Annotated in this window: 56 protein-coding genes (1 of these 56 cut by a window edge); 18 read left to right on the top strand and 38 right to left on the bottom strand. The window is 71.5% G+C overall.

What is annotated here, in order from left to right:
* From ACIBF8_RS30485 to ACIBF8_RS30450, 8 genes are all read right to left on the bottom strand, one after another.
* A protein-coding gene (locus ACIBF8_RS30485) for a YciI family protein (protein WP_396787358.1) crosses the window boundary here: on the bottom strand, positions 1–215 show its 5' portion. The gene continues 121 nt to the left of window position 1, outside the view; 215 of the gene's 336 nt are visible here — the first part of the coding sequence; it begins with the start codon at positions 213–215; the stop codon falls past the left edge of the window.
* An 85-nt stretch (positions 216–300) separates the two neighbouring features.
* Positions 301–912: an ATP/GTP-binding protein gene (locus tag ACIBF8_RS30480; RefSeq protein WP_366338967.1), complete on the bottom strand. Its 612-nt coding sequence runs from the start codon at positions 910–912 to the stop codon at positions 301–303.
* On the bottom strand, positions 893–1,279 hold the full coding sequence (locus ACIBF8_RS30475; RefSeq protein ID WP_030337267.1) for a DUF742 domain-containing protein: 387 nt from the start codon (positions 1,277–1,279) through the stop codon (positions 893–895). The genes ACIBF8_RS30480 and ACIBF8_RS30475 overlap by 20 nt, the downstream gene beginning before the upstream one ends.
* Positions 1,280–1,284: 5 nt before the next feature.
* Positions 1,285–1,707: a roadblock/LC7 domain-containing protein gene (locus ACIBF8_RS30470; protein WP_396787357.1), complete on the bottom strand. Its 423-nt coding sequence runs from the start codon at positions 1,705–1,707 to the stop codon at positions 1,285–1,287.
* Between the two features lie 91 nt (positions 1,708–1,798).
* Positions 1,799–4,357: a nitrate- and nitrite sensing domain-containing protein gene (locus ACIBF8_RS30465; RefSeq protein ID WP_396787356.1), complete on the bottom strand. Its 2,559-nt coding sequence runs from the start codon at positions 4,355–4,357 to the stop codon at positions 1,799–1,801.
* 124 nt (positions 4,358–4,481) lie between these two features.
* Positions 4,482–6,098 carry a prenyltransferase/squalene oxidase repeat-containing protein gene (locus ACIBF8_RS30460; RefSeq protein ID WP_396787355.1) on the bottom strand — a complete coding sequence of 539 codons (1,617 nt, stop codon included), beginning with the start codon at positions 6,096–6,098 and terminating at the stop codon, positions 4,482–4,484.
* Positions 6,091–7,008 (bottom strand): terpene synthase family protein, encoded by a 918-nt coding sequence (locus tag ACIBF8_RS30455; RefSeq protein WP_396787354.1) that lies wholly within the window; start codon positions 7,006–7,008, stop codon positions 6,091–6,093. Before ACIBF8_RS30455 ends, ACIBF8_RS30460 begins: the two co-directional genes overlap by 8 nt.
* Entirely contained in the window at positions 7,005–8,342 is a 1,338-nt protein-coding gene (locus ACIBF8_RS30450; protein WP_396787370.1) for a cytochrome P450, read from the bottom strand. The genes ACIBF8_RS30455 and ACIBF8_RS30450 overlap by 4 nt, the downstream gene beginning before the upstream one ends.
* Before the next feature lie 442 nt (positions 8,343–8,784).
* On the opposite strand from ACIBF8_RS30450, the gene ACIBF8_RS30445 reads away from it, so the two are divergent.
* The gene (locus ACIBF8_RS30445; RefSeq protein ID WP_285797710.1) at positions 8,785–9,033 is read left to right on the top strand and encodes a DUF2630 family protein; all 249 of its coding nucleotides are present in this window, start codon (positions 8,785–8,787) and stop codon (positions 9,031–9,033) included.
* A gap of 44 nt (positions 9,034–9,077) precedes the next feature.
* Here the strand turns inward: ACIBF8_RS30445 and ACIBF8_RS30440 are convergent, their stop codons facing one another.
* The 3 genes from ACIBF8_RS30440 to ACIBF8_RS30430 all read right to left on the bottom strand — a co-directional run bounded on the left by ACIBF8_RS30440 (position 9,078) and on the right by ACIBF8_RS30430 (position 11,778).
* Positions 9,078–10,010: a serine protein kinase RIO gene (locus tag ACIBF8_RS30440; protein WP_396787353.1), complete on the bottom strand. Its 933-nt coding sequence runs from the start codon at positions 10,008–10,010 to the stop codon at positions 9,078–9,080.
* 198 nt (positions 10,011–10,208) lie between these two features.
* Positions 10,209–10,853, bottom strand: coding sequence for an HAD family hydrolase (locus ACIBF8_RS30435; RefSeq protein WP_396787352.1), 645 nt, complete (start codon positions 10,851–10,853; stop codon positions 10,209–10,211).
* Positions 10,854–10,917: 64 nt separating this feature from the next.
* The gene (locus ACIBF8_RS30430) at positions 10,918–11,778 is read right to left on the bottom strand and encodes a carbon-nitrogen hydrolase family protein (RefSeq protein ID WP_396787351.1); all 861 of its coding nucleotides are present in this window, start codon (positions 11,776–11,778) and stop codon (positions 10,918–10,920) included.
* Between the two features lie 77 nt (positions 11,779–11,855).
* On the opposite strand from ACIBF8_RS30430, the gene ACIBF8_RS30425 reads away from it, so the two are divergent.
* The 6 genes from ACIBF8_RS30425 to mug all read left to right on the top strand — a co-directional run bounded on the left by ACIBF8_RS30425 (position 11,856) and on the right by mug (position 16,433).
* Positions 11,856–12,428 carry a TetR/AcrR family transcriptional regulator gene (locus tag ACIBF8_RS30425; RefSeq protein ID WP_091403732.1) on the top strand — a complete coding sequence of 191 codons (573 nt, stop codon included), beginning with the start codon at positions 11,856–11,858 and terminating at the stop codon, positions 12,426–12,428.
* A gap of 79 nt (positions 12,429–12,507) precedes the next feature.
* The gene (locus ACIBF8_RS30420; protein WP_396787350.1) at positions 12,508–13,434 is read left to right on the top strand and encodes a TIGR04222 domain-containing membrane protein; all 927 of its coding nucleotides are present in this window, start codon (positions 12,508–12,510) and stop codon (positions 13,432–13,434) included.
* Complete coding sequence (locus ACIBF8_RS30415; protein WP_396787349.1) at positions 13,431–14,249, top strand: DUF692 domain-containing protein; 819 nt, start codon at positions 13,431–13,433, stop codon at positions 14,247–14,249. The genes ACIBF8_RS30420 and ACIBF8_RS30415 overlap by 4 nt, the downstream gene beginning before the upstream one ends.
* Positions 14,246–14,800, top strand: a complete 555-nt coding sequence (locus ACIBF8_RS30410) for a hypothetical protein (RefSeq protein ID WP_396787348.1) — start codon at positions 14,246–14,248, stop codon at positions 14,798–14,800. The genes ACIBF8_RS30415 and ACIBF8_RS30410 overlap by 4 nt, the downstream gene beginning before the upstream one ends.
* The gene (locus ACIBF8_RS30405; RefSeq protein WP_396787347.1) at positions 14,785–15,546 is read left to right on the top strand and encodes an SDR family oxidoreductase; all 762 of its coding nucleotides are present in this window, start codon (positions 14,785–14,787) and stop codon (positions 15,544–15,546) included. Before ACIBF8_RS30410 ends, ACIBF8_RS30405 begins: the two co-directional genes overlap by 16 nt.
* A 356-nt stretch (positions 15,547–15,902) precedes the next feature.
* Positions 15,903–16,433: a G/U mismatch-specific DNA glycosylase gene (gene mug, locus ACIBF8_RS30400; protein WP_396787369.1), complete on the top strand. Its 531-nt coding sequence runs from the start codon at positions 15,903–15,905 to the stop codon at positions 16,431–16,433.
* Between the two features lie 129 nt (positions 16,434–16,562).
* Here mug and ACIBF8_RS30395 read toward each other — a convergent pair whose 3' ends face one another.
* From ACIBF8_RS30395 to ACIBF8_RS30385, 3 genes are all read right to left on the bottom strand, one after another.
* A complete protein-coding gene (locus ACIBF8_RS30395) occupies positions 16,563–18,539 on the bottom strand; it encodes an ABC transporter ATP-binding protein (RefSeq protein ID WP_396787368.1) in 1,977 nt (658 codons plus the stop codon).
* Positions 18,540–18,653: 114 nt separating this feature from the next.
* Positions 18,654–19,421: an enoyl-CoA hydratase/isomerase family protein gene (locus tag ACIBF8_RS30390; protein WP_396787346.1), complete on the bottom strand. Its 768-nt coding sequence runs from the start codon at positions 19,419–19,421 to the stop codon at positions 18,654–18,656.
* 46 nt (positions 19,422–19,467) lie between these two features.
* Positions 19,468–19,695 (bottom strand): helix-turn-helix domain-containing protein, encoded by a 228-nt coding sequence (locus ACIBF8_RS30385; RefSeq protein WP_007462679.1) that lies wholly within the window; start codon positions 19,693–19,695, stop codon positions 19,468–19,470.
* A gap of 216 nt (positions 19,696–19,911) precedes the next feature.
* Between ACIBF8_RS30385 and ACIBF8_RS30380 the strand changes: the two genes are divergently transcribed.
* On the top strand, positions 19,912–20,511 hold the full coding sequence (locus ACIBF8_RS30380) for a cadmium resistance transporter (RefSeq protein ID WP_396787345.1): 600 nt from the start codon (positions 19,912–19,914) through the stop codon (positions 20,509–20,511).
* A gap of 39 nt (positions 20,512–20,550) precedes the next feature.
* Here ACIBF8_RS30380 and ACIBF8_RS30375 read toward each other — a convergent pair whose 3' ends face one another.
* On the bottom strand, positions 20,551–22,155 hold the full coding sequence (locus ACIBF8_RS30375) for an ABC-F family ATP-binding cassette domain-containing protein (protein ID WP_396787344.1): 1,605 nt from the start codon (positions 22,153–22,155) through the stop codon (positions 20,551–20,553).
* Between the two features lie 264 nt (positions 22,156–22,419).
* Here ACIBF8_RS30375 and ACIBF8_RS30370 point away from each other — a divergent pair, with 264 nt between their 5' ends.
* Complete coding sequence (locus ACIBF8_RS30370; protein ID WP_396787343.1) at positions 22,420–23,340, top strand: neutral zinc metallopeptidase; 921 nt, start codon at positions 22,420–22,422, stop codon at positions 23,338–23,340.
* Between the two features lie 268 nt (positions 23,341–23,608).
* Here ACIBF8_RS30370 and ACIBF8_RS30365 read toward each other — a convergent pair whose 3' ends face one another.
* The 12 genes from ACIBF8_RS30365 to ACIBF8_RS30310 all read right to left on the bottom strand — a co-directional run bounded on the left by ACIBF8_RS30365 (position 23,609) and on the right by ACIBF8_RS30310 (position 33,228).
* Complete coding sequence (locus tag ACIBF8_RS30365) at positions 23,609–23,908, bottom strand: muconolactone Delta-isomerase family protein (RefSeq protein WP_396787342.1); 300 nt, start codon at positions 23,906–23,908, stop codon at positions 23,609–23,611.
* 95 nt (positions 23,909–24,003) lie between these two features.
* Positions 24,004–24,651, bottom strand: a complete 648-nt coding sequence (locus ACIBF8_RS30360; protein WP_396787341.1) for an acVLRF1 family peptidyl-tRNA hydrolase — start codon at positions 24,649–24,651, stop codon at positions 24,004–24,006.
* Between the two features lie 80 nt (positions 24,652–24,731).
* Entirely contained in the window at positions 24,732–25,364 is a 633-nt protein-coding gene (locus ACIBF8_RS30355; RefSeq protein ID WP_396787340.1) for a LysE family transporter, read from the bottom strand.
* A gap of 253 nt (positions 25,365–25,617) precedes the next feature.
* Positions 25,618–26,226: a TIGR03086 family metal-binding protein gene (locus ACIBF8_RS30350; protein ID WP_396787339.1), complete on the bottom strand. Its 609-nt coding sequence runs from the start codon at positions 26,224–26,226 to the stop codon at positions 25,618–25,620.
* A 195-nt stretch (positions 26,227–26,421) separates the two neighbouring features.
* Positions 26,422–26,868: a metal-sulfur cluster assembly factor gene (locus ACIBF8_RS30345; RefSeq protein WP_396787338.1), complete on the bottom strand. Its 447-nt coding sequence runs from the start codon at positions 26,866–26,868 to the stop codon at positions 26,422–26,424.
* Positions 26,865–27,338, bottom strand: a complete 474-nt coding sequence (sufU, locus tag ACIBF8_RS30340) for a Fe-S cluster assembly sulfur transfer protein SufU (protein ID WP_396787337.1) — start codon at positions 27,336–27,338, stop codon at positions 26,865–26,867. Before sufU ends, ACIBF8_RS30345 begins: the two co-directional genes overlap by 4 nt.
* Positions 27,338–28,642 carry a cysteine desulfurase gene (locus ACIBF8_RS30335; RefSeq protein WP_396787336.1) on the bottom strand — a complete coding sequence of 435 codons (1,305 nt, stop codon included), beginning with the start codon at positions 28,640–28,642 and terminating at the stop codon, positions 27,338–27,340. The genes sufU and ACIBF8_RS30335 overlap by 1 nt, the downstream gene beginning before the upstream one ends.
* Positions 28,643–28,662: 20 nt before the next feature.
* Positions 28,663–29,436, bottom strand: a complete 774-nt coding sequence (gene sufC / locus ACIBF8_RS30330; protein ID WP_396787335.1) for a Fe-S cluster assembly ATPase SufC — start codon at positions 29,434–29,436, stop codon at positions 28,663–28,665.
* The gene (locus ACIBF8_RS30325; RefSeq protein WP_363617703.1) at positions 29,436–29,762 is read right to left on the bottom strand and encodes a non-heme iron oxygenase ferredoxin subunit; all 327 of its coding nucleotides are present in this window, start codon (positions 29,760–29,762) and stop codon (positions 29,436–29,438) included. Before ACIBF8_RS30325 ends, sufC begins: the two co-directional genes overlap by 1 nt.
* Entirely contained in the window at positions 29,762–30,910 is a 1,149-nt protein-coding gene (sufD, locus tag ACIBF8_RS30320; RefSeq protein WP_396787334.1) for a Fe-S cluster assembly protein SufD, read from the bottom strand. Before sufD ends, ACIBF8_RS30325 begins: the two co-directional genes overlap by 1 nt.
* 90 nt (positions 30,911–31,000) lie before the next feature.
* Positions 31,001–32,431, bottom strand: a complete 1,431-nt coding sequence (sufB, locus tag ACIBF8_RS30315; protein ID WP_030337321.1) for a Fe-S cluster assembly protein SufB — start codon at positions 32,429–32,431, stop codon at positions 31,001–31,003.
* The gene (locus ACIBF8_RS30310; protein ID WP_396787333.1) at positions 32,428–33,228 is read right to left on the bottom strand and encodes a helix-turn-helix transcriptional regulator; all 801 of its coding nucleotides are present in this window, start codon (positions 33,226–33,228) and stop codon (positions 32,428–32,430) included. The genes sufB and ACIBF8_RS30310 overlap by 4 nt, the downstream gene beginning before the upstream one ends.
* 98 nt (positions 33,229–33,326) lie before the next feature.
* On the opposite strand from ACIBF8_RS30310, the gene ACIBF8_RS30305 reads away from it, so the two are divergent.
* The gene (locus tag ACIBF8_RS30305; protein ID WP_396787332.1) at positions 33,327–34,292 is read left to right on the top strand and encodes a heme A synthase; all 966 of its coding nucleotides are present in this window, start codon (positions 33,327–33,329) and stop codon (positions 34,290–34,292) included.
* An 812-nt stretch (positions 34,293–35,104) separates the two neighbouring features.
* On the opposite strand, the gene ACIBF8_RS30300 is transcribed toward ACIBF8_RS30305, so the two are convergent.
* From ACIBF8_RS30300 to ACIBF8_RS30290, 3 genes are all read right to left on the bottom strand, one after another.
* Positions 35,105–36,025 carry a RimK family alpha-L-glutamate ligase gene (locus ACIBF8_RS30300; RefSeq protein ID WP_396787331.1) on the bottom strand — a complete coding sequence of 307 codons (921 nt, stop codon included), beginning with the start codon at positions 36,023–36,025 and terminating at the stop codon, positions 35,105–35,107.
* A 14-nt stretch (positions 36,026–36,039) separates the two neighbouring features.
* Positions 36,040–36,375, bottom strand: a complete 336-nt coding sequence (locus ACIBF8_RS30295; protein WP_030491570.1) for a hypothetical protein — start codon at positions 36,373–36,375, stop codon at positions 36,040–36,042.
* A gap of 310 nt (positions 36,376–36,685) precedes the next feature.
* Positions 36,686–37,639 carry a heme o synthase gene (locus ACIBF8_RS30290; protein WP_396787330.1) on the bottom strand — a complete coding sequence of 318 codons (954 nt, stop codon included), beginning with the start codon at positions 37,637–37,639 and terminating at the stop codon, positions 36,686–36,688.
* Between the two features lie 266 nt (positions 37,640–37,905).
* Between ACIBF8_RS30290 and tkt the strand changes: the two genes are divergently transcribed.
* The 6 genes from tkt (at position 37,906) to pgl (ending at position 46,500) form a co-directional block, all read left to right on the top strand.
* A complete protein-coding gene (gene tkt / locus ACIBF8_RS30285) occupies positions 37,906–40,044 on the top strand; it encodes a transketolase (RefSeq protein ID WP_396787329.1) in 2,139 nt (712 codons plus the stop codon).
* A 15-nt stretch (positions 40,045–40,059) separates the two neighbouring features.
* The gene (gene tal, locus ACIBF8_RS30280; protein WP_396787328.1) at positions 40,060–41,235 is read left to right on the top strand and encodes a transaldolase; all 1,176 of its coding nucleotides are present in this window, start codon (positions 40,060–40,062) and stop codon (positions 41,233–41,235) included.
* Between the two features lie 67 nt (positions 41,236–41,302).
* Positions 41,303–42,952, top strand: a complete 1,650-nt coding sequence (locus ACIBF8_RS30275) for a glucose-6-phosphate isomerase (RefSeq protein WP_396787327.1) — start codon at positions 41,303–41,305, stop codon at positions 42,950–42,952.
* 99 nt (positions 42,953–43,051) lie between these two features.
* On the top strand, positions 43,052–44,566 hold the full coding sequence (gene zwf / locus ACIBF8_RS30270) for a glucose-6-phosphate dehydrogenase (RefSeq protein WP_396787326.1): 1,515 nt from the start codon (positions 43,052–43,054) through the stop codon (positions 44,564–44,566).
* The gene (locus ACIBF8_RS30265; RefSeq protein ID WP_396787325.1) at positions 44,563–45,579 is read left to right on the top strand and encodes a glucose-6-phosphate dehydrogenase assembly protein OpcA; all 1,017 of its coding nucleotides are present in this window, start codon (positions 44,563–44,565) and stop codon (positions 45,577–45,579) included. The genes zwf and ACIBF8_RS30265 overlap by 4 nt, the downstream gene beginning before the upstream one ends.
* 150 nt (positions 45,580–45,729) lie before the next feature.
* On the top strand, positions 45,730–46,500 hold the full coding sequence (gene pgl, locus ACIBF8_RS30260; RefSeq protein WP_396787324.1) for a 6-phosphogluconolactonase: 771 nt from the start codon (positions 45,730–45,732) through the stop codon (positions 46,498–46,500).
* Between the two features lie 13 nt (positions 46,501–46,513).
* Here pgl and ACIBF8_RS30255 read toward each other — a convergent pair whose 3' ends face one another.
* From ACIBF8_RS30255 to rapZ, 8 genes are all read right to left on the bottom strand, one after another.
* Complete coding sequence (locus ACIBF8_RS30255; RefSeq protein WP_396787323.1) at positions 46,514–46,855, bottom strand: RNA polymerase-binding protein RbpA; 342 nt, start codon at positions 46,853–46,855, stop codon at positions 46,514–46,516.
* Positions 46,856–46,995: 140 nt separating this feature from the next.
* Positions 46,996–47,256 (bottom strand): preprotein translocase subunit SecG, encoded by a 261-nt coding sequence (gene secG, locus ACIBF8_RS30250; RefSeq protein WP_396787367.1) that lies wholly within the window; start codon positions 47,254–47,256, stop codon positions 46,996–46,998.
* Between the two features lie 96 nt (positions 47,257–47,352).
* Entirely contained in the window at positions 47,353–48,144 is a 792-nt protein-coding gene (gene tpiA / locus ACIBF8_RS30245) for a triose-phosphate isomerase (RefSeq protein WP_396787322.1), read from the bottom strand.
* A complete protein-coding gene (locus tag ACIBF8_RS30240; protein WP_091403664.1) occupies positions 48,145–49,344 on the bottom strand; it encodes a phosphoglycerate kinase in 1,200 nt (399 codons plus the stop codon).
* Positions 49,341–50,345, bottom strand: coding sequence for a type I glyceraldehyde-3-phosphate dehydrogenase (gene gap / locus ACIBF8_RS30235; protein WP_396787321.1), 1,005 nt, complete (start codon positions 50,343–50,345; stop codon positions 49,341–49,343). Before gap ends, ACIBF8_RS30240 begins: the two co-directional genes overlap by 4 nt.
* A gap of 267 nt (positions 50,346–50,612) precedes the next feature.
* Positions 50,613–51,593, bottom strand: a complete 981-nt coding sequence (gene whiA, locus ACIBF8_RS30230; RefSeq protein WP_030337350.1) for a DNA-binding protein WhiA — start codon at positions 51,591–51,593, stop codon at positions 50,613–50,615.
* Between the two features lie 54 nt (positions 51,594–51,647).
* Positions 51,648–52,820: a 2-phospho-L-lactate transferase CofD family protein gene (locus ACIBF8_RS30225; RefSeq protein WP_396787320.1), complete on the bottom strand. Its 1,173-nt coding sequence runs from the start codon at positions 52,818–52,820 to the stop codon at positions 51,648–51,650.
* A complete protein-coding gene (gene rapZ, locus ACIBF8_RS30220; RefSeq protein ID WP_396787366.1) occupies positions 52,817–53,719 on the bottom strand; it encodes an RNase adapter RapZ in 903 nt (300 codons plus the stop codon). The genes ACIBF8_RS30225 and rapZ overlap by 4 nt, the downstream gene beginning before the upstream one ends.
* A 252-nt stretch (positions 53,720–53,971) precedes the next feature.
* On the opposite strand from rapZ, the gene ACIBF8_RS30215 reads away from it, so the two are divergent.
* Both ACIBF8_RS30215 and recQ read left to right on the top strand, forming a co-directional pair.
* Positions 53,972–54,316, top strand: a complete 345-nt coding sequence (locus tag ACIBF8_RS30215; protein ID WP_396787319.1) for a hypothetical protein — start codon at positions 53,972–53,974, stop codon at positions 54,314–54,316.
* Between the two features lie 71 nt (positions 54,317–54,387).
* Positions 54,388–56,229 carry a DNA helicase RecQ gene (gene recQ, locus ACIBF8_RS30210; RefSeq protein WP_396787318.1) on the top strand — a complete coding sequence of 614 codons (1,842 nt, stop codon included), beginning with the start codon at positions 54,388–54,390 and terminating at the stop codon, positions 56,227–56,229.
* Positions 56,230–56,332: the final 103 nt, after the last annotated feature.

The following is a 56,332-nucleotide window of genomic DNA, read 5'->3' as shown; positions in this document are numbered from 1 at the left end:
ATCACCTCGGCGGTCTCCGCGAACGGGCCCTCGGAGACGAGCAACTCGCCGTTGCGGACCCGGACGGTGGTGGCCGCGCTGGTGGACGCCAGCGCGTCGCCGGTCAGGCGGCGGCCATGCGAGTCGTTCTCCGCCACCCACTTGTGGATGTCGGGTAGCTCGGTGGGGTCGGTGTCCGGCTCGGTGTCGCTGCACACGAACATCAGGTACTTCATCTGGTCACTCCCTGGTTTCTCGGGGTTTCGTCAGCATGACGATCGGCCGGCGGCCTTCCGGACACGCTGCCCCGAAAAACTTCGGTCAGTCTCCGCTGGCGGCGCGGCGGCGGGCCTCGCGGGTCTTCATGGCGTGCTCCATCAGCGTGACGAGCACCTCCTTGCTGGACTCCCGCTGCCGGGCGTCGCAGAGCAGCACCGGCACACCCGGGTCCAGGTTGAGTGCGGCCTGCACCTCGTCCAGCCGGTACTGTCGGGCGCCCTGGAAGCAGTTCACCGCGACCACGAAGGGCGTGCCCCGGCCCTCGAAATAGTCGATCGAGGGGAAGCAGTCGGCGAGCCGGCGGGTGTCGGCCAGCACCACGGCGCCGATCGCGCCCAACGCCAACTCGTCCCAGACGAACCAGAACCGGTCCTGCCCCGGCGTACCGAACAGGTACAGCACCAGGTCGTCGCTGATGGTGATCCGGCCGAAGTCCATGGCCACGGTGGTGGTGGTCTTGCCCTCCACCCCGGACAGGTCGTCGATGCCGACCCCCGACTCGGTCAGGACCTCCTCGGTACGCAACGGCCGGGTCTCGCTGACCGCGCCGACCATGGTCGTCTTGCCCACGCCGAAGCCACCCGCGACCAGAATCTTGATCGCGGTGGGCAGTGGGGTCGCTCCCGCCGGCCGGTCAGAGTGCCCGTAGTCCATTGATTACCGCCTCGAAGATGCTGTTGTCGGGAAGACCGGCCGTGGTCTGCGGCTCGCGGACCTGGACCAGGCTGCGGGCTGCCAGATCACCGAGAAGCACCCGGATGGTGCCCACCGGCAGGTCGAGATGGGCGGCGATCTCGGCGACGGACTGTATGCGCTGGCACAGCCCGACGATCGCCAAATGCTCGGGGCCAAGGCCGACCTCGGGCGTGACCTCGGCTCGGGTCGCGGTGACCAGGGAGATCAGGTCGAAGGTGCCGGTGACCGGGCGGGCCCGACCACGCGTCACCGCGTACGGACGCACCACCGGACCCGCATGGTCATCCACCCACTGATGGTCTGCGGACTCCCCCTGGACCGTCATCGCCGTTACCTCTCGCCGGCCTGCTGCTCGGTCCCACGCGACGGCGACGCGACGTACTTGCCGACGCGGGTGACCAGCATCGCCATCTCGTAGGCGATCAGACCGACGTCGGCGTCCTCGCTGGCCAGCACCGCCAGGCAGGCGTTGCGGCCGGCCGCGGTCACGAACAGGAACGACGACTGCATCTCGATGATGGTCTGTTGCACCTGCCCGCCACCGAAACGCTTGCCGGCGCCTCGGGCGAGGCTCTGGATGCCGGCCGCCATCGCCGCGAGGTGCTCGCCGTCGTCCCGGCTCAACCCCTGGGAGGAGGCCATCAACAGGCCGTCGGTGGAGAGCGCGACCGCGTGCTCGGCCTGCTTCACCCGGCCCACCAGGTCATCCAGCAACCACGTCAGGTCGGCGCTCGAAGCCGTCTTCTGGGTCACTTCGTCGTCCTCTTCTCGCCCGGCTGTGTGCCGCGTTCGTCTGGGGCTTGACCGTCACACCGCGCGGAAGTCCCGCGGCATCGGTGCTCGGTCAGGTCGCTTGTGGATCCTCGTCGGTCGGCTCGGACGGGGTCGCCGCCGGGGCGCCGGAGGCGCCGCCGAGCAGCCGAGCCGCGTCGGTCCGTCCACGACGGGTGCCGGTCTGGTAGGAGCTCATCATCCGGCGAACCTGCTCCGGCGGGCGCACCACATCCTCGTCGTCGGTCTCCGACACCGCCGGGTCGTCTCGCAACTCGGGAACGATGTTCGCTTGGCGGACCCGCACGGGCAGGCCGGAGTCGGTCCGTTCCGCCTCGGCTCGGGCGGGCACCGGACCACCGTCGCCGGCCACGACCGGCTCGCCGTCGCGGTCCTCTGGGCGGGCGCGGTCGACGGCGGGCAGGCCGGTGGGCACGGTCGGGGCTTCCAGAGCTGGCTGACCCGGGCCGCGCCGGGCGCGGGTGGGCAGTTCGGGTGTGCCGGTGGCCGGGGTCGTCCGCTGGCGGGTGGGGAGAACGCTGTCCGCCTCGGCCTCCTCGGCCGTCGTCGGGGTGCTGGTGTCGGTCGACATCGGCACCGCCGACGTCACCGGGGCGTCCGCAGTGGTGGTCGTCGGCGCGGCGAGCGCGACCGGCGCGAGGGCGGCCGGCCGGCCGGTGTCCGTGGCGGGCGCCGACGGCATCGGGATGGCCGTGCCGGCCCGGAACGAGCCCGAGTCCTCCGGGGACGCGTCGGCCTCGGTGACCAGCTCCAGCGGGATCAGCACGACCGCCGTGGTGCCGCCGTACGCGGACTCCTTCAGCCGTACCCGCACGCCGTGCCGTTCGGTCAGCCGGCTCACCACGTAGAGCCCGAGGCGGGTGGCGTTGGCGAGGTTCAGCTCGGACCGGTCGACGATCCGGTGGTTCGCCGCGGCCAGGTCCTCCTCGCTCATGCCGAGGCCCCGGTCCTCGATCTCGATGGCGAACCCGTTGGAGACCAGTTGGCCGCGGACCTCGACGGTCGTGTGCGGCGGCGAGAACGACAGGCCGTTCTCGATCAGCTCGGCGAGCAGGTGGATGACGTCGCCGACCGCGCGGCCCGCGAGCGAGACCGGGCCGAGCGGCAGCACGTTGACCCGGGTGTAGTCCTCGACCTCGGCCACGGCGCCGCGCACCACGTCGACCATCGGGACGTTGCGCCGCCAGGCCCGACCGGGGGTGGAGCCGGAGAGCACGATCAGGTTTTCCGCGTTACGCCGCATCCGGGTGGCCAGGTGGTCGACCCGGAAGAGGTCCTCCAGCTCCTCCGCGTCGTGCTCGCGGCGCTCCATCGCGTCGAGCAGGGTGAGCTGGCGGTGCACGAGTGCCTGCGTACGTCGGGCCAGGCTGAGGAAGACCTCGCGGACGTTACGACGCAGGTCGGCCTGCTCGATGGCGGTCCGCAGGGCGGTCTCCTGAACGGCGTTGAACGCCTTGCCGACCTGGCCGATCTCGTCGGTGCCGAACTCCAGCGGGGGCGCCTCGGTGGCCACGTCGACCTCCTCGCCGCGCCCGAGCCGCTCCACCACCCGGGGCAGCCGCTCGTCGGCGAGCTGCCAGGCGGCCTGACGCAGCCGGTCCAGCTGGCGCAGCAGGTTGCGGGCCGTGGTGATCGAGACGACGACGGAGGCGATGACGGCGAGCAGGCCCAGACCGGTGGCGAGCACCAGTCGGACCACGACCATCACGGCCACGCCGGTGGCCCGGCCCACGATGCCCTCACCGCCGGCGGTGACGACGTCGTTCACCTCGGCCAGCGCCGGCTCGACCGTGCCGCGCCACTGCTCGGAGCCGATCGGCAGCTGGGTCGACGGTCGGCCCTCACGGATGATGCTGTCCTGTACGGCGCGCAGTCGGGTGAACGCCTCACCCTCGACGAGCTGCTGGTAGCGCCGCTCGTCGGCGTCGGCGAGCCGGACCCGGACCTCCTCGCCGACGAACCGCTCGGCGGCGACCAGGCTGACGTAGCGGGCGTACTCCGACCCACTCATCCGGCCGTTGCCGAAGAGGCCGCTGAGCAGCGCGTCCTCCTGGGAGATGAGTTCCTTCATCCGGTTGAGCTGGATCAGCGCCGCCGCTTCAGCGGCGATCTGCTTGTCGTCCAGACTGCCCGTCACGTCGTAGATCTGGAAGATCGACTCGATCGCGCCGGTGTACGCCTCAGCGGCGGCGATCCGGTCGATCTTGCGGTCCAGTACCTCGGCGCGGGTCTGCTCCAGCGCGTTGATCTGGGCGATCGTCGAGTCGAGCTGGGTGTCCAGTGCGGAGCTGCCGGCGAGGTCGACCTGCCAGTTGCGCACCGAGTCACTGAAGTCACCGGCCAGCTCGGCGGCCTTGCGCTGCTCGGCTTCGAGCGCCGTCCGCTGCGCGCCGTCGGGGTTGCTCAGGTACGCCTGGGTCAACCGCCGCTCCAGCTGGAGCTCCTGCAGCAACGGCTCGGTCGGCGTGTAGACCTTGCTGTTGATCAGCTGGACACCGAGCAGGTTGTAGCCGTCGCGCAGGGTCACCCATGCCGCGAACATCCACAGCGCCACCAGGGAGAGCAGCAGGGCAACAACCTTGGTGCGGATACTCGTACCGCGAGAACGCATTGAACCGTCCCAGGCCGGGCGTTGACTCAGCTCATCAACGAATGATCAGAGGGGGCGACGTCCCACCGCAGTGGGGCATCCGGGGCTGAGGCTCTGCGTACGCTAGCAGTGTCCACACAACCCCTCAAGTCGCTGTTTTTGTTGACTGGTAGCCGCAATCCACCACCGAACGGTCGACGTCGGAGGTGCGGAGGCCGGCCAGACGGCAGGCGGCCAGCACGGCGGCGCGAACGATGACGGTCGGACAGTACAGCTCCTTGCCATACCACAGTGGAGGGTGCTCCTGGCTGGCGGATTCATGCAGGTAGGCGTGCCCACGGGCCACGGCGTCGTCGACCCGGGGCACCGTCGTCGGCACCGTCAGCAGCACCTGGAGGGCGTACGCGGTCTCCTCGGCGGTGCCGTCCCACCGCCCCCACGAGCCGTCCGGGCGCTGGCTGTTCAGCACCCAGCCGGCCGCCCGGTCCACCGCCTCGGCGGCGGCCGCACCCCGCCCGAACTCGGCCAGCGCCAGCACGCAGCAGGCGGTGGCGTAGTACGGCGAGGCGTGCCACCGGTCCTGCCAGGCACCGTCCGCGCGCTGGTGACCGGTCAGCACCGTGCTCAACCGATCGACAGCCCGGTGGTAGCGCGGGTCCGCGTCCGGGTGAAGGGTCAGGTGCTGACCGAGGGCGTCCAGCACGTGGGCGTTGGTGGTGACCGAGAAGCCGTCCTCCCCCGGCCAGGTGCAGAAACCGTCAGCCGTCTCGTACGCCCACAGGCTGGTCGGGTCCGCCGGGTGACCGAGCCGGGCCAGCGCGTCGAGGGTCACCGAGGTGGTGTCCGCGTCGGTTGGCAGGCCGTCGCCGGTGGCGATGCCCTGGCCGGAGGTGGCCGCGGTCAGGCTCTCCAGCACGGAGGCCGGTGGGTTGATCGTGATCCCGGCGCGGCGCAGGCCGCTCAGCACCCAGGCTCGCTCGAAGACGGTGATCGGTGCCGGGCAGGGCACCGGGCCGCCTCCGTCCCGGATCAACGCCCGCAGGAAGGCGTGCGCGGCGGGGCCGGCGGCCGGGCTGGCCGCGGTCAGCCAGGCCGCGGTCGCGGCGGGTGAGGCACCGACCGCGGTGAGGGTGGGGCCGGCGTCCGGGGGTACCGCGTCCAGGATCTCGTAGAAGTGGGCCAGCTTCGGCGGCAGCGTCGCTCCGGCGGCCACCGCGGACCGCACCGCGCGCAGCCGGTCCGCGGTGAGCCCGACGGGCAGCGGCAACGGCGGGCGGGGCAGCCGGTCGGCGGTGGTCCGCTCCAGGCGGGCCAGTCGGTCGTTGATCCGGTCGACCAGCGCCGGGACGATGAGATCCAGTGCGGGGGTGTCCGGCAGTGTCCGTGCGTCGGTGCGGAGCAGAGTGCCGACGAGCGCGTCGAGCCCACGAGCCACCGGGGCGAGCAGGTCCGTCCGGGGCTCGCCGTCGACCAGCGCGGCGAGCAGCGCCTCGGTGGCGCTCAACGTCGGCACCAGGGCGTACCCCTCGGGCGGGCCCCACGCCCCGTCCGGGCGTTGACTGCGCACCAGAAACGCGATCCGCTGGTGGTGCCCGGTCAGCCAGGGAGCGATGGCGACCAGCCGCCCGGTCTCGTACACCGACGCGGCGACCTGCCCCCAGGGCCGCAGGCCAAGGCCGGCGATCAACTCGCGGGCGGCGTCGACGGTCGGGGCACCGGTGGTCTCCGCGTCGGCGAGCACCCGCGTGGCGCCGTCACTCATCACGCTCCCCCCAGAAGTCCGCCAGTTGGTAGAAGCCGCCGGTGAAGGAGATCTGCCGGTTGAGGTAGTCCGCCTGACGGGGGCACCGCTCGGCGAGGGCGGCCAGGTCCCCCCGGGACCGGGCGGTCAGCTCGGCCAGCCGGTCGTGCACCTGCGCCGGGTCGTCGACCAGCGACAGGGCGTTCAGGTCACCCCACTCGGCGTCGCGCCCCTGCGTGGCGAGGTCGTTGACCAGCCGCAGCACCCGCTGCACGCCACGTCCGGCGTCCAGCAGGTCGGTCAACTGGGCGAGGGTCTTCTCGTCGCCGGTGGCGATCCAGTGGGTGACGTTGACGAAGGAGCTGCCAGAGTTGTCGGCGTTCTCCAGGTAGCGGTCCAGGTCCGGCAGGCGCCGCCCGGTGGTCGGGTCGGTCGGCAGGTTCTTCCAGTCCCACTCCCGGGCCATGGCGGCGAGCATCCGGGCCAACTCGTCGCGCCAGATCGGGCGCAGCCGGGCGAACGCCGGCACGGTGGCCAGCTCGTCGCGCAGGTCGGCCAGCAGCCGGGCCAGGTGCCGCCCGGGTGACGGGGTGGCGCCGTCGGCCACCGCCAGGCAGTCGGTCACCACCTCCCGGACGTCGTCCACGGACCGGGCAAGGTAGTCGACCTGCCAGTCGGCAGCGAAGACCCAGAGCACGGTACGGGTGGTGATCCGCAGTTCGGCGGCGGTGTGCCAGGGCGCGATGAAGGCGACCACGGTGGCCACCGAGCTGAGCAGCGCCGGGTCGAATGGCGCAGCGTCGAACAGCTCGGGGTGGGCGGCGGTGACATCCTGCAGGTCGCGTACGCCTCGCACGGCGAGTGCGCACACCCGGCCCTGCTCGGCGACCGCGTCCTGACCGGCCCGCGCCGGTCGCGGGGTCTCGGTCACGGTGCGACCGGACGCTCGACCGGGGTGAGGATGAGCTCGGCCCGCTGCTTGGGTTGCAGCGAGGCGCCCACCCGGGGGGTGAGGTCGGCCGGTTCGCGCAGCCGGAAGCGGTAGCGGCTCAGCACGGTGCTGACGATGAGCTGGGCTTCCAGCAGGAACAGGTACTGCCCGAGGCACTGGTGCGGGCCGCCGCCGAACGGGAAGTACGAGTAGCGGTAGCGCCGCCGGGGCAGCTCCGGCGCAAACCGCTCCGGGTCGAAGAGCGCCGGGTCGTCCCAGAACATCGACATCCGCTGGGTGACGTACGGGCTGACCAGCACGGTGCCGCCGGCCTTGATCCGCACTCCGCCCAGCACGTCGTCGCCGACCGCGGTGCGGGGGATCATCCAGCCGGCCGGGTAGAGCCGCAGCATCTCGTCGAGCACCATCCGGCCGTAGCGCAGTTGGGGCAGGTGCTCACGGCCGACCCGTTCGGCGCCGACCACCTGCTCGATCTCGTCGGTCATCCGCTCGGCCACGTCGGGCCGGGACGCGAGCACCGGCCAGAGCCAGGAGAGCAGGGCGATGGTGGTCTCGGTGGCGGTGGAGAACATCGCGACCACGTCGCCGCGGATCGCGTACTCGTCGGGTTCGCTGCCGTCGGCGCGCGGCCGGCACAGGGTGGAGATGATGTCGTCGCCGTCGGTGGGACGGGCCCGAGCCTCCCGGATGATCGGCAGCACCACCTCGTCGATGGTGCGCACCGCCTCGCGGAAGCGCCGGTCGCCGGGCATCGGCACCGCGTACGGCACGGCGGGCATCAGCAGCCGTGGGAGCATCGCGGTGGTGAGGGTGTCCAGCGCGGCGCTGATCCGCAGGGCATCGGGCACCGAGATCCGGTCGGCGAAGAGCACCCGCATGGTGGTACGCAGGACGATCCGGGTCAGTTCGGCGCCGCCGTCGATCGGGCGACCGTCGCGGGCCGGTTCGAGCCACTCGTCGACCGCCTCGTTGATCGCCTCGGCCATCTTGTCGACGAGCGTCTCGGCCCGCTTGGCGGTGAACAACGGTTGCAGTGCGCCCCGGCTGGACTCCCAGATCGCACCTTCGGCGACCAGGATGGCGTCGCCGACGATTCGACGAACCGGTCGCCAGAGCAAGCCGTCGCCGTCGCGGGTGTAGTTGGCAACGTTGTCCCTGAGCACGCGTTGCAGGTGCTCAGGATGGCTGACGAGATAGGGGCGGAACGAGCCGAGGTTTAGCCGGATGACCTCGCCGTCGGCGGCCTGCGCGAAGTCGACGAGCGCACCGAGCGGATCGCGGACCAGCGCGGGCAGAGCGCGCCGCAGGGGAATCATCCGGGGTTCGGCGCTGACGGTGGCGGGGCCTGCCTCGAACACCTGCGACATCGAACCACGTCTCCTCGTCGTCCCGGCGACCGTAGCGATCCACTTCGGTCAGGCAGGTTGATGAACTTTCACCTTCTGGGCCGACGGAAGCATCTCACCAAACGCGGGGCACCTCCAGACTTGCGGGCGGTGCAATTTCCATCCACACGCAGCCACCTGCATCGATGTCCCGACTCAGGCAATTCCTGAATGGATGGTCAGGTGTGGCACCCACGCCGCGTGAGGTGCGGCACCAGCCCGACGGCCTGGCAGCCTGGACCGGCGCGGGCTGCGACACGGGCATCGACAGGTGGCGTCGGGCCGGCCGGTGTGTGTCTCAGTGACCGGGGACGCACCGGTACCCCCCGAATCCGGGCGACGCCCGGCACCCTGTGCCAGGCTCTGTGGCATGGACGACAAGACCATCCTGAACCGGATCTCCGAGCTGGTCGACGAGGAACACAAGCTGCGGGCCGAGGCCCAGGCGCACGAGTCGGGCACCGAGGGCGAGGCCAGCGAGCGACTGCGCGCCCTGGAGGAGTCCCTCGACCAGTGCTGGGACCTCCTGCGCCGCCGACGGGCCGCCCGGGAGACCCACGGCGACCCGGACGCACAGGGCGAACGCCCCAAGCCCGAGGTGGAGCGCTACCTGCAGTAGCCGGCGGAGCGGGTCGGGCGGTGTGGCCGCCCGACCCGCTCCGCTCAGCGGAGGCCCGCCTCGCGCAGCAGCTCAGCGGTCAACGCGGCCGGATCGACCTGCTCGGGCGGCAGACCACGAGCCGCGAACCAGGTGCCGACCACCCGCACGTCACGGGCCAGAAACTCCGGCCCCTGCGGGTTCGCCACCACGTCGACCACCTGCGGCAGGTCGATCACGACCAGCCGACCCTGGTGCACGAGCAGGTTGTACGGCGACAGGTCGCCGTGCGCGTAGCCGGCCCGAGCCAGCACCCGCAGCGCCTCCACCAGCTGAGCCCACAGGTCCCGCAGTTCGGACGGGCCGGGCCGCAGCTGGGCCAGCCGGGGCGCCGCCTCCCCCGACTCGGCGTCACCGACGAACTCCAGCATCAGCTCGGTGCCCCGCAACTGCACCGGGTACGGCACGGCGATGCGGTCGTGCCCGGCGCCGATCTCCCAGAGTCGGGCCAGGGCGGCGAACTCGGCCGCGGCCCACTGCCCGGCGATCATCTGCCGGCCGAACGCCGTCCGGCCGGCCATCGCCCGGTTCTCCCGGGACCGGCGCACCCGACGGCCCTCCAGGTAACCGGCGTCGCGGTGGAACAGCCGGTGCTCGGGGTCGCGGTAGCGCTTGACCGCGAGCAGGCAGGACCGGTCGGTGTCGGGCACGGCCCGACGGACCAGGTGGACGTCCGCCTCTTTGCCGGTCTTCAGCACACCCAGCTCGGTGTCCTTGGCGGCCAACTCGGTGACCAGCCAGGCCGGGTGCGGATGCGGCCCGTGCACGGCGTCGTCCCAGGACGACCAGCGCTCGCCGGTGTCCGGGTCGGGTTCGCTGTCCGGGTCTGCGAGCGGCTCGGTGGGCCGCCCGCGCTTCAGAAACTGCGGTTCGTCGTCGTCGAAGCGGCTCTTGCCGCGGCTGCGGCGCTCCAGCGCCGGAAGGTCATGATCGCGCACTGTGGTGAAGTTCCCTTGGTCGAGGCTGAGCTAGGCGGCTGGAAGCGACCTGCGAAGACGGCCATGACCGACCCCCTCTCCTCGACCGGGCGCACGCCCGGGATGCACGATGCGCGGACAATGTTGGCGGCAGCACGGCGGGCGGTCAACCGAATTACCGAGCCGCCACCCGAACGCGACCGCCAGCCCGGCAACCCCTCAGCGGGCGAGCACGGTGGCGACCGCGGCGATCAACCCGTCCACGGTGCGGCTCGGCGCGAACCGGACGTCCGACCAGGTGCGCCCCCGGTGCAGCCAGACGCTGGGCAGCCCGACGGCGGCGGCACCGCCGATGTCCGCCTCCGGGCTGTCGCCGATCACCCACGCGCCGCGCAACGGCATCCGGACCCGCTGGGCGGCGAGCGCGAAGATCCGCGGGTTGGGTTTGCTGACGCCGGCCTCTTCGGAGATCACCCAGTCCGCGACGTACTGGTCCAGCCCGGTCCGGCGGATTTTGGCGTCCTCGACGCGTACCGTGCCGTTGCAGACCACCACCGGCACCCAGCCGGCGTCGTCGGCGATCCGCAGCGCGCAGGCGGTCAGTGGGTCGAGCTTGGTCTGCGCCACCACTCCGTCGTGCAGTTCCTCGACCAGGTCGATCGAGGGGATGCGCAGCTCGTAGCGGTCCCGGATGGCGTCGGCGAGGTCCCAGCGGTCGGTCAACCCGTCGGCGTCGATCGAGACCAGCCAGTCGATGTCGGTGGGGGGCGCGCCGATGCTGTCCAGGAAGCGCTCACCCCAGCGGCGGAACGGCCCAGCCCGATCCAGCAGGGTGTTGTCCAGGTCCAGCAGGAGCAGTGGCACTCGGGCACCCTACGGGACCGACGTGTCCGCCAACAGATCCGGCGGGTATCGACCTGACGACGGCTCAGCCCGGCATCGACACCCGAGGGCCGCCCTGGTCCGGCAACCGATCGGCGAGCATCGAGTGGGCCGCCCGGGTGGTCGCGAGCACGGCGGGATCCAGCGTCGCCACGAGCACCGCCGTGCCGTCGTCGGCGCCGCGAGCCAGCACCCGTCCCTGGGGGTCGTAGACGGCCGCGCCGCCGTTGAAGCGCCACGGGTCGACGCCGCCGACCGCGTTGGCGAAGACCACGAACATCGTGTTGTCCAGCGCCCGCGCGGCGTAGTAGAGATCCCGGCGGTGTTCGGAGCCGGCCAGGTATCCGCTGGGGCACAGGTAACCGTGTGCGCCGTCGAGCGCGGCGGCCCGGCCGTGCTCCGGGAAACAGCCGTCGTAGCAGATGCCCAACCCGAGCCGCCAGTCGTCGACGAGCAACGTGGCACCCCGATCGCCGGGGCTGAACAGCTCCCGTTCGTCACCCCACAGCTGCTGCTTGTCGTACCCGACCCGGACCACGCCGGACCGGTCGACCACCAGGGCGGCGATGGTCCGCCGGCCGTCCGGGTGCCGGACGGCGGCGCCGACCAGCGCGGTGACGCCGGCCTCGCGCGCCGCGGCGCGCAGCGGGTCGAGCCGGGGATCCGCGACCATCCCGGCCGGATCGGCCGCGACGTCCGTGCCGGCCGGGTCGGCGGCGAGAGCCGGCGGGTGGTACGCGCAGAGGAACAGCTCCGGCAGGACGGCCACCCGGGCGCCCCGCTCACCGGCTTGACGGACCAGGTCGGCCGCGGCGACCGCGTTGCCGGCGACGTCGCCCGGCGTCGGGGTGGCCTGAACGGCGGCCACGATCAACGGGGAGCTGGGCAGGGGGCGGGGCTGGGTCACCGGGCGATGGTAAACGGCCGAGTCCCAAGCCGTACGTACGGTTTGCATGCCCCGGGGTGACCTGCGACGATCGACGTGTGCCCAGAGTAAGCCAGGACCAGCTCGACGCGCGCCGGCAGGAGATCCTCGCCGCCGCCCGGGCGTGTTTCGCCCGGCTCGGCTATGAGGGGGCGACCGTACGCCGCCTCGAGGAGGCCACCGGCCTGTCCCGTGGCGCGATCTTCCACCACTTCCGCGACAAGGACTCGCTCTTCCTGGCCGTCGCCGAGGACGACGCCGCGGCCATGGTCGAGACGGTGGCCCGCAACGGTCTGGTGCAGGTGATGCGGGACCTGCTCGCCCGCGCTGTCTCGCCGGACACCACCGGCTGGCTGGGCAGCCAACTGGAGGTCTCCCGGCGGCTGCGCACCGACCCGGCGTTCGCCCGGCGCTGGGCGGAACGGTCCGCCGCGATCGCGGAGGCGACCCGGGACCGGCTGGCCCGCCAGCGTGACGCCGGGGTGCTGCGCGAGGACGTACCGATCGACGTGCTGGCCCAGTTCCTGGAGCTGGCCTACGACGGCTTGGTGCTGCACCTGGCCATGGGCCGACCCGCCGGTGACCTCGGCCCGGTGCTCGACCTGGTCGAGGAGGCGGTCCGCCGCCACTGACCGCGCGGGCGCCGCTCGGTCGACCGTGGCGGGGTTGCTCCACAATGGGGCCGCATCCCTCCGGTGACAGGAGCAGTCGATGATCGTCTACGCCGCATCCGGCGACACCTGGGGCATTTCCGGCCCGGCCTTCCTCCGCTACTACCTCCTGGCGGCCGCAGTGGTGCTGGCCTTCGCGGTGTACCACCGGATCCGCCTCGCAGCCGGATCGACCGCCGCCATGACCGCCGACCCGCTCGGGCCGCAGCAGGTGGCGTACCTCAACGGTGGCCCCCAACTCGCCGTGCACGCCGCGCTCGGCGGGCTGCGCGGCAGCGGCGCGGTCGGCGTACGCCCGGACCGCCGGCTGACCACCAGCGGTCCCGCGCCGTCCGGGCTCACCCCGCTGGAGCAGGCCATCCACTGGGCCGCCCACCAGCACGGGCGGGTCCGGGATCTGCCGCAGGACGAGCGCGTACGCGTCGCGCTGCACCAGATCCGGTACGGCCTGGAGCAGCGCGGGCTGCTGACCGACGACGCGCAGCGCCGGCGTGCCCGCCTCTGGACCGGGATCCTGGCCGCCCTGCTGGGCCTCGGCGTGCTCCGGTTGATTTTCGGCCTCGTCAACGGTCACCCGGTCGGTTACCTGTTGCTGGCCCTGGTTCCGCTGCTGACCATCACGCTGGTGCTGCGCCGGGCGCCCATGCTCACCCGGGCCGGTCGAGCCGCGCTGCGCGGCGTCCGCCGCGAGCACACCCACCTCGCGCCGTCCGCCACGCCGGCCTACGCCACCTATGGAGCGGCCGGCGCGGCGATGGGCGTGGCCCTGTACGGCACCGCCACGCTCTGGGCACTCGACCCGGGCTTCGCCGAGCAGGCCGAGATTCAGCGCCAGGCCGCCTCCGGCAGCGGCTGGACGGGCGGCTCCGACGGGTCCTCCGGCGGCGGGGACAGCTCCGGTGGAGACGGCGGCGGCGGCTGCGGCGGCGGGGGCGGCTGCGGAGGCTGTGGGGGGTGCGGCGGATGACCGGCCCGTCCGGGATCGGCATCGGCTGGCGTCCGGAGATCGCCGGCTTCGTGGCCGAGCTGCCCGGCCTGCGCTTCGTCGAGGTGGTGGCCGAGGGGGTGTCCGCGTCTGGGCCGCTGCCGCCGGGCCTGGCCCAGTTGCGGGAACGCGCGGTGACGGTCGTACCGCACGGGGTGCGGCTCTCCCTCGGCGGCGCCGAGCCGGTCGACCCGGCCCGGGTCGCTCATCTGGCCACAGTGGCGCAACGCCTGGACGCGCCGCTGGTCAGCGAGCACATCGCGTTCGTCCGAGCCGGCGGCCTGGAGGCCGGCCACCTGCTGCCGCTGCCGCGCAGCCGGGAAGCCGTCGACGCGGTCTGCGCCAACGTGGCACGGGCACAGGCCGAGCTTCCGGTACCGATCGCGCTGGAACCGATCGCCGCGCTTGTCGACTGGCCCGACGACGAGCTGGACGAGGCGGACTTCCTCACCGAGATCCTCGACCGCAGTGGGGCACTGCTGCTGCTGGACGTGGCCAACGTGCACGCCAACGCCCGCAACCGGGGCACCGACCCGCTCGCGCTGCTGGACCGGCTGCCGCTGGAGCGGGTCGCGTACGCCCACGTGGCCGGCGGCGCGGAGCACGGCGGTTTCTACCACGACACCCACACCGACCCGGTGCCGACAGCGGTGCTGGAGTTGGTCGGCGCGCTCTGTGCCCGACAGCGACCACCGGCGTTGCTGCTGGAACGCGACGGCCACTACCCGCCGGCCGTCGAGCTCCGCGCCGAACTGGACGCCCTGGCCGCCGCCGCGGGCTTCCCGGCCGTGACATGACGGGCGCACCCGACGGCGGCTGCGCGCCCACACCCCGCGCCGGGCTCGCCGAGCGGCAGGCCGAACTGGTCGCGGCGTTGGTCGCCGGGGGTGAGCCACCGGCGGGGTTCGCGCCAGGGCCGCTGGCCGCCACCCGGACGGCCCTGCTGCGCAAGCGGGCCGGCGAGGTGGCCCGGCACTGGCCACTGCTCGCCGCCGGCCTCGGTGCCGGGTGGCCGACGACCTTCGCCGACTGGGCCGCCCGGCGACCCACCGCCGGGTCGCTGCGTGACGGCTGGGATCTGGCCCGTGCGCTGCACGACCGTCGGGCGCTCCCCCCGGCGGCCGCCGAGGAGTTGGCCGTCCGGGAGGCACGCCTGCGCTACGACGGACGTCGGGCGCCGCGACCGCGCCGCGTTCCGGCGGTGGGCCGCGCCGGCGGCGCCGTGGCGGTCCAGATCGCCGGTCGGGTACGCCTGCTGCGGCCCGCCCCGCGCCCGGTGGTGGCACCGACCGTTGGTGGCGACGGCGTGCGGGATGCGGCAGGATCGGAGTTATGGATCTCGGACTGACCGACCGCGTGTACGTCCTCACCGGCGCTTCCCGTGGTCTGGGTTACGCGACCGCGCAGAGTCTGGTCGCCGACGGTGCGCGGGTGGTGCTCTCGGCCCGGGACCCGGACGCGGTGGCCGCCGCCGCCGAGCGACTGGGTGGTCCGGAGCGCGCCGTCGGGCTGACCGCCGACCTGGCCGACCCGGAGACCCCGGGGCAGCTCGTCGCCGCCGCCCGGGAACACTTCGGCCGGCTCGACGGCGCGCTGATCTCGGTCGGTGGCCCACCGGCGGGCAACGCCGCGGCGATCACCGACGAGCAGTGGCGGCTCTCCTTCGAGACCGTCTTCCTGGGCACCATCCGCGCGGTCCGCACGGTCGCCGGCGTCCTGCCCGAGGGCGGCGCGATCGGGCTGGTGCTCTCCACCTCGGCCCGCGGGCCAGTGCCCGGCCTGGGCATCTCCAACGGTCTACGGCCGGGCCTGGTCGGTGCGGCCAAGGACATCGCCGACGATTACGGCCCGCGCGGGGTCCGGGTGGTCGGGCTGCTGCCCGGCCGCATCCTGACCGACCGCAACCGGGAGCTCTTCGCCGCCACCGGCGACCCGGACCGCGCCCGCACCGACGCGGAGGCCAGCATCCCGCTGCGCCGCCTCGGCGACCCCGCCGAGTTCGGCCGGGTGGCCGCGTTCGTGCTCTCCCCCGCCGCCAGCTACCTGACCGGGATCACCCTGCCGGTCGACGGCGGCGCGCTGCGCGGGCTGTGACCCGCGATGGGGCGCGACCTGCCCGTGTCGTGACGCCGCCCGAGAACGCCAAGCCCGACTACCCGGCCGTTGATCGACTCGGCTTCAAGGAAACCGGGCGGTCGACGCGACCAGGACACCCCGACTTCCAGGAAACCGAGTCGATCAACGCGAGGCACACCGGACGGCCAGGACCCGGGGACCCGGCCGATCGTCACCTGACGGCGACGCCCGGGACGGCCCGACCCACCCGGACGGACCCGGCGGCGGCAGAGACGGCCCGACCCACCCGGACCGACCCGGCGACGGCAGAGACGGCCCGACCCACCCGGACGGACCCGGCGGCGGCAGAGACGGCCCGACCGAGCCGGGCGGAGCTGGCGGCCGCCGCCGATCGGACCATTCCCGACGTGCTCGCACCGGGGCTGGCGGTGCTCTTCGTCGGCATCAACCCGGGCCTGTGGTCGGCGACGACGGGCTGGCACTTCGCTCGACCCGGCAACCGGTTCTGGCCCGCCCTGCACCGGGGCGGGTTCACCCCCCGGCTGCTGCACCCCAGCGAACAGGACGAGCTGCCTGCCCTCGGGCTCGGCATCACCAACATGGCCGCCCGGGCCAGCGCCCGCGCGGACGAGCTGAGCACCGAGGAACTCCTCGACGGCGCGGCGATCCTGACCGACAAGGTGGCCCGGTACCGGCCGCGCTGGGTGGCCGTGGTGGGGGTGACCGCGTACCGGATCGGTTTTCAGCGGCCGAAAGCCACCTTCGGGCCGCAGCCGGAGTCGCTGGCCGACGCCCGGCTGTGGGTGCTGCCCAACCCCAGCGGTCTGAACGCGCACTTCACCCCGGTCACCCTGGGCCTGGCGTCCGCCGAGTTGCGGGCGGCGACCGAGCTACCGGGCCCTTGATCGACTCGGTTTCAAGGAAGTCGGGCGGTCGACGCGACCAGGACACCCCGACTTCCGGGAACCCGAGTTGATCAACGCGCGGGGCCAGCCGGAGTGACCGCGACGGACGCGACCCAAGGTTGGTTGCCGTCAGTTGGCGACGGCGGGCGGCAGCGCCTCGTCGGCGCGGTAGGTGCCCAGCGGCATGACCACCGGCTCGGGGCCGGTCGCGTCGACGAACGGGGTGGGCGAGTCGGCGACCGCGAACTGGGTCCGGTACAGCTCGGCGTAGAGCCCGCCCACCGCGACCAGCTCGTCGTGCCGCCCCCGCTCGACGATCCGCCCACCGTCCAGGACCAGGATCTGGTCGGCGTCGCGCACGGTGGAGAGCCGGTGTGCGATCACCAGGGCCGTACGCCCGGCCAGCGCCACCGACAGCGCCCGCTGCACCGCCGCCTCGCTCTCCGAATCCAGGTGCGCGGTCGCCTCGTCGAGGATCACGATCGACGGGGCCTTGAGCAGCAGTCGCGCGATGGCGATGCGCTGCTTCTCGCCGCCGGAGAACCGGTAGCCCCGCTCGCCCACGGTGGTGTCCAGACCGTCGGGCAGCGCCCGAACCAGGTCGGCCACCTGGGCTCCGGCCAGTGCGGCCCAGATCTCGTCGTCGGTGGCGTCCGGCTTGGCGTAGCGAAGGTTCTCGGCGATCGTCTCGTGGAACAGGTGCGAATCCTGGGTGACCACACCGATCTCGTCCCGCAGGGAGGCGAGCGTCGCGTCACGCACGTCCACACCGCCGACGAGCACCTGCCCGTCGCTGACGTCGTAGATCCGGGAGATGAGCATCGACAGGGTCGACTTGCCCGCGCCGGACGGGCCGACCAGTGCGACCATCTGCCCCGGCTCGACGCTGAACGACACCCCCTTGAGCACCGGCTCGTTGACCGTCCGGTCGAGCGTGGCGACCTCTTCCAGCGAAGCCAGGGAGATCTCGGCGGCACTCGGGTAGCGGAATCGCACGTCGCGGAAGTCCACCCGGCCGGCCCCCCGGGGCACCGGCACCGCGTCGGGCTTCTCCACGATGCCCGGCTTCAGGTCGAGCACCTCGAAGACCCGGTCGAAGGAGACCAGCGCGCTCATCACGTCCACCCGGACGTTGGAAAGCGCGGTGAGCGGCCCGTACAGGCGGGTGAGCAGCAGCGCGAGCGTCACCACGGTGCCGGCGCTGACCCCGCCGGTCACCGCGAGCCAGCCGCCGAGGCCGTAGGTCAGCGCCTGCGCCAGTGAGGCGACCAGCAGCATCGCCACGAAGAACGTGCGCGAATACATGGCGGACTGGATGCCGATGTCGCGGACCCGCTCGGCCCGGCCGGCGAACCGGCGGGCCTCGATCTCGGGCTGCCCGAAGAGCTTCACCAGCAGCGCGCCGGCCACCCCGAACCGCTCGGTCATGGTGGCGTTCATCTTGGCGTCGAGGTTGTACGCCTCGCGAGTGATGTCCGCCAGCCGTCGACCGACCCGGCGGGCCGGGATGATGAAGATCGGCAGCAGGACCAGCGAGAGTGCGGTGATCTGCCAGGAGAGGGTGAACATCACCGCCGCGGTGAGCACCAACTGGATGACGTTGCTGACCACACCGGACAGGGTGGAGGTGAACGCCCGCTGGGCACCCAGCACGTCGTTGTTGAGCCTGCTGACCAGGGCACCGGTCTGGGTACGGGTGAAGAACTGCAACGGCATCCGCTGCACGTGGTCGTAGACCCGGGTGCGGAGGTTGAAGATGATGCCCTCGCCGATGCGGGCGGAATACCACCGTTGGGCCAGCGACAGCAGCGCGTCGGCGACCGCCAGCGCGGCGATGAACAGGGCCAGCCGCACCACGAGCCGGCCGGCCTCGGCGCCGCCCCGGTTGATCGCGTTGATCACGTCGCCGGCGAGCACCGGAGTGGCCACGCCGATGATGGCGGCCAACACGACGGTGGCCAGGAAGACGACGATGTCGCGCCGGTAGGGCTGGGCGAAGGCGACGATGCGGCGGGCCACTCCCCGCTTGAGCCGGTGGGTGGAGACCTCGTCGCGGTTGCGCATCGACCGGAGCATGCTCCACCCGGCCATGCCACCGCCGGACATCGGGTTGGACATCGCTCACCTCCGGGTTGTCGGGCAGACCGCACCGTCAGGCCAATTCTCCCGACGAGTGTGACAACCTCGGTCGTAACCCGTATCTTCCCGTGCGGTCCTTACCTATTCTCCCCTGCCGGCGAGGTCGCGCAGCCGACGGGTCTGCGCCTCCCGCTCGGCACGCTGCTGGTCGGCGTGCGACCGTCCGGCCGCACCGGCCAGCAACGCCTTGATCTCCACCACCGCGTCGCGGGCCCCGGAGAGCAGACCGGCGGTCAGGTCCCGCACCGCGCCGTCCAGCTCGGCCGGCGGCACGACCAGGGTGGCCAGCCCGATCCGGTCCGCCTCGGCGGCGTCCAACCGGCGGCCGGTCGCACAGATCTCCAACGCTCGCGCGTAGCCGACCAACTCGACGAGGCGCTTCGTGCCGGCCAGGTCGGGCACCAGGCCAAGGGTCACCTCGGCCATCGACAGCTTCGCGTCCGTGGACAGCACTCGCAGGTCACAGGCGAGCGCGAGCTGGAAGCCGGCGCCGATCGCGTGGCCCTGCACGGCCGCGATCGAGACGACATCCGGCCGGTGCAGCCAGGTGAAACCGGCCTGGAACTCCGCGATGCGCTCGGCGCACTCCTGCTCGGGCAGCGTGGCCAACTCGGCGAACGACCCCGGGCCGGAGGCGCCAGCGACCGCGAGATCGAGACCGGCGGAGAACGCGCGACCCTCACCACGGACCACCACCACCCGCACGTCGCCGGGCAGGTCGCGGGAGAAGTCGCTCATCGCTCGCCACATCGCGGGCGTCTGGGCATTGAGCACGTCGGGCCGGCACAACGTCACCGTGGCGACCGGCCCGTCGCAGGTCAGCCGAACCCCGGTCGTCTCGGCGGTCACCGGACGTCCCGGGGCGCGGCGCTGGTGGACGACGCTGGGGGGCGGGTCACGCCTTCTTGCGGCGCCGGGCACCACCGCGCTGACGCAGCTGCACCCCGGACTCGGTGAGCACTCGGTGGATGAACCCGTAGGAACGGCCGGTCGAGGCCGCCAACGCGCGGATGCTCTCCCCCGAGGTGTACCGCTTTACCAGGTCCTTGGCGAGCGTCTGACGCTCGGCTCCGACGATCCGGCGACCCTTCTCAGTGCTGGTGGCTGTGCCAGTGGCTGCCATGCTGTGTCCTCACGTCCCAGACTGTGCGGTTCGGATACGGTCCCACCTATTAGACCGCCTCGAACGATCATGCGCCAGATATCAACTCTTCGCCAACCGACACGCTAAGCAATGTCAGCTTCCCGATAGGGTGATCCTGGCGATCGGGCCCGTCGCGGCCTCCGGGCGTACCACCGCCGGGCGCTGACCGCTGCCGACGACCCGTACCCTTCGGTCGTGATCGACCTGCTGAGCACCGCGGGCGCGGCGGCCGTGGTCTTCGCCGCGACCGACATCGACGACATCGTCATCCTGACGCTGTTCTTCGTCGCGGCCCGCACCACCGGCCAACCCCGCACCTGGGAAATTGTCGCCGGGCAATACCTCGGCATCGGCGCGCTCGCATTGGCCAGTGCGGTGATCGCGGGTGGGCTCCTGGTGGTGCCCGACCCGTGGACCGGGCTGCTCGGCCTGCTCCCGATCGCGCTCGGCGTACGCGCCTTGCGGAGTTCGGACGATGACGAGGCACCGGCGGTGGTCACCGGAGCGCTCGGCGTTGCCGGGGTGACGATCGCGAACGGTGCCGACAACGTCGCCGTCTACGTCCCCGTCTTCCGGGCCCTCGGGGTGGCCGACAGCGCGGCGTTCCTCCTGATCTTCGTGGTGCTGATCGCGCTGTGGTGCGTGGTCGGGGCCTGGCTGGGCCGGCACCGCAGGGTGGTCCGGCTGGTCGAGCGCGCCGGCGCCTGGCTGGTACCGACGATCTTCATCGCCATCGGGCTGGTTATCCTGGTCGGCTCCGGCGTGCTCGGCCGACTGGTCGACCTGCTCGGTTGAGGGCACGCCGAGCCGGCGAGCGGGCCGAGCCGGCCTCGGTCAGGCCAGCTCGACCAGCTCGAGCAGGTCGTCGCTCCAGGCGTCCTCGTCACCGTCGGGCAACAGGATGGCCCGGTCCGGCTTGAGCGCCAGCACGGCACCCGGGTCGTGGGTGACCAGGACGATCGCACCGGGGTAGTTGGCGATGGCGTCGAGGACCTGCTCGCGGCTGACCGGGTCGAGGTTGTTCGTCGGCTCGTCGAGCAGCAGCACGTTGGCGCCGGAACAGACCAGGGTGGACAGCGCCAGCCGGGTCTTCTCGCCGCCGGAGAGCACGCCGGCCGGCTTGTTCACGTCGTCACCGGAGAAGAGGAACGCGCCGAGAATCTTGCGCAGGTCGGTGTCGGACTGCTCGACGGCGGCGGCCCGCATGTTCTCCAGCACGGTCCGCTCCACGTCCAGCGTCTCGTGCTCCTGGGCGTAGTAGCCCAGTCGCAGGCCGTGCCCCGCGTGCACCTCGCCGGTGTCCGGGCTGAGCAGCCCGCCGAGCATCCGCAGCAGGGTCGTCTTGCCGGCGCCGTTGAGCCCGAGGATGGCCACCCGGGAACCCCGGTCGACCGCCACGTTGACGTCGGTGAAGATCTCCAGTGAGCCGTACGACTTGGAGAGGCCGGTCGCGGTGAGCGGGGTCTTGCCGCACGGCGCGGGGCTGGGGAAGCGCACCTTGGCGATCCGGTCGGCGACCCGTACCTCCTCCAGGCCGGAGATCAGCTTCTCGGCACGGCGGGCCATGTTCTGCGCGGCCACCGTCTTGGTGGCCTTGGCCCGCATCTTGTCGGCCTGCGCCATCAGCGCGCCGGCCTTCTTCTCCGCGTTGGCCCGCTCCCGGCGGCGGCGTCGCTCGTCGGTCTCGCGAGCCTCGAGGTATGCCTTCCAGCCCAGGTTATACACGTCGATCACGGAACGGGTGGCGTCGAGGAACCAGACCTTGTTGACCACCGACTCCAGCAGCGCGCCGTCGTGGGAGATCACGATCAGGCCACCCTTGTGGTTGGCGAGGAAGCCGCGCAGCCAGGTGATCGAGTCGGCGTCGAGGTGGTTGGTCGGCTCGTCGAGCAGCAGGATGCCGCCGCCGTTCTCACCGGCGTCGCGGAACAGGATCCGAGCCAGCTCGATGCGCCGGCGCTGACCACCGGAGAGGGTGCCGATGGTCTGCGCGAGCGCCCGGTCCGGTAGGCCGAGGTTGGCGCAGATCCGGGCGGCCTCGGCCTCGGCCGCGTACCCGCCCAGGGCGGCGAACTGGTCCTCCAGCGCGCCGTAGCGACGGACCAGCTTCTCGTCGGCGTCCTCGGCGAGGCGGGCCTCGATCTCCTGCATTTGCGCCATCAGGACGTCCAGGCCGCGGGCGGAGAGCACCCGGTCGCGTCCGGTGACCTCCAGGTCACCGGTGCGTGGGTCCTGCGGCAGGTAGCCGATGGCGCTGCGCTGGTCGATCTGGCCGCCGTACGGCTGCCCCTCGCCGGCGAGCACCTTCAGCGTGGTGGTCTTGCCGGCGCCGTTGCGACCGACCAGGCCGATCCGGTCACCGGGCTGAACGCGCAGAGTGGTGTCGGACAGCAGGATGCGGGAACCGGCACGCAGTTCCAGGCCGGTGGCAGTGATCATGATTGCGGGCTCGCTCTCGGGGTCTGGAAGGCTGACTCGGGGCACGCGAAACGGCCGGCGGGCTCAAGGGGCCCGACGGCGCGGGGCGGTTCAGCCTTCGCAGCGCAGCACCCGACAAGTGTACCGGGCGCCGTCGGACGGCCCGCCCGGATTACCGATCAAGATCATCGGGTACCGGAACGCCTGTCCGGACCCCGTCCGGCAGCTACGCGACGAAACCCACACACAGACGACATTCACCGGCATACGGCGATCGGGGTCAGCATGGAACTCAACGAGCGGGCCGAGCTCGACACCTCCCAGGCCAACGACCTGGGTCGGGGCGGCGGATCGGGCGGCGGCATCGGCATCCCCATCCCCGGCGGCGGCGGTCGGGGCGGCATCATCGGCATCGTGGTCGCCGTCCTCGTCGCCCTGCTCGGCGGCGGGTTCGGCCTCAACGCGATGACCAACGGCGACGAGGGCGGGCAGGCCGGCGGCACCGACCTGGAGCAGCTCTGCTCCCGCGACAACCCCGAACGCCTCGACGACGCGCGCTGCCGCAACCTGCTCTACGTCAACAGCATCCAGGCCTACTGGCAGCAGGCGTACCCGGAGCTGGGCAACGGGAAGTACGAGCCGACCGACACCAACTTCTTCCAGGCCGCCGTGAACACCGGCTGCGGGCAGGCCGACTCGGGCGTCGGGCCGTTCTACTGCCCCGCCGACAAGCAGGTGTACATCGACCTGAGCTTCTACGACGAGCTGGCGTCGCGGTTCGGCGCCAAGGGTGAGTTCGCCCAGCCCTACGTGCTCGCCCACGAGTACGGCCACCACATCCAGAACCTGCTCGGCACCAACGAGAAGGCCGGCCAGGGCGACCAGAGCGGCCCCCGCTCCGCCTCCGTACGGCTGGAGTTGCAGGCCGACTGCTACGCCGGCGCCTGGGCCAAGCACGCCACCGAGAGCAAGGACAAGACCGGCCAGGAACCGCTCTTCAAGTCGATCACCCAGGCCGACATCAGCGAGGCGGTGCAGGCCGCCGAGGCGATCGGCGACGACAGCATCCAGGAGCGCTCCGGCGGGCAGGTCAACCCCGACCAGTTCACCCACGGCACCTCCGCGCAGCGGCAGCGCTGGTTCCAGCAGGGCTACGACCGCGGCGACCCGAAGACCTGCGACACCTTCGGCACCGACCAGCTCTGATGTCGTGAACGATCGTGGCAGGTCGCTCGGCGGGCCTGCCCCGATCTGTTAGCCGAGGACCAGGTCGTCGGCGAGACGACGGATCTCCCGGATGTCGTACCTGTGAAGCAGGCGGCGACCCGATCGGGCTCGTGGGCGTCGACCGCCGACTTCCACCGGTCGAGGACGGTACGCAGAATCTGCGCCTCGGACATGATGCCTCCCTGCTGACGGACGTGCCCCGTTGCGTGCCTGTCGAGCTGCCCCACGAACGGGGCGAGCCCCAGGCTCAACGAGGTGGCTGACCCGGGTCGTTCGGGTGCGGCGTCAACGGCGTCACGGTCTCGCGCCGCCAGGCACGCAGCGGCATCGACGCGAGCACGGCTTCCAGCTCATCGGCGCCGTCGGCCTGGAACAGCCCCCAGGTACGCCACTCCCCCGGCGCCAGCGGCGGCCGCCACAGCCGCAGCAGGCTGCCCTGCGCCGTCAGCTCGGCCGAGCGTGCCGCCTCTCGCGCGCGCATGTTCGCGACCTCGTCGTCCGACGTTCCCTGCGGAACCGTCGTCACCATGTCAACCAGGAACTCCACGCGCCCATCCTCCGGCCGCCAGCCGGGCAGCACGGCGGGAACCCCGTTTTGCGTGGCGGTCGTCTCCCCGCCGACGCCGCCAGCGAACGCCGAGGTCAGTCGGGGTCGCGCACCAGGATCCGTACCGCGCGGGCCGCGCCCACCGCCGCGACCAGCACCGCGTGCCGGGGCTCCGGCACGTCGAGCAACCGCTCCGCCCGCAATGGCACGAGCGGGGCCAACCGCCGGTCGGCCAGCACCCCGTCCACCGCCCGCCGGTCACCGCCACAGACCAGCGCGGCGAGCCTCGCCGCCTCCGGCAACAGCAGCCGTACGGCCAGGTCCGCCGCATCGCCCAACGCCGCCTTCGCCTGGTTGTCGCGCCGACGGGCGAACCGGTGCTGCGACCAGCCCCCCGCGGCGGTGCGCCCCTGCACGTACCGGGTGTCCACCTTGGAGACGACCAGATCGGCGCCTTCGGCCACTCCGATCGCGACCGCGCCCTTGCGGGCCAGCAGCAGGCCGATCCGGCGGGGCAGCACGGCGGCGGCCACGAACCCGGCCACGTCCGCGCCGGCCGGCGCACCCGGTGGGGCGTACAGCTCGGCGGTCGCCCCGTCCGGGGCGGCGAGCAGCAGGCCGTACTCCCGCACGCTGGTGGTGGGCGGGCCGTGCCGGTCGGCGAAGCCCTCCACCCAGCGGCCGACGCGGGCCGGGTCGACCTCGACCCACCGCCCTCCGCCGGCTGCGGGTCGACTGGTCACCGCCCGACCGTACGGCACAGCGGGCCGGCTCGGACCGTCGGGCGTCACGATCCGGGCCGGACCGTCCGCGTGGTCGCCGCTCAGCCGGGCAGCAGCGCGACCACCGCCAGCGCGGCGATGAGCGCGCTGGAGACCAGGCCGGTGACCAGCCGACCACGCGGCCCGGTCAGCGCCCGGCCGACCACCGTGCCGCCGCCGGCGATGACCAGTTGCCAGCTCGCCGACGCCAGGAACACCCCGGCCACGAAGAGCGCCATGGGGGCGACACCCGACTCGGCCGTGTTCCGGCGACCGAGTACCAGCGCGGTGAAGTAGAGCACCGTCATCGGGTTCAGCAGGGTCAACCCGAGCAGCGCCGCGTAGGCCCGCCCCGGAGTGCTCATGCCCCGACCGGCGCGTGCGATCGGTGGTCGCTGCGCGCGGTGCGCCGACCAGGTTCGCCAGAGGCCGTGCCCGGCGAGCCCCAGCAGGACCATGGCGGCGACCACCCGCAGCGGGCCGGCGACCGGCGCGATGACGTCGGCCAGACCAGCGCCGCCGAGCGCGGCGACGGCCGCGTAGAGCCCGTCGGCCGTCGCCACGGCGAGCGCCGCGGCCGCACCGACCCGAAACGAGGTACGGGCGCTGAGCCCCAGGATGAGAATCGCGATCGCGCCGACGGGAATGGCGACGCCGTAGCCGGCGACCAGGCCGGCGAGGAACGCCCCGCTCACGGTCGTCGGTGCGTGGTCGAGGCCCGGCCACGAGTCGGCCGCTGTCGGCGCACGGCAGTCGCCGCACGGACAGGGGCCTGAATCGGGTACGCCTCAATCACACGCGCATCCTCCGCGCCGCCTCCCCGACCCCGCCACCGAATTTCCCCGCGCCCAGCGCTCGAACCAGGATGTAGTGGCCTCGGCGACGCGCCGATGCCACTACATCAAGGATCGAGCGTGATCTTGGGTTGTTCGGGGTCGGCCGACCCGTCTAGAGCCGCGCTGCGGACCACTGGGGGTCGCGGCCGAGGTAGGAGAGCACGGCGCTGACGTCGTCGGCCTCCGCACCGGGGTCGAGCGCCGGGGCGTACGCGCCGTAGGTCCGCAACGGCTCGACGATCTGCCGGGCGACCTCCAGCAGGGGGCGAGCCAGGTCGTCGTGGAGGGGGGATGGCTGACCGGTGGCCACCGCGATGTCCCAGGCGTGCACCGCCGCGTCGAGAGCGCACGCGACGGCACCCACCGGGGCCGGCAGCGGACCCACGGGCAGCGGCGTCAGCACCTGCGGATCGTCGTCGGCGACGCCCGCCCAGGCGTGGGCGGATGCGTCGAGGGCGGCGCGCAGCCCGATCAGCTTGTCCCCCTCGATCCGGCCGGAGGGCGCGAACGGGTCCTCCGCCGGCCCCGCCCCGCCGACGATCGCCGCCGCGAAGGCCATCTGGTCGCCGGTCGCGTGCTGGAGCACCTGGGTGACCGTCCACCGCTCGCACGGAGTGGGCAGGTCCCAGCCGTCGGCCGGGATGCCCTCGGCGGTCGTCCGGAGCGCCCTGTGCGCCTCGTCGAGCACGATCCGCCACTGTCCAGCTGCCAACTCACTCATTGTCCCGACCCTCTCCGCCGACCCCGCCGAGCGGGGCGAACCCGCTCACTTGTGAACGGAATGTTCCGCTCCGTTCTACGATCAGAATAGCAGACCGGAACGATCCGTTCCACTACTTGTTCACGTTGGGGTCCAACGAATCGAGCGCGGCGCCCAAACGGGCACCGCGCTCGACAGAGGTGGAACGAAGTCGGGTCAGACGTTGAAGCCGAGGGAACGGAGCTGGTCCCGACCCTCGTCAGTGATCTTGTCCGGACCCCACGGCGGGAGCCACACCCAGTTGATCCGAATGTCGTTGACCAGGCCGCCACCGGGGCCGGTGGTCAACGCCTGCCGGGCCTGGTCCTCGATCACGTCGGTCAGCGGGCAGGCCGCCGAGGTGAGCGTCATGTCCAGGGTGGCGACGTTCTCGTCGTCGACGTGCACGCCGTACACCAGACCCAGGTCGACCACGTTGATGCCAAGCTCCGGGTCGACGACGTCCTTCATCGCCTCCTCGATGTCGGCGATCATCGCCTTGCTGACGCCGCCCGCAGGGGCGGCGGCGTCACCGGTGCCGTCGGTCGTCACGGCGTCGGTCTGCGGCACCACGGTGGTGTCACCGGCCTCCGGCGTCGCCTCAGTAGCGGTGTTCTCGCTCATGCCTTCACCTCCGGGCTCGCGCCCACACCGGCGCGTGCCGCGGCGTCCTTGAACGCCATCCACGGCAGCAGCGCGCACTTGACCCGGGCGGGGTAACGGGCCACACCCGCGAAAGCAACCCCGTCACCGAGTACGTCCTCATCCGGCGTGACCTGGCCACGCCCGGACATCAACTCCACGAACGCCTCGTGCACCTCGAATGCTTCCCCAGCGCCTCGGCCACGCAGCAACTCGTGCAGCACGCTCGCCGACGCCTGGCTGATCGAGCAGCCCATCCCGTCGTACGAGATGTCGTGCAGCACGTCGCCGTCGGTGGCCACCCGGACGGTGACCTCGTCACCGCAGGTCGGGTTGACGTGGTGCGCTTCCGCGACCCGGTCGCCCGAGTCGTCGGCGGCGCGGAGGCCACGCCCGTGCGGGCGCTTGTAGTGGTCCAGGATGATCTCCTGGTAGAGCTGGTCGAGCTGCATCAGTCGAACACCTTCCGCACCTGCTCCAGACCGGCCACCAGAGCGTCGATCTCCTCGGTGGTGGTGTAGAGGTAGAACGAGGCCCGGGTCATGGCCGGGACGCCGAACCGGCTGCACACCGGCTTGGCACAGTGGTGGCCCACCCGCACCTGCACGCCGAGCGAGTCGAGCACCTGACCCACGTCGTGCGGGTGCACGTCACCCAGCGCGAACGAGATGGTGCCACCCCGGCCCACCGGCACGGTCGGGCCGAAGATCCGCAGGTCGGGCACCGAGCCGAGGGCGTCCAGCGCGTACGCCGTCAGCTCCTTCTCGTGCCACTGGATGGCCCGCATTCCGATGCCGGTCAGGTAGTCGACCGCCGCACCGAGCGCGACCGCCTCGGCGATCGGCGGGGTGCCGGCCTCGAAGCGGGCCGGCGGCGCGGCGAACGTCGAGCGGGCCATGGTGACCGTCTCGATCATCGAACCGCCGCCGAAGACCGGCGGCATGGCTGCCAGCAGCTCACCCCGACCCCAGAGCACGCCGATCCCGGTCGGACCGCACATCTTGTGCCCGGTGAAGACGATGTAGTCGGCGTCCAGGTCGACCACGTCGATGGGCAGGTGCGGCACCGACTGCGAGCAGTCCAGCAGCAGCAGCGCGCCCACCTCGCGGACCCGCGCGGTGATCCGCGAGGTGGCGTTGACCGTGCCGAGGATGTTGGACATGTGCACCAGCGAGACGATCTTCGTCCGTTCGGTGACCAGGTCCTCCAGGCCCGACTCGTCCAGTCGGCCCTGGTCGGTGACCGGGAACCAGCGCAGCGTCGCGCCGGTGCGCTCGCAGAGCAGCTGCCACGGGACGATGTTCGAGTGGTGCTCCATCTCGGAGATCACCACCTCGTCGCCGGGGCCGAGCCGGAACCGGGGGTCGGCGTCCGGACGCAGCGAGGCGTTCGAGAAGGCGTACGCCACGATGTTGATCGCCTCGGTGGAGTTCTTCGTGAACACCACCTCGTCGACGCTCGGCGCGTGGATGAACGCGGCGACCTTCGCCCGCGCCCCCTCGTACGCCTCGGTGGCCTCGGTGCCCAGGGTGTGCACCGAGCGCGACACGTTGGCGTTGTGCCGTGCGTAGTGCTCGTCGAGCACGTCGAGCACCTGCCGGGGTTTGTGCGAGGTGTTGGCGCTGTCGAGGTAGACCAGCGGGTGTCCGTTGATCTCCCGATCGAGGATCGGGAAGTCGGCGCGCACCCGGGCCACGTCGAAGCGTGGCACGTCGTCGTACTGCGGCATCCCGGAAGGGATCGCGATGCTGGTCATCTCGGCAGCGCCTCTCCCGCTCAGGCCTTGGCCGTGCCGGCCCCGGCGGCGTACCGCTCGTAGCCCTCGGCCTCAAGCTTGTCGGCCAGCTCCGGGCCGCCCTGCTCGACGATCCGGCCGGCCACGAAGACGTGCACGAAGTCCGGCTTGATGTAGCGCAGGATCCGGGTGTAGTGGGTGATCAGCAGCACGCCGGTGTCGCCGGTGTCCCGGACCCGGTTGACGCCCTCGCTGACCACGCGCAGCGCGTCCACGTCGAGACCGGAGTCGGTCTCGTCGAGGATGGCGATCTTCGGCTTGAGCAGCTCCAGCTGGACGATCTCGTGCCGCTTCTTCTCACCGCCGGAGAAGCCCTCGTTGACGTTGCGCTGGGCGAACGCCGGGTCCATCTGGAGGCGCTCCATCGCGCCGCGCAGCTCACCGCCCCAGGTGCGCAGCTTCGGCGCCTCGCCGTCGATGGCGGTCTTCGCGGTCCGCAGGAAGTTCGCCACCGAGACGCCGGGCACCTCGACCGGGTACTGCATGGCCAGGAAGAGGCCGGCGCGGGCGCGCTCGTCGACCGTCATGGCCAGCACGTCCTCGTCGTCGAGGGTCACCGTGCCGCCGGTGATCTCGTACTTGGGGTGACCGGCGATCGAGTACGCCAGGGTGGACTTGCCGGAACCGTTCGGGCCCATGATCGCGTGGGTCTCACCGGAGCGGACGGTCAGGTCGACGCCGGCCAGGATCGGCTTGAGCTCACCCTCGGGCAGCTTGACCGACACCTTCAGGTCGCGGATCTCCAGGGTGCTCATTATCGGGTCACTCCATTACTCGGCGTCAGGCTGAGGTAGATGTCGCCGTCGCGGACTTCGACGGGGTAGACGGGGACGGGTTCGGTGGCGGGCAGCCCGGTCGGCTCACCGGTACGCAGGTCGAAGCGCGAGCCGTGCAGCCAACACTCGAGCGTGCAGCCGTCGACCTCGCCCTCGGAGAGCGCGACCGAGGCGTGCGAGCACTCGTCGTACGCGGCGTAGAAGTTGCCGTCCTCGCCGTGCACCAGGGCGATCGGAGTGCCGTCGACGTCCGCGCTGATCGCGGTGCCCTTCGGCACATCCTCGGTGGAGCAGAGTCGGATCATCAGGCGCCCGCCTTGGTCAGCCGGGCCTCGATCGCGTCGCCGAGGTGCTCGCGCAGCTGCTCCACCGGGATCTTGTTGATCAGCTCGGCGAAGAAACCACGGACCACCAGACGGCGGGCCTCACTCTCCGGAATGCCCCGGGCCATCAGGTAGAACAGCTGCTCGTCGTCGAAGCGGCCGGTCGCGCTGGCGTGGCCGGCACCGGCGATCTCGCCGGTCTCGATCTCCAGATTGGGTACGGAGTCCGCCCGCGCGCCATCGGTGAGCAGCAGGTTCCGGTTGATCTCGTACGTGTCGGTGCCGGTCGCCTCGGCCCGGATCAGCACGTCGCCCACCCAGACGGTGTGCGCGTCCTCGCCCTGCAGAGCGCCCCGGTACCCGACGTAGCTGCGGCAGTCCGGCACGCTGTGGTCCACGAGCTGGCGGTGCTCCAGGTGCTGGCCCGAGTCGGCGAAGTAGACGCCGTACAGCTCGGCCTCGCCACCCCGGCCGGTGTACTCCACGGAGGTGTACTGCCGGACCAGGTCACCGCCGAGGCTGACCTGGACGTGCGTCACGCGGGCGTCCCGACCGAGCTTGATCTTGAGGTGCTGCGCCTGCACCGCGTCGTCGGCCCAGTCCGCGACGGTGACCAGGGTCAGCTTCGCCCCATCGGCCACGGAGACCTCGACGTTGTCGGCCAACGTGACCGAGCCCTCCTGGGAGAACACGACGGTCGCCTCCGCGAACCGACCCACCTGCACCTGGGTGCGGGCGAAGGAGAGCTCCTCGGGGAACGCACCCAGCAGCCGCACGACCACCGGCTCGGACACCACGGCCTCGGCCGCCACCTCGACCAGGGCGACCCGCGCCGCCCCACCGTGCGCCAGCGCGCTGAGCCGGTCGACCGGCACGAGCACCGACGCGACACGGGCGTCGGTCGGCTCGACGAGCCGCACCGACACCCCGGCCGGCAGGGTCTCGTGCTCCACCGTGACGCCCCGACCGGTGGCGGCGGACGTGCCCGCCGTGGCCAGGCCGCGGAGGCGCTTGAGCGGGGTGAAACGCCACTCTTCCTCCAGGCCGGTGAGGGCCGGGAAGTCGGCGACGTCGTACGAGCGCAGCGCCTGCGACTTGGTGCTGGGCGGCGCGGAAGCCTGGGTAGTCATTTCTTCCTTGGTCTGTCTGTTCCGTGACGACGAGGTTGGGGCCTGGTGTGGCGGACCGACGTTCCGGCCCGCCCCGCGGGAGCGGCGGCGTCAGCCGACCGCACCCTCCATCTGAAGCTCGATCAGGCGGTTGAGCTCCAGCGCGTACTCCATCGGGAGCTCCTTGGCGATCGGCTCGATGAAGCCGCGCACGATCATGGCCATCGCCTCGTCCTCGCTCAGGCCCCGGCTCATCAGGTAGAAGAGCTGGTCGTCGCTGATCTTGGAGACGGTCGCCTCGTGCCCCATCGACACGTCGTCCTCACGGATGTCGACGTACGGGTAGGTGTCCGAGCGGGAGATGGTGTCGACCAGCAGCGCGTCGCACTTGACCGTGCTCCGGCTGTGGTGCGAACCCTCCAGCACCTGCACCAGGCCCCGGTACGAGGTGCGGCCGCCGCCCCGGGCGATCGACTTCGACACGATGGTCGAGGAGGTGTGCGGCGCGGCGTGCACCATCTTGGCGCCGGCGTCCTGGTGCTGACCCTCGCCGGCCATCGCCACCGAGAGGACCTCACCCTTGGCGTGCTCACCGGTCATGTAGACCGCCGGGTACTTCATGGTCACCTTGGAGCCGATGTTGCCGTCAACCCACTCCATGGTCGCGCCCTCGTGGCAGACGGCGCGCTTGGTCACCAGGTTGTAGACGTTGTTCGACCAGTTCTGGATGGTCGTGTAGCGGCAGCGCGCGTTCTTCTTGACGATGATCTCCACGACCGCGCTGTGCAGCGAGTCGGAGGAGTAGAGCGGCGCGGTGCAACCCTCGACGTAGTGCACGTACGCACCCTCGTCGACGATGATCAACGTCCGCTCGAACTGGCCCATGTTCTCCGTGTTGATCCGGAAGTACGCCTGCAGCGGGATCTCCACGTGCACGCCCTTCGGCACGTAGATGAACGAACCACCGGACCACACGGAGGTGTTCAGGGCGGCGAACTTGTTGTCGCCGACCGGGATCACCGTGCCGAAGTACTCCTTGAAGACGTCCTCGTGCTCGCGCAGCGCCGTGTCGGTGTCGAGGAAGAGGACGCCCTGCTCCTCAAGGTCCTCACGGATCTTGTGGTAGACGACCTCCGACTCGTACTGCGCCGCGACACCGGCGACCAGCCGCTGCTTCTCCGCCTCCGGGATGCCCAGCCGGTCGTAGGTGTTCTTGATGTCCTCGGGCAGGTCCTCCCAGCTGGTGGCCTGCTTCTCGGTGGACCGCACGAAGTACTTGATGTTGTCGAAGTCGATCCCGGTGAGGTCCGCGCCCCAGGCCGGCATCGGCTTACGGCCGAACAGCCGCAGGCCCTTCAGCCGCAGGTCGAGCATCCACTCCGGCTCGTTCTTCTTGGCCGAGATGTCCCGCACCACCGCCTCGTTGATGCCGCGCTGGGCGACCGCCCCGGCGGCGTCCGGGTCGGACCAGCCGTACTCGTACCGGCCCAGGGCGGCGAGCTGCTCTTCCTGGGTCAGGGGCTGGACGATCTGCTCGGTCATCTATCTGTCCTCACAGTGGTGACGGGATTACCGGATTGAGCGCGGCCCGGCTGGGCCGGGATGTGCGTGGTGCACACCCCGTCGCCGTGCGCGATGGTGGCCAGACGCTGCACGTGGGTGCCGACCAGGCGGGAGATAACCGCAGTCTCGGCCTCGCACAGCTGGGGAAACTCGGCGGCCACGTGCGCCACCGGGCAGTGGTGCTGACAGAGCTGGCCGCCGGAGGCGATCGTGGACGCGTTGGCAGCGTAACCCTCGGCCGTGAGCGCGGCGGCGAGTGCCTCGGCTCGGGCTAGAGGGTCGTCGCCGGCGTCCTCCATGGCCGTCCGACAACGGGACTCGAGGGCGGACACCTGCTCGGTGGCGAACGCCTCGACCGCGCCCGAGCCGCCACTGCGGGCGATCCAGCGCAACGCGGCGGTGGCCATGTTGTCGTAGTGGTGTGTGCCACAGCGGACCCGAGCGGCCTCGGTCAGCAGGAACACCTTGGCCGGGCGACCCCGACCACGGCTGCCCTGCACGGTCTGCTCGCGGGCGTAGACGTCACCGTCCGCGAGCATCGCGTCCAGGTGCCGACGGATCGCCGCCGGGCTGAGCCCGAGGGCCGCGCCAAGCTGAGCGGCGGTGGTCGCACCCTGCTCCAGCAGCAACTGGGTGACCCGATCCCGGGTGGAGATCTCGGCCGCCGCCGCGCCGGCAAGGGCGGCCGGGGTGGCCACGACGGGCGCGGACGCGGACGCACCGACGGCCGGGACGGCCGCCGACTGGTGCCCGGAGAGCGCCGCCGCGTTTTTCACAACGCCAACGTTACGTAATTACCCGGAGGGTCGCAAACCCGGGCCCCGGTGATCCGAACCACCGAGCCGACGGAGTCGGACGAAGCTCGATCACTACGGTGCGTAGGATTTGCGCCGTGAACCGAATCGTCCGTCCGGTCTCCGGCACCCTGCTGCGCCGCCTCGCGCTCGCCTCGATCATCGCGAACGTGGGCATCGTCGTCACCGGCGGGGCCGTCCGGTTGACCGCGTCGGGCCTCGGCTGCCCCACCTGGCCCCGGTGCACCGACGATTCGTACGTCACCACCCCCGAGATGGGCGTGTACGGGGTGATCGAGTTCGGCAACCGGATGCTGACCTTCGCGGTGGGCCTCATCGCGCTGGCCACCGTGCTGGCCGTACTGGCCCACCGGCCGCGTCGGCCCGGGCTCCTCGCGCTGGCCGTCGCGGTGTTCCTGGGCATTCCCGCCCAGGCGGTGGTCGGTGGCATCACCGTGCTGACCAACCTCAACCCCTGGGTGGTCGGCCTGCACTTCCTCGCCTCGATGGCGGTGATCGCCGCCGCGTACGCCCTCTGGCGGCGCATCGGCGACCCCGACGGCCCGGCGGTGACCGTGGTGCCCGCACCGCTGCGCGCGCTGGCCCGGATCACCACCGGCGTCAGCATCGCCGTGCTGGTCATCGGCACCTGGGTCACCGGCAGCGGCCCGCACGCCGGCGACCACGGCGCCGCCCGCAACGGCCTGGACCCGGAGTCGATCTCCCAGGTGCACGCCGACGCGGTCTTCCTCCTGGTCGGTCTCTCGGTGGCGCTCATCTTCGCGTTCCGCGCCGTCGGTGCGCAGCGGGCCACCCGCGCCGCGATCATCCTGGTCGCCGTGGAGCTGGGTCAGGGCGTGATCGGCTTCGTGCAGTACTTCACCCACGTGCCGGCTCTCCTGGTCGGCGCGCACATGCTCGGCTCCTGCCTGGTGCTGCTGGCCACCCTGGCGGTGCAGTGGTCGACCCGGGAACGCCACCCGGTCACGCCGGCACCTACGGCCACCCCGACCGACGCCGCCACCCCGGTCCCGGTCACCGCCTAACCCGCGCCCCGCGCCCCGCGCCCCGCGCCCCGCGCCCCGCGCCCCGCGCCCCGCGCCCCGCGCCCCGCGCCCCGCGCCCCGCGCCCCGCGCCCAAGATCCACGCAACTTCCCGGATGTTGCTCGCCTCCGACACGCCAGAGACAGCAACATCCCTGATAGTGCGCGGATCTTGACGACGAACACCGCCCCCAGGAGAACCACGAGCGGGGTGTGGGGCACTCACCGCCGCCACGGTCATGCTCGAACCAGGATGTAATGGCCTCACCAACGCGCCGATACCACTACAACCAGGACAACACCGTTGCGTTACCGTCCCGTCAATCATGGAGTTGTGGTGGGTGGCAAAGTGCCCGCATCGAGCCAACCAGGCACCGTAACTCCATCACCGACGAGGGCAGGCTGCCCCTCCTCCGCGATCTTGCGTTTACTGTCGCGACATAAGAGGGTATTCCGCAGATATCGGCCACCGAAACTGCAAGATCGGCGCGGGCGGGGCGTTTCTGGAGTGACGGACCTGGGTTCACCGTGCCCTTGCGCCCAGCAACCGATCGCTAACGCAACGGTGTTGACAACCAGGAACTTGCGCGATCTTGCCGGCGCGGGCGTTCCCCACGGGCGCAAGATCCGCGCAGCTTCGGGAAAAGTGCTGGGTCCTGGCGTGCTGAGACACAACTTCACCGAAGTTGCGCGGAACTTGGCGGCACCGCGCGACGGCGCAGGGCGGCGGCGCCGCAGCGACATTGCGGTGGAACGACAGTCGCGCTGCGGGGCACGACAGTCGCGAACGGCCGCGTAGCGCTGGGCCGGGGAGTCAGGCGGTGCGGGCCAGGTGGGTGGTGATCGCGGTGGCGAGGCGGTCGGGGGCGCCGTCCGCGTACCCGATGAAGAGCGACGGTTCGGTCAGCTCCAGCTCGACCAGGACCGGCTCGCCGTTCGGGCCGGGGATGAGGTCGACTCGGGCGTAGAGGAGCTGTCGGGTGCCGCCGGGCACCATCGCGAGGGTCTGCTCGGCCACCGCCAGTTGTTCGGGTCGGGCGGCGCGGGCGGTGATCTCTTCGGCCTTGTAGAGCCCGTCCGGGCCGAGGTCCGGCCCGGTCAGCATCGGACCCTTGCGGATCGCGTGGCTGAACGCGAGCCCGTCCGGGCCGGCCAGGAAGAGCAGTGCCGTCTCGCCCTCGGTGTCCACGGCGCGAAGGTACGGCTGGACCATGGTCACCCGGCCGGCCGCGGAGAGCCGGCGGACGTGCGCGACGGCCAAGTCGCGGTGCTCCGGGTCGGCGAGGTCGTACCGGCCGGTGTCCTGGCTGCCCGCGCTGACCGCGGGCTTGAGCACGTACTCGCCGGTCTCGGCGGGCAGTTGCCAGCTCTCCCCCGACGCGATCCACGACGTCGGCACGGTTGGCACCCCGGCGGCGCTCAGCTCGGCGAGGTACCGCTTGTCGGTGTTCCAACGGACCACGTCGGCCGGGTTGACCAGCGCCGGAACGGTGGCCGCCCAGGCCACGAACTCGTCACGGCGGAGCGCGTAGTCCCAGGGTGAGCGGAGCACGACCAGGTCGTAGGAGGCCCAGTCGACGTCGGGGTCGTCCCAGACCACGGTGGCGACGGCGACGTCACGGGCGGCGAGCGGGGCGAGGACCAGCCGATCGTCCGGGTCGAGGTCGACCAGGTCGGCACAGGTGACGAGAGCGACCCGGGGTTTCCCCCGGGTCGACTGGTGGTGAGTGGTCAATTCAGCTGTCTATTTCAGCGGGCCATCGTGCGCCGGGCCATCGACCGCCACAGGTCGTTGCTCGGACGCATCTGGTCCATCAGTTCGCGCTCCCAGGCGTTCTCGACGGTGACTCCCGCCTTGGCGCACGCCTCCCGGGCGGTGACGGTGTCGTCGGCGAACTGGTCGCCCCACTCACCGTCGGAACCCACCAGCACGATTCGCGCGCCCCGCTTGCCGACGTACTCGATGACCGCCTTCGCGCCGCCGTGCCCGGCGGCGAACGCCTTGAGGCCCGCGACCAGGCCGTGGGGCGCCTGCTCGCCGGCGGTCTGCTCGGCCGTCAGCGTCGTATCGGAACCATCTGCCATGACGCGAAGCCTAAGCAGAGTTGCACCCCGTCGGGCGAGAACCATGAAGCTTTTGTGATGCCAATTACCTACAGGTTTAAGGATGACCACAGGTTTGCTGTCCGTTTATATCCGGACTTATGCGCTCAAACCGCGTTGGCAAATTACCCCGCAACGGCCTTGACTTGAGCCGATGCGACTCATGCCGAAAGTTACTCTGATGTGACGTTAAACCCGGACAACTCATCCACGTCCGTGATTAGTCGGCAGATCCCCGACGGCCAGAACGACCGCACCGGAGGCCAAGAAGCGGGAACGGGAAGGGAACGGGTCAGATCAACGCGTCGAGCGCGACGGCCACGAAGACGATCGTGAGGTACGTCGTCGACCAGTGGAACAGCCGCATCGGCTTGACCGCCTCGCCGCGCGTGGCGCGCCGGCACAGCTTGTGCGCCTCGACCACGAAGATGGCACCCACCACCAGGGTCGGCACCCCGTAGATCGCGCTGAGCCCCAGCGGCCAGACGGCCAGGGACGTGAGCACCGTGAGCCACGCGAAGATCAGGATCTCGGCGTTCACCCGGCGGATCGAGGCCACCACCGGCAGCATCGGAATGCCGGCCCGGGCGTAGTCGTCCTTGTACTTCATGGCGAGCGGGTAGAAGTGCGGCATCTGCCAGAAGAAGACCACCGCGAAGAGCCCCCACGCGGCCGGGGCCAGCGAGCCGGTCACCGCCGCCCACCCGATCAGCACCGGGGCCGCCCCGCAGGCGCCGCCCCAGAAGGTGTTCGCCGAGGTGGAGCGCTTGAGCCACAGGGTGTAGACGAGGTCGTAGTAGGCGATCGCGGCGAGGGTCAGCCCGGCGGCCAGCAGATTGGTGAACGCCGCCATCAGCGCCACCGACACCACCGCCAGCACCAGGCCGAAGATCAGTGCGCTCCGCGGCGACACGGTGTGCGCCGGTAGCGGCCGACGCTTGGTACGCCGCATCAGCTGGTCGATGTCACGGTCGATGTAGCAGTTGAGCACGCTGGCCGCACCGGCGGCGAGCGAGCCGCCGATCAGCACGACGGCCATCAACCACAGCGACGGCAGCCCGCCCTCGGCGAGCATCATCGCCGGAATGGTCGTGACCAGCAGCAACTCGACGATCCGCGGCTTGGTGAGCGCCACGTACGCCGAGATGATCCCGCGTACGTCCCGCCGGGCCACCGTGCCCTCGGCCGCCCGCGCCGGACGTTGCCCGGCCGGGTTGCTCGCGGGGCGCTCGGTGATCATGCTCACGGATTGCCACCTTCCGGCATCGGGCACGGGGAGATCGGATCGGCCGGGACCGCGTGGGCCCACATACCGCCCCACACACTACGCGTCGTCGTTTTGGCTGCCCGGCCGACCCGACAACGGTGCGGGCCGTCACACCACCGGGTTGAACAGAGCATCCGGGTGGTCACGTAGCGCACACCATGCAGAGATCCCTGGGCGCACGTTTAGGGACGCTCGATAAGGTCATCGGTGAGGGTTCCGCCCATCTGCCGAGGAGCACAACCATCGTGGCTGTTAAACGACCCGAGCACTCCGCACTGAACTGGTCCGACCTCGATCGCCGGGCCGTAGACACCGTCCGCGTGCTGGCCATGGACGCCGTAGAGAAATCCGGCAACGGCCACCCGGGCACCGCGATGAGCCTCGCGCCCGCGGCGTACCTCCTCTTCAACCGCGTCATGCGGCACAACCCGGCCGACCCGAACTGGCCCGGCCGCGACCGGTTCGTCCTCTCCGCCGGGCACTCCAGCCTGACGCTCTACATCCAGCTGTTCCTGTCCGGCTACCCGCTGAGCCTGGACGACCTGAAGTCGTTGCGGCAGTGGGGCTCGCAGACGCCGGGGCACCCGGAGCACGGGCACACGCCGGGCGTGGAGACCACCACCGGCCCGCTCGGGCAGGGTCTGGGCAACGCGGTCGGCATGGCCATGGCGGCCCGCCGCGAGCGCGGCCTGTTCGACCCCGAGGCCGAGCCCGGCGCGTCGGTCTTCGACCACGACATCTGGTGCATCGTCTCCGACGGCGACATCGAGGAGGGCATCAGCCACGAGGCCAGCGCCCTCGCCGGGCACCAGCAGCTGGGCAACCTCACGGTGATCTACGACGACAACGAGATCTCCATCGAGGACGACACCCGCATCGCCAAGAGCGAGGACGTGGCCGCCCGCTACGAGGCGTACGGCTGGCACGTGCAGACCGTCGACTGGCGCAGCGGCGACGCCGACCAGGGCGACTACCAGGAGAACGTCGAGGCGCTGTACGCGGCGCTGCTGGCCGCCAAGGCGGACACCGGTCGTCCCTCCTTCATCGCGCTGCGCACCATCATCGGCTGGCCCGCGCCCAACAAGCAGAACACCGGCAAGATCCACGGCTCGGCGCTCGGCGCCGACGAGGTGAAGGCCACCAAGCGGATCCTCGGCTTCGACCCGGAGCAGACCTTCCAGGTCGACGAGGACGTGCTCGCCCACGCCCGCACGGTGATGAACCGCGGCGACCAGGCCGAGCAGGAGTGGACCGCCGCGTTCGACGCCTGGAAGAAGGCCAACCCGGAGCGCACCGCGCTCTACGAGCGGTTGGCTGGCCGTGTACTCCCCGATGGCTGGGCCGACGCGCTGCCGGTGTTCCCCGCGGACGCCAAGGGTGTGGCCACCCGGGCCGCCTCCGGCAAGGTGCTGGAGGCGCTCGCGCCGGTGCTCCCGGAGCTGTGGGGCGGCTCGGCCGACCTGGCCGAGAGCAACAACACCACCATGAAGGGCGAGCCGTCGTTCATTCCGGCCGCGCACGCCACCAAGGACTTCCCCGGTCACGAGTACGGCCGCACGCTGCACTTCGGCATCCGCGAGCACGCCATGGGCGCGATCCTCAACGGCATCGCCCTGCACGGCGGTACCCGCCCGTACGGCGGCACGTTCCTCGTGTTCAGCGACTACATGCGTCCGTCGGTGCGGCTGGCCGCGTTGATGAAGCTGCCGGTGACCTACGTGTGGACGCACGACTCGATCGGTCTCGGCGAGGACGGCCCGACCCACCAGCCGGTGGAGCACCTGACCGCGCTGCGCGCCATCCCGGGCCTGGACGTGGTCCGGCCGGCGGACGCCAACGAGACGGCCTGGGCCTGGCGGCAGGCGCTCGAGCACACCGACCGGCCCACCGCGCTGGCGCTGAGCCGTCAGCCGCTGCCGACTCTGGACCGCGACGTCCTGGGCAGCGCGGACGGCGTGGCCAAGGGCGGCTACGTGCTGGCCGAGGCGTCCAACGGCAAGCCTCAGGTGATCATCGTCGGCACCGGTTCCGAGGTGCAGCTCTGCCTGACCGCCCGGGAGCGGCTGGAGGCCGACGGCACCCCGACCCGGGTGGTCTCGATGCCCTGCCAGGAGTGGTTCTACGAGCAGGATGAGGCGTACCGGGAGTCGGTGCTCCCGCGCGGGGTAAAGGCACGGGTGAGCGTGGAGGCGGGCATCGCGATGTCCTGGCGCGGCGTCGTCGGTGATTTCGGCGAGAGCGTCAGCCTGGAGCACTACGGAGCGAGCGCCCCGCACACCGTGCTCTTCGAGCAGTTCGGGTTCACCCCCGACCGGATCGTGGCGGCGGCGCACGCCTCGCTGGCCCGGGTGGGCGACATCACCGGTTTCACGACCGGAAACTGAGGGAGCGTGGATGGCATGACGGACAAGCTGAATGAGCTCGCCGCCGCTGGTGTGGCGGTCTGGCTCGACGATCTTTCCCGGGTGCGGTTGAGCTCCGGCGGGCTGGACCAGCTGCGCCGCGAAAAGCACGTGGCCGGTGTCACCACCAACCCGACGATCTTCGCCAAGGCGCTGAGCGACGCCGACGAGTACAACTGGCAGCTGCGCGACCTCGCCACCCGTGGGGTGGACGTGGAAGAGGCCGTGCGGATGCTCACCACGTACGACGTGCGGTGGGCCTGCGACGTGATGCGCCCGTCGTACGACGGCAGCGCCGGTGTCGACGGCCGGGTCTCGATCGAGGTGGACCCGCGCAGCGCGCACGACGCGGACAAGACCGTCGCCGAGGCCAAGGCGCTGTGGTGGCTGGTCGACCGGCCCAACCTCTTCATCAAGATCCCGGCCACCGAGGAGGGTCTGTCGGCGATCACCGACACCCTCGCCGAGGGGATCAGTGTCAACGTGACCCTGATCTTCGGTCTGGACCGATACTCGGCGGTCATGGAGGCGTTCCTGACCGGTCTGGAGCAGGCCAAGGCCAACGGGCACGACCTGTCGAAGATCGGCTCCGTGGCGTCGTTCTTCGTCTCCCGGGTCGACAGCGAGGTCGACAAGCGGCTCGAGAAGGTCGGCTCCGATCAGGCCAAGGCCCTCAAGGGAAAGGCCGCCATCGCCAACGCCCAGCTGGCGTACGAGCGCTACACGGAGGTGTTCGCCTCCGACCGCTGGAAGGCGCTCGAGGCCGCCGGAGCGCACCCGCAGCGGCCGCTGTGGGCCTCCACCTCGACGAAGAACCCGGACTACCGGGACGTCATCTACGTCGAGGAGCTGATCGCCCCCGGCACGGTCAACACCATGCCGGAGTCGGTCATCCACGCGTACGCCGATCACGGTGAGACGCGCGGCGACACCGTCACCGGCGCCTACGACGCGGCCCGGAAGGTCTTCGCGGATCTGGAGTCGGTCGGGGTGGACATGGCCGACGTGATCGCCACCCTGGAGCGCGAGGGTGTGGAGAAGTTCGAGGCGAGCTGGCAGGAGCTGCTTGACGGCGTCAGCAAGTCGCTGGCGGCGGCCGGCACCGGCAAGGGCTCGCCGAACAAGGCGGCCAAGAGCAACGCCAAGGCCGCCGAGAAGGCCGGTGGGGCATGAGCGAGCGAATCAGCAAGCGCAGTGCGATGGTGCCTCGTGACGACACGCAGCGAAGCGGAGTGACGGCATGAGCGACCTTCTTGACGGGCCGGTGGAGGCAGCCGCCGGGCTCGCCGTGTACGGCGCGGACGCCGTCGACAAGTCCGCGCCAGCCTCGACCCGGGACGCGCTGGTCAAGGCCGGTGTCCCGGGCAAGCTGGCGGGCAAGGACGCGAGCCTGTGGGGTCCGGACGCCGAGGCCGAGGCGAAGATCCGGCTGGGCTGGGTGGACACCCACCGGCGCAGCCGTGAGCTGCTGGTGCAGCTGGCCGAGCTGACCGCGGAGCTGGCCGACCTGGATCACGTGGTGCTCGCCGGCATGGGCGGCTCGTCGCTCGCGCCCGAGGTGATCACCCAGACGCTGGGTCGTCCGCTGACCGTGCTGGACACCACCGACCCGGGCCAGGTCCGGGCGGCCCTCGGCGACCGGCTGGAGCGCACCGTCGTGGTGGTGGCCAGCAAGTCCGGGTCGACGGTGGAGACCGACAGCCACCGCCGTGCCTACTGGCAGGCGTTCCTGGACGCCGGGATGACCGAGGCGGAGGCCGGCCGGCACTTCGTCATCGTCACCGACCCGGGTTCGCCGCTGGAGGCCACCGCGGCCGAGATGGGCGCGTTCACGGTGCTCGCCGACCCGAACGTCGGCGGCCGGTACTCGGCGCTGACCGCGTTCGGCCTGGTGCCCTCGGCGCTGGCCGGAGTCGAGGTCGCGGAGCTGCTCGACCAGGCCGACGCGCTGGCCACGTCGCTCGGCGCGGATCAGAACAACCCGGCGCTGGCGCTGGGCGCCGCCCTGGGCGCGGCGGCCACGTTGGCCCGCGACAAGGTCGCCCTGGTCTCCGACGGCACCGGCATCGACGGGCTCGGCGACTGGGCCGAGCAGTTGATCGCCGAGTCGACCGGCAAGGCCGGGGTGGGCATCCTCCCGGTGGTCGTGGAGTCCCCGCAGAGCCCCGGCGCCACCGGCGCGGACGTGCTGACGGTCAGCTACGGCGGCGCGTTGGCCCCCGGTGACATGCCGGGCGGCGGCGCCAACCCGGACGTGGCCGTCAACGGCCCGCTGGGCGCGCAGTTCCTGGCCTGGGAGTACGCCACCGCGGTGGCCGGAGTGGTGCTCGGTATCGACCCGTTCAACCAGCCGAACGTCACCGAGTCCAAGGAGAACACCAACAAGATCCTGGCCTCGGGCCTGCCGGCGGAGACGCCGTCGTTCACCGAGGGCGCGATCGAGGTGTACGCCCCGCAGGGCGCTCCGGGGGACCTGGCCGGCGTGCTGCGCTGGCTGCTCGACGGGCTGGGCGACGACGGTTACCTCGCGGTGATGGCGTACCTCGACCGGTTCGCCGACGCCGACGCGGCCCGGCTGCGGCCGTTGCTGGCCCAGGCCGGCGGGCGACCGGTCACCTTCGGTTGGGGCCCCCGCTTCCTGCACTCGACGGGTCAGTACCACAAGGGCGGCCCGCAGGTGGGCAGCTACCTCCAGGTGACCGGCGCGGTCACCGAGGACCTGGCGGTGCCGGGCAAGCCGTACACCTTCGGTGAGCTGCAGGCGGCGCAGGCCGCCGGCGACCGGCAGGCCCTCGCCGGTCGGGAGCGGCCGGTGCTGCGGTTGCACCTGACCGACCGGGCCGCCGGTGTCGCCCAACTACTGGACGCGGCCGGTGATCTGCGGGCGTGAGGATGGACGACGTGACTGAAGCGGAAGCGAGGGGGCGCCGTGAGCGCGAGGAGTGAGCCGGGTTTGCGAGCCCCGCAGTCGCGAACCGAAGATGGCTCGGTGAACCCGCTGCGCGACCCGCAGGACCGCCGGTTGCCCCGGATCCCAGAGCCCTGCGCTCTGGTGATCTTCGGGGTGACCGGCGACCTGGCCCGCAAGAAGCTGCTCCCCGCGGTCTACGACCTGGCCAACCGGGGGCTGCTGCCGCCCGGCTTCGTGGTGCTCGGTTTCGCGCGCCGCGACTGGGGTGACGGCGACTTCGAGACGTTGGCCTGCGAGGCTGCTCGCAAGCACGCCCGCACCCCATGGCGGGACGAGGTGTGGGCGCGGCTGGCCGGCAACATCAAGTTCGTCGGCGGTTCGTTCGACGACGACGCCGCCTTCGACCAGCTCGCGGCGACGCTGGACGACCTGCGTCAGACCCACGGCATCGCCGGCAACGCGGCCTTCTACTTCTCCATCCCGCCGGCGGCGTTCCCGGTCGTGCTCAAGCAGCTGGCCCGCACCGGCATGGCCGACAACGACAAGTCCGGCGGTTGGCGTCGGGTCGTGGTGGAGAAGCCGTTCGGCAACGACCTGCCCTCGGCGAAGGCGCTCAACGACCTCGTCGACGACGTGTTCACCCGGCAGGACGTCTTCCGGATCGACCACTACCTGGGCAAGGAGACGGTTCAGAACATCCTCGCCCTGCGGTTCGCCAACAACCTGTTCGAGCCGCTGTGGAACTCCAAGTACGTCGACTCGGTGCAGATCACCATGGCCGAGGACGTCGGCATCGGCACCCGCGCCGGCTTCTACGACACCGTCGGCACCGCCCGTGACGTGCTGCAGAACCACCTCCTCCAGCTCCTCGCCCTGGTGGCGATGGAGGAGCCGACCAGCTTCGACGCCGACGAGATCCGGGCCGAGAAGCTGAAGGTGCTCAAGGCCATCACCCTGCCCAAGGACGTCGCGCGGGACACCGTCCGCGGCCAGTACCTGCCCGGCTGGGTCGGCGGCGAACGCGCGGTCGGTTACCTGGAGGAGCGGGACGTCCCCAGCGACTCCACCACCGAGACGTACGTGGCGGTGCGGCTGGGCATCCAGAACCGCCGCTGGGCGGAGGTGCCGTTCTACATCCGGGCCGGCAAGCGACTGCCCCGGCGGGTCACCGAGGTCGCCATCATGTTCAAGAAGGCGCCGCACCTGCCGTTCAACGACGCCGACATGGAGTCGCTGGGCAACAACCAGCTGGTCATCCGGGTGCAGCCGGACGAGGGCGTGGTGCTCAAGTTCGGCTCGAAGGTGCCGGGCACCACGATGGAGGTCCGCGACATCGCGATGGACTTCCAGTACGGCGAGGCGTTCACCGAGTCCAGCCCTGAGGCGTACGAGCGGCTGGTGCTGGACGTGCTGATCGGTGACCGCACCCTGTTCCCGGATGCGGCCGAGGTCGAGCAGAGCTGGCAGGTGATCGACCCGCTGGAGCACGCCTGGGCGGGCACCACGCCGGAGCCGTACCGAGCCGGCGAGTGGGGCCCTCGGGCCTCCGACGAGATGCTGGCCCGCGAGGGCCGCGCTTGGAGACGAGCATGATCGGGCTGTGGGACACCACTGGCAACGAGGTGGTCAAGGCACTCGCCGCCGAGCGGCGCAGCGCCGGCGGAGTGGCCAGCGGGATGGCGCTCACCCTCATCGTGGTCGTCGACGAGAAGCGGGTCCGGGAGGCGGAGGCCGCGGCGACCATCGCCGCCGCCGCGCACCCGTGCCGGCTGGTCGTGGTGGTGCGCTCGGAGATCGAACGGGACCGCAACCGACTGGACGCGGAGATCGTGGTCGGTGGGCGGCTCGGCCCGTGCGAGGCGGTGGTCACCCGGATGTACGGCCGGCTGGCCCTGCACGCCGAGTCGGTCGTGATGCCGCTGCTCGTTCCCGACGTACCGGTGGTCACCTGGTGGCACGGCGAGCCGCCGGCGGAGATCGCCACCGACTTCCTCGGCGTGGTGGCCGACCGGAGGATCACCGACTGCGCGCAGGCCGCCGACCCGGTGGAGGCGCTGCGGCAGCGCGCCCGGGACTACGCGCCCGGCGACACCGACCTGGCGTGGGCCCGGATCACCCCGTGGCGCACCCTGGTCGCCGGGGCGTTCGACACCACCAGCGCCCAGGTCACCGAGGCGACCATCGTCGCGCCGCCCACCGACCCGACTGCGGTGCTGATGGCCGGTTGGCTCTCCAGCCGGCTCGGCATCACCCCGCACCGGGTGGACAGCAACGAGTTCCCCCGGATGCGGGAGGTGCAGCTCAGCTGCGCCAACGGCGACCAGCTGACGCTGACCCGCGAGGACAGCATGGCCGTGTTCCGGCGTACCGGCCAGGACGACCGGGCCCTGCCGCTGGTCCGCCGCCCGCTCGGTGACGAGCTGGCCGAGGAGCTGCGCCGTCTCGACGCCGACCAGGTGTACGCGGAGGCGCTGGGCGCGACGGTCGGCCTGCGCGGCCTGGAGCAGCGCCCCGCGCAGCGGGTACACGTCTGGAAGGATCCGGCCACCGCGCGGCGCGCCGAGGCCGGGGTCACCGCGCACAGCGGCACGAGCGGCCAGGGCTGAGCCCGCGCCGGCGCACGACGTCGGGCAGGGCCGGTGCACACCGGCCCTGCCCCGGTACCTCCGGGGTTTCCGCCCCACCACCTCGGGCCCACCGGCCCGGGCACGACGCGACAGCGACCGCCGCGCGGTCAGGAAACGAAGGCGCAACCCATGAGTGAGGCGAGTGTCGCCGTCCACGCCGACGCCGACCTGCTGGCGCAGGCCGTGGCGGCCCGGTTGCTGGTGAAGCTGCTCGACGCCCAGGCCGACCGGGGTGAAGCCTCGGTGGTGCTCACCGGAGGCCGGATCGCCGCGGCCGTATACCGGGCGGTGGCGACGCTGCCGGCCCGGGACGCGGTGGACTGGTCCCGGGTCGACGTGTGGTGGGGTGACGAACGGTTCCTGCCCGCCGGTGATCCGGACCGCAACGAGACCCAGGCCCGTGCCGCGTTGCTGGACGTGGTGCCGCTCGACCCGGCCCGGGTGCACGCCATGCCGGCCTCCGACGGCCCGGCCGGCAACGACCCCGAGGCGGCGGCTGCGGCGTACGCGCAGGAGTTGGCGCGCGCCGCCCGGCCCGGGCACGCCACACTGCCGCACTTCGACGTGCTGATGCTGGGCGTCGGCGAGGACGGCCACGTGGCCTCGGTCTTCCCCGAGCACCCGGTGAGCTACGAGACCCGGCCGGTCAGCGCGGTGCGGGGCAGCCCCAAGCCGCCACCGGTGCGGACCACCCTCACCCTGCCGGCGATCAACACCGCCGAAGAGGTCTGGCTGGTGGCCGGCGGCGCCGACAAGGCTCACGCGGTGGGGATGGCATTGGCCGGTGCCGGGCCGGTGCAGTTGCCGGCGGCCGGAGTGCGCGGCGTGGACCGCACCCGCTGGCTGCTGGACCGGGCGGCGGCAGCCGACGTACCCGCGAGGCTGCGCAGCCTCCGTTAGAGCGCGGAGCCAGCTACTCGCCGCGTCGGCGACGCAGAGCGGCGAGCGCCTCGTTCAGCAGGGCCTCGCCCTCCTCGGCGGTGCGCCGCTCCTTCACGTACGCCAGGTGGCTCTTGTACGGCTCGGCGCGGACCCGGCCCGGCGGGTTCTGGGCGTCCCGACCGGCGGGCAGGCCGCAGCGGGGGCAGTCCCACTGGGGAGGCGGCTCGACGTTCGCGGCGATCCGGATGTCGATCCGATGGTCGTTACGGCACCAGTAGGTGACGTCCTGGCGGGGAGCGGGTTGGTGCCGCTCGTCCGGTCGCATGGGTGCGGACCCGACTCGGGCTCCCCGGATAACGTTGCCACTCGGCACGGCTGCTTGCTCCTGTCGTCGGAGGGGACCCGCCGTCTTCGGGGGTGCAGCGGCGGGCGACGCGGTGCAGCGGAGAAAAGCCTGCGCGCGGCCCGTCGGGTGACGAACCGCGCGCAGATTGTACGACTTACTGAGCCTGCTCAGGCGCCGCTGTTCATTTGGAGGCGCAGCCAGAGCCCGAGCCCGACGATGGCGGCGAACCAGACGATGCTCACCAGAACGGTGTAACGGTCCAGGTTTTTCTCCGCCACCGAGGAGCCGGCAAGGCTGGAGCTGACGCCACCGCCGAACATGCTCGACAGACCACCGCCCTTGCCGCGGTGCAGCAGGATCAGCATGGTGAGCAGAATGCTCGTGATGACCAGCAACACGATCAACGTGTATGCGAACCAGATCGGCATGGCTGGGGTCAGTTCCTCTCGTAGCGATCCTCGCCCGGTCTGATCGGGCACGGCGGCACCGACCGTCGGACGGGCGGTGTCCAGGATACCGAGCGATCAGCGAGCAAGGTGCTCCGGGAACCGGCAGATCTGAGCGAATTCCTCCGCGTCCAGGCTGGCGCCCCCCACCAGGCCCCCGTCCACGTCCGGCTGGGCCATGATCGAGGCGATGTTGGACGCCTTGACCGAGCCGCCGTAGAGGACCCGAACCTGGTCGGCGGTCTCCTGGCCGAAGCGCTCCGCCAACCGCTGACGCACCGCCCCGCAGACCTCCTGAGCGTCCTCCGGGGTCGCCGTCTTGCCCGTGCCGATCGCCCAGACCGGCTCGTACGCGATCACGACCTGCCGCACCTGCTCGGGGGTGAGCCCGGCGAGGCCCCCGTCGAGCTGGTCGGCGCAGTGCGCCACGTGGGTGCCCTGCTCACGGACGTCCAGCCCCTCCCCCACGCAGAGGATCGGCGTCAGACCGTGCGTCAGCGCCGCCTTGACCTTGGCGTTGACCAGGGCGTCGTCCTCGTTGTGGTAGGCCCGCCGCTCGGAGTGCCCGACCACCACGTACGTGCAGCCGAGCTTGGCCAGCAGCGGCCCGGAGATGTCCCCGGTGTACGCGCCGGACGCGTGCGGGGAGAGGTCCTGCCCGCCGTAACCGATGAGCAGCTTGTCCCCGTCCACCGCGGTCTGCACGGTCCGCAGATCGGTGAACGGCGGCAGCACCACCGTCTCGACGTCGGTGAGCTGCTTCTCGGTGAGGCTCGCCGCCAGCTTCTGCACCAGCAGGTTGGCCTCGAGGTGGTTGAGGTTCATCTTCCAGTTGCCGGCCATCAACGGCCGGCGGGTGGTGCTCGACATTCAGTTCTCCAGGGCCGCGATGCCGGGGAGGGTCTTGCCCTCGAGGTATTCCAGGGAGGCGCCGCCCCCGGTGGAGATGTGCCCGAAGGACGACTCGTCCAGCCCCAACGCGCGGACCGCCGCCGCCGAGTCACCGCCGCCGACGACGCTGAACGCGTCGGCCTTGGTGATCGCCTCGGCGATCCCCCGGGTGCCCGCCGCGAAGGCCGGCATCTCGAACACGCCCATCGGGCCGTTCCAGAAGATCGTCTTCGCCTGGGACAGCGCGGCGCTGAAGCCAGCCACCGTCTCCGGCCCGACGTCCAGGCCGAGCCGGTGACTCGGGATGCCGTCGACCCGCACCGTGTCGTGCGCGGCGTCCGGGGCGAACGCGTCCGCGACCACCACGTCGACCGGGAGCATGATCTTGCCACCGGACCGCTCCAGCAGGTTGCGGCAGGTCTCGACCATGTCCTTCTCCAGCAGCGAGGTGCCCACCTCCAGGCCCTGGGCCTTGAGGAAGGTGAAGCACATCCCGCCACCGATGAGCAGCCGGTCGACCGTGGGCAGCAGGGCCTCGATCACGGCGAGCTTGTCGGACACCTTCGACCCACCGAGCACCACCACGTACGGGCGCTCGGGGTCACCGGTGAGCTTCGAGAGGACCTCGACCTCACGCAGCACCAGCCGACCCGCGACGTGCGGCAGCCGGGCCGGCACGTCGAAGACGCTGGCGTGCTTGCGGTGCACCGCACCGAACGCGTCGTCCACGTACGCGTCGCCGAACGCGGCGAGCTGATCGGCGAAGGCACCCCGTTCGGCCTCGTCCTTGCTGGTCTCCCCGGCGTTGAAGCGCAGGTTCTCCAGAAGGGCGACCTGGCCGTCGGCCAGGTCCGCGACGGTGGAGCGGGCGGAATCACCGACGGTGTCGGTGGCGAAGTGCACCGGCGCGCCGAGCAGCTCGCCGAGCCGCCCGGCGACCGGGCCGAGGCTGAACTGCGGGTCCGGGGCACCCTTCGGGCGGCCCAGGTGCGAGCAGACGACCACCTTCGCGCCGGCCTCGACCAGCGCGCCGAGGGTCGGCAGCACCGCGCGGATGCGCCCGTCGTCAGTGATCGCGCCGGTCTGCTTGTCGAGCGGGACGTTCAGGTCGGCGCGCACCAGCACGCGCCGACCCGACACCCCCTCGGCGAGCAGGTCGTCGAGGGTCCGGATGCTCACAGCGACGAACCGACCAGCTTGACGAGGTCGACCAGGCGGTTGGAGTAGCCCCACTCGTTGTCGTACCAGCCGACGACCTTGACCTGGTTGCCGACGACCTTGGTCAGCGGCGCGTCGAAGATGCACGACGCCGGGTCGGTCACGATGTCGGTGGAGACGATCGGGTCCTCGTTGTAGACCAGGATCCCCTTGAGCGGGCCGTCCGCGGCGGCCTTCAGCGCGGCGTTGACCTCGTCCACGGTGGTCTCGCGACCCACGTTGACGGTGAGGTCGGTGACCGAACCGGTCGGGATCGGCACCCGCAGGGCGTACCCGTCGAGCTTGCCCTTGAGGTCCGGCAGGACCAGGCCGATCGCCTTGGCGGCACCGGTCGAGGTCGGCACGATGTTCAGCGCGGCGGCGCGGGCCCGACGCAGGTCCGAGTGCGGCGCGTCCTGGAGGTTCTGGTCCTGGGTGTACGCGTGGATCGTGGTCATCAGACCGTGCTGGATGCCGAACGTGTCGTGCAGGACCTTCGCCATCGGGGCGAGGCAGTTGGTGGTGCACGAGGCGTTGGAGATGATGGTGTGCTTCGCCGGGTCGTAGGTGTCGTGGTTGACACCCATGACGACGGTGACGTCCTCGTTCTTCGCCGGGGCGGAGATGATGACCTTCTTGGCCCCACCGTCGACGTGCGCCTTGGCCTTGGTGGCGTCGGTGAAGAAACCGGTCGACTCGATGACGACGTCGGCGCCGACCTCGCCCCACGGCAGCTTCGACGGGTCCTTCTCGGCGTACGCCTTGATGGTCTTGCCACCGATGGTGATCTCGTCGGCGGTGGCCTTGACCTCGTAGGGCAGGCGACCGAGGATGCTGTCGTACTTGAGCAGGTGAGCGAGCGTGCCGTTGTCGGTCAGGTCGTTCACCGCCACGACCTCGATGTCGGCGTCAGACGCCAGCACTGCCCGGAAGAAGTTACGGCCGATTCGGCCAAAGCCGTTGATGCCAACCCGGATGGTCACAGGTCCCATCTCCTCGCGTTCTGGTCCGCCGGCTTCAGACAACGGGCCGGCGGGAATGGTGTGCGCCGACCGTTGGAGCCGGCCGTCGACGGTTCATCTCGGCCACCCCGCCGCGCGGTCTGAGGACCTGACCGCCCGAGGCGGTGGGCACGACGAGAAGTGCCGGGTGTCGGCCCCCTTGCCGTACTCAGCGACCTTATCCGAGCGTGCGAGACCACGCTGCGCCGGGTCGTGCTCCCGGACGCACCGTGCGGCCCCACCGTCCTATCAGACCACGAGCATGTCGGGCGTGACGGCTGCTTCCGTATCCGGGATGCCGAGGTCCCGGGCCCGCTTGTCGGCCAGCGCCAGGAGCCGGCGGATCCGACCGGCGATGGCGTCCTTGGTCAGCGGAGGGTCGGCCAACGCACCCAACTCCTCCAGCGACGCCTGCCGGTGCTCCAGGCGCAGCCGCCCGGCGTCGGTCAGGTGGTTGGGCGCCTCGTCGGCGAGGATCTCCAGCGCGCGGGTGACCCGGGCGGCGGCGGCGACGGCCGCACGCGCCGAACGGCGCAGGTTGGCGTCGTCGAAGTTGGCGAGCCGGTTCGCGGTGGCCCGCACCTCGCGGCGCACCCGGCGCTCCTCCCAGGCCAGCACGCTGGAGTGCGCGCCGATCCGGGTGAGCAGCGCGGCGATCGCGTCACCGTCCTTGACGACCACCCGGTCCACCCCGCGTACCTCGCGGTTCTTGGCGGTGATGCCGATGCGGCGGGCCGCGCCGACCAGTGCCAGCGCCGACTCCGGCCCCGGGCAGGTGATCTCCAAGGCGCTGGAGCGGCCGGGCTCGGTGAGCGAGCCGTGTGCCATGAACGCGCCCCGCCACGCGGAGACCGCGCAGCAGACGTTCGCCGCCACCACGTGCGGGGGCAACCCACGCACCGGGCGGCCCCGCACGTCGAGCAGGCCGGTCTGCCGGGCGAGCGCCTCGCCGTCCTTGACCACCCGCACGATGAAGTGGCTGCCCTTGCGCAGCCCACCGGAGGCCAGCACATGGATCTCGCTGGGATAGCCGTAGACCTCGGCGATCTCCCGGCGCAGCCGCCGGGCCACCGCCCCGGTGTCCAGTTCAGCCTCCACCACCACCCGGCCGGAGACGATGTGCAGCCCGCCGGCGAAGCGCAGCAGCGCGGCCATCTCCGCCCGCCGGCAGCAGGGTTTGGGCACGTCGACCCGACTCAGCTCGTCCTTGACCGCGGCCGTCATCGCCATTGTGCGTCCCCTCACGGACCTGTTCCGGCGTGTCGCCGGAGATTACGTACGTGTCTAACGATCGGCGCCCAGGACAGGCACCAGCGCGGCGCCCAGGGCAGCCGGATCATGGCGGGGAGTCCCGTCGACAACGGCGACGGGGGCGAGGACCAGGCGGGCACCCAGCGATTCTGCCGCACGTTCGACCGGTTCGGGGTCACCCACCGCCCTGGCATCGGCGAGCACGAAATCCACCTTGAGCTCGGGCAGGTACCAGTGCAGGGCCGCGAGGTGGTCGGCGACGGAGAGCCCGAGGGTCTCCTTCTCCGCGGCGAGGTTCAGCGTGACCAGGCGCCGGGCCGAGGTGGAGACGATCGCGTCGGCCAACTGCGGCACCAGCAGGTGCGGAAGCACGCTGGTGTACCAGCTGCCCGGGCCGAAGATCAACCAATCGGCCGCCCGGATCGCCTCGATGGCCTCGGCGCAGGCCGGTGGGGCGCCCGGGGTGAGGCGCAGCGACTCGACCCGGCCGGTGGTGACGGCCACCTGGTGCTGGCCGCTCACCGTCCGCACCTCGTCCGGTGCGGCCGGGTCGACACCGCGTACCCGCGCCTCGATGCCGACCGGTTGGCGGGACATCGGCAGCACCCGGCCGACCGCGCCGAGCATCGCGCCGGCGTGCTCCAGCGCCGCCACCGGGTCGCCGAGCAGCTCCATCAGGCCGCAGAGCACCAGGTTGCCCACCGCGTGCCCGGCCAGGCCGTCGCTCCCGGCCGACGTGTTGTCGGCCCCACCCGACGTGTTGTCGGTCCCGGCCCACGTCTTGTCGGTCCCCGCCCACGTCTTGTCGGTCCCGGCCCACGTGCTGTCGGTCCCGGTCGACGCCCCGTCGGTGCCGCGTGGGGCGGCGCCGTCCCGGTCCAGGTCGTCGCCCGCCGCCGCGCCGGGGTCGGACGCGCCGGGGCGGGGTACGCCCACCGGCAGGGCGGCGAAGCGGTGCTGGAACAGTCCCGCGCTGCGCCGGGTGGCCGGGTGGTCCCCGGCCAAGGCCACCAGCGCCTGGCGCAGGTCCCCCGGGGGCAAGCCACCGCGCTCGGCGCGCAGCCGACCACTGGAGCCACCGTCGTCACCGACCGTCACCACCGCCGTGATGTCGAGGTCGAGTTCGGGAGCGCAGTGGCGCAGCGCGCGCAGCGAGGCGGACAGCCCGTGCCCGCCGCCGAACGCCACCACCCGCCGGGCCGTCATTCCCGCCCCAGGTCGCGGTGCTGGGCGTTGGCCGCCAGCCCGGAGTGGCGCAGCCGGCTGGCCAACTCCTCGGCGATGGCCACACTGCGGTGCTTGCCGCCGGTGCAGCCCACCGCCACCGTGAGGTACCGCTTGCCCTCCCGCTCGAAGCCGGTCGTGGTGGCGTTGACCAGGTCGGCGTACGAGGCGACGAAGGCGTCCGCGCCCTCCTGACCCAGCACGTACGCGCTGACCGCCTCCTCCCGCCCGGTGTGCTCCCGCAGCTCCGGCACCCAGTACGGATTGGGCAGGAAGCGGGCGTCCAGCACGAAATCGGCGTCCGGCGGCAGGCCGTACTTGAAGCCGAACGACAGCACGGTGACCCGCAGCCGGCGGGCGTCCTCGCCGCCGAACAGCTCCTCGATGCGCCGCCGGAGCTGGTTGACGTTCAGGTGGCTGGTGTCGATGATCACGTCCGCCTGGTCGCGCGCCTCCTCCAGCAGGCCACGCTCCACCGCGATGCCGTCGGCCAGCCGCCCGTCGCCCTGCAACGGGTGCGACCGGCGAACGCTCTCGAACCGCCGGATCAGCACCTCGTCGTCCGCGTCGACGAAGACCACCCGGGGCGAGAAACCGCGCTCCTTGAGCTCCCGGATCGCCCCGGCCAGATCGGTGGAGAAGGCCCGGGACCGGACGTCCAGCACCATCGCGGTACGCCGAGCCGCGCCCCCCGCCTTGAACGCCAGCTCGGCCATGTCCAGCATCAGTGCCTGCGGCAGATTGTCGACGACGTAGTAACCGACGTTCTCCAACGCCCGGGCGACCGTGCTGCGGCCACCACCGGAGAGGCCGGTCACCACCACAAGGGTGGTCTCCGACTCGGCCGTCAGCTGCTCGTCATCGGCAGCCGGGCCGTCGATCCGGTCACCGGCTGTGCGCGCCTCGCTCACCCGTACCCCCAAGCCGTGGCGCCGCGGCCGCCATCGGCCGCGATTGGTCAATCAGCGACTCTATCCCGCCAGCGGGGCGAGGCCGGGCACCCGTGGCCGGGCGAGGCCGACGGACCGCTCGACGGTCGCCCTCCCGACAGCGCCCGGACTTGATGACGATCAGTAGCTATCAATACGCTCTACGTGATCGTCGCAGGTCAGGACCGACATCTGGAGGGTGCGATGCACGACCTGGCGGACAAGAACAAGTACGTCGGTTTCCTATTCATGCGGATCAGTCCCGAGTATTTCGCCCTCGGCCGCGAGGGCATCCACGAGATCTCCGCCGAACACGCCCGCGACCTGGGCCGCTTCGCCAAGCAGCTCACCCACGTTGTGACGACCGGGGTGAACGGCAAGTACGACCAGGTCACCATGGTCGAAGCCGACACCCTGGAAGAGATCAACGCGGCGGCCACCGCCTTCCGCATGGGCAACAAGGCCCGCTACATCGAGATCGTCGACATCGTGGTCGGAATGAAGGCCCCACCGCGCGGCCTGGCCAACCGGTCCAGCCAGCCCGGCTGACCGCGTCGCCCGGCGCGCCCGCTCGGGTGCGCCGGGCGGGCGCTGTCGGCGTCGGCTCGTAGACTCCGCGGATGGCTTCTCCCACCGACCTGCGTACCGAGGACGCGCTGCCGGTGCTGCGCCGGGTGTTCGGCTACGACGCCTTCCGCGGTTTCCAGCAGGACGTGATCGACCATGTGGTCGCCGGCGGCGACGCACTGGTGTTGATGCCCACCGGTGGCGGCAAGTCCCTGTGCTACCAGATCCCGGCCCTGGTCCGCGACGGGGTCGCGGTCGTCGTGTCCCCGCTGATCGCGCTCATGCAGGACCAGGTGGACGCCCTCACCGCGGTCGGTGTCCGCGCCGGGTTCCTCAACTCGACCCAGACCCTGGACGCCCGGCGCCGAGTGGAGGCAGCCTTCGTCGCCGGCGAGCTGGACCTGCTCTACCTGGCCCCGGAAGCGCTCGGCGTCCGGTCCACCCTCGCCCTGCTGGACCGGGGGCGCATCTCCCTGTTCGCGATCGACGAGGCGCACTGCGTGTCCCAGTGGGGGCACGACTTCCGCCCCGACTATCTCGCGCTGTCGATGCTGCACGAACGCTGGCCGCAGGTGCCCCGCATCGCCCTGACCGCCACCGCGACCAGTGCCACCCGCACCGAGATCGCGACCCGGCTCAAGCTCGACGACGCCCGGCACTTCGTGGCCAGCTTCGACCGGCCCAACATCCAGTACCGGATCGTGCCCAAGCGGGAGCCCCGCAAGCAGCTGCTGGCCCTGCTGCGCGACGAGCACCCCGGCGACGCCGGCATCGTCTACTGCCTGTCCCGGGCCTCGGTCGACAAGACTGCGGAGTTCCTCACCGCCAACGGCGTCGCCGCCCTGCCCTACCACGCCGGGTTGGACGCGGCGACCCGCGCCGCCAACCAGCAACGCTTCCTGCGCGAGGACGGCCTGGTCATGGTGGCCACCATCGCCTTCGGCATGGGCATCGACAAGCCCGACGTCCGGTTCGTCGCCCACCTCGACCTGCCCAAGTCCGTCGAGGGCTACTATCAGGAGACCGGTCGCGCCGGCCGCGACGGCCTGCCGTCCACCGCCTGGCTGGCGTACGGGCTGCAGGACGTGGTCCAGCAACGCAAAATGATCGAGACGTCCGACGGCGACCTCGCCCACCGCCGCAACCTCGCCGCGCACCTGGACGCCATGCTCGCCCTCTGCGAGACAGTCCGCTGCCGGCGGGTCCAACTGCTCGAATACTTCGGCGAGACGACGACCACCGCCTGCGGCAACTGCGACACCTGCCTCACCCCGCCGGAGTCCTGGGACGGCACCGTCGCCGCCCAGAAGTTGCTGTCCACCGTCTTTCGGCTCGACCGCGAACGCAACCAGCGGTTCGGTGCCGGGCACTGCATCGACATCCTGCTCGGCAAGCAGACCGACAAGATCAGTCAGTACGGTCACGACTCACTGACCGTCTTCGGCATCGGCACCGAGCTGAGTGAGGCGGAGTGGCGGGGCGTGGTCCGGCAACTGCTCGCCGAAGGGCTCCTCGCGGTCGAAGGCGACTACGGCACGCTGGCGCTGACCGAGGCGAGCGCCGACGTCCTCGCTCGCCGCCGTACGGTCACCCTGCGCCGCGAGCCGGAGAAGCCGGCGTCGAGCCGCTCATCGAAGCCGCGCGGCTCGTCCACCGTCGTGGCCGAGCTGACCCCGGCCGCCGCATCGCTGTTCGAGCGGCTGCGCGGCTGGCGCGCGGCCACCGCCAAGGAACAGGGCGTTCCGGCGTACGTGATCTTCCACGACGCGACGCTGCGACAGATCGCCAGCGACGCGCCCCGCACACTGGCCGACCTGTCCCGGGTCAGCGGAGTCGGCGAGAACAAACTCGCCAAGTACGGCGAGCAGATCCTGGCCGTCCTGGCGACCGACTGAGGACATGCCGAAGGGCCGGGCCCCGTGGTGGGGTCCGGCCCTTCGGTGTGTGGTGGTGGTTGTGGGGTCAGCTGGTGGCGTAGCCGCGGGTGGCGATCCAGTC

This window comes from Micromonospora sp. NPDC050276, from assembly GCF_044459545.1.
Lineage (GTDB): Bacteria > Actinomycetota > Actinomycetes > Mycobacteriales > Micromonosporaceae > Micromonospora.
Note: the sequence above shows the minus strand (reverse complement) of the source record. Positions and strands in the feature narration are given on the sequence as shown.

Excerpts from the sequence above, each read along its gene's own strand:
- ACIBF8_RS30480 (WP_366338967.1), bottom strand. The coding sequence starts at position 912 with ATGGACTACGGGCACTCTGACCGGCCGGCGGGAGCGACCCCACTGCCC.
- ACIBF8_RS30475 (WP_030337267.1), bottom strand. The coding sequence starts at position 1,279 with ATGACGGTCCAGGGGGAGTCCGCAGACCATCAGTGGGTGGATGACCAT.
- ACIBF8_RS30465 (WP_396787356.1), bottom strand. The coding sequence starts at position 4,357 with ATGCGTTCTCGCGGTACGAGTATCCGCACCAAGGTTGTTGCCCTGCTG.
- ACIBF8_RS30460 (WP_396787355.1), bottom strand. The coding sequence starts at position 6,098 with ATGAGTGACGGCGCCACGCGGGTGCTCGCCGACGCGGAGACCACCGGT.
- ACIBF8_RS30445 (WP_285797710.1), top strand. The coding sequence starts at position 8,785 with ATGGACGACAAGACCATCCTGAACCGGATCTCCGAGCTGGTCGACGAG.
- ACIBF8_RS30420 (WP_396787350.1), top strand. The coding sequence starts at position 12,508 with ATGATCGTCTACGCCGCATCCGGCGACACCTGGGGCATTTCCGGCCCG.
- ACIBF8_RS30415 (WP_396787349.1), top strand. The coding sequence starts at position 13,431 with ATGACCGGCCCGTCCGGGATCGGCATCGGCTGGCGTCCGGAGATCGCC.
- ACIBF8_RS30410 (WP_396787348.1), top strand. The coding sequence starts at position 14,246 with ATGACGGGCGCACCCGACGGCGGCTGCGCGCCCACACCCCGCGCCGGG.
- ACIBF8_RS30405 (WP_396787347.1), top strand. The coding sequence starts at position 14,785 with ATGGATCTCGGACTGACCGACCGCGTGTACGTCCTCACCGGCGCTTCC.
- ACIBF8_RS30395 (WP_396787368.1), bottom strand. The coding sequence starts at position 18,539 with ATGTCCGGCGGTGGCATGGCCGGGTGGAGCATGCTCCGGTCGATGCGC.
- ACIBF8_RS30385 (WP_007462679.1), bottom strand. The coding sequence starts at position 19,695 with ATGGCAGCCACTGGCACAGCCACCAGCACTGAGAAGGGTCGCCGGATC.
- ACIBF8_RS30375 (WP_396787344.1), bottom strand. The coding sequence starts at position 22,155 with ATGATCACTGCCACCGGCCTGGAACTGCGTGCCGGTTCCCGCATCCTG.
- ACIBF8_RS30370 (WP_396787343.1), top strand. The coding sequence starts at position 22,420 with ATGGAACTCAACGAGCGGGCCGAGCTCGACACCTCCCAGGCCAACGAC.
- ACIBF8_RS30350 (WP_396787339.1), bottom strand. The coding sequence starts at position 26,226 with ATGAGTGAGTTGGCAGCTGGACAGTGGCGGATCGTGCTCGACGAGGCG.
- ACIBF8_RS30345 (WP_396787338.1), bottom strand. The coding sequence starts at position 26,868 with ATGAGCGAGAACACCGCTACTGAGGCGACGCCGGAGGCCGGTGACACC.
- sufU (WP_396787337.1), bottom strand. The coding sequence starts at position 27,338 with ATGCAGCTCGACCAGCTCTACCAGGAGATCATCCTGGACCACTACAAG.
- ACIBF8_RS30335 (WP_396787336.1), bottom strand. The coding sequence starts at position 28,642 with ATGACCAGCATCGCGATCCCTTCCGGGATGCCGCAGTACGACGACGTG.
- sufC (WP_396787335.1), bottom strand. The coding sequence starts at position 29,436 with ATGAGCACCCTGGAGATCCGCGACCTGAAGGTGTCGGTCAAGCTGCCC.
- ACIBF8_RS30325 (WP_363617703.1), bottom strand. The coding sequence starts at position 29,762 with ATGATCCGACTCTGCTCCACCGAGGATGTGCCGAAGGGCACCGCGATC.
- sufD (WP_396787334.1), bottom strand. The coding sequence starts at position 30,910 with ATGACTACCCAGGCTTCCGCGCCGCCCAGCACCAAGTCGCAGGCGCTG.
- sufB (WP_030337321.1), bottom strand. The coding sequence starts at position 32,431 with ATGACCGAGCAGATCGTCCAGCCCCTGACCCAGGAAGAGCAGCTCGCC.
- ACIBF8_RS30295 (WP_030491570.1), bottom strand. The coding sequence starts at position 36,375 with ATGGCAGATGGTTCCGATACGACGCTGACGGCCGAGCAGACCGCCGGC.
- tal (WP_396787328.1), top strand. The coding sequence starts at position 40,060 with ATGACGGACAAGCTGAATGAGCTCGCCGCCGCTGGTGTGGCGGTCTGG.
- ACIBF8_RS30275 (WP_396787327.1), top strand. The coding sequence starts at position 41,303 with ATGAGCGACCTTCTTGACGGGCCGGTGGAGGCAGCCGCCGGGCTCGCC.
- ACIBF8_RS30265 (WP_396787325.1), top strand. The coding sequence starts at position 44,563 with ATGATCGGGCTGTGGGACACCACTGGCAACGAGGTGGTCAAGGCACTC.
- pgl (WP_396787324.1), top strand. The coding sequence starts at position 45,730 with ATGAGTGAGGCGAGTGTCGCCGTCCACGCCGACGCCGACCTGCTGGCG.
- secG (WP_396787367.1), bottom strand. The coding sequence starts at position 47,256 with ATGCCGATCTGGTTCGCATACACGTTGATCGTGTTGCTGGTCATCACG.
- tpiA (WP_396787322.1), bottom strand. The coding sequence starts at position 48,144 with ATGTCGAGCACCACCCGCCGGCCGTTGATGGCCGGCAACTGGAAGATG.
- whiA (WP_030337350.1), bottom strand. The coding sequence starts at position 51,593 with ATGGCGATGACGGCCGCGGTCAAGGACGAGCTGAGTCGGGTCGACGTG.
- ACIBF8_RS30225 (WP_396787320.1), bottom strand. The coding sequence starts at position 52,820 with ATGACGGCCCGGCGGGTGGTGGCGTTCGGCGGCGGGCACGGGCTGTCC.
- ACIBF8_RS30215 (WP_396787319.1), top strand. The coding sequence starts at position 53,972 with ATGCACGACCTGGCGGACAAGAACAAGTACGTCGGTTTCCTATTCATG.
- recQ (WP_396787318.1), top strand. The coding sequence starts at position 54,388 with ATGGCTTCTCCCACCGACCTGCGTACCGAGGACGCGCTGCCGGTGCTG.